At 64.6% G+C, this 56,915-nt stretch carries 51 protein-coding genes (2 of these 51 only partly in view); 22 read left to right on the top strand and 29 right to left on the bottom strand.

Features of this window, described 5'->3' with window-relative positions; translation table 11 throughout:
* The 4 genes in view from KG104_RS08945 to KG104_RS08960 are tightly spaced (at most 51 nt apart) and all read right to left on the bottom strand, a layout consistent with a single transcriptional unit that may run on beyond the window.
* A protein-coding gene (locus tag KG104_RS08945; protein ID WP_207346783.1) for an acyl-CoA dehydrogenase family protein crosses the window boundary here: on the bottom strand, positions 1–402 show its start. 774 nt of this gene lie to the left of the window's left edge; only the first 402 of its 1,176 coding nucleotides appear in the window; it begins with the start codon at positions 400–402; its stop codon lies off the left edge, out of view.
* A 51-nt stretch (positions 403–453) separates the two neighbouring features.
* Positions 454–1,422, bottom strand: a complete 969-nt coding sequence (locus tag KG104_RS08950) for an acyl-CoA dehydrogenase family protein (RefSeq protein WP_207346784.1) — start codon at positions 1,420–1,422, stop codon at positions 454–456.
* Positions 1,419–2,597: an acyl-CoA dehydrogenase family protein gene (locus KG104_RS08955; protein ID WP_207346785.1), complete on the bottom strand. Its 1,179-nt coding sequence runs from the start codon at positions 2,595–2,597 to the stop codon at positions 1,419–1,421. Before KG104_RS08955 ends, KG104_RS08950 begins: the two co-directional genes overlap by 4 nt.
* Positions 2,594–3,451 carry an enoyl-CoA hydratase gene (locus tag KG104_RS08960; protein WP_104103498.1) on the bottom strand — a complete coding sequence of 286 codons (858 nt, stop codon included), beginning with the start codon at positions 3,449–3,451 and terminating at the stop codon, positions 2,594–2,596. Before KG104_RS08960 ends, KG104_RS08955 begins: the two co-directional genes overlap by 4 nt.
* A gap of 120 nt (positions 3,452–3,571) precedes the next feature.
* Here KG104_RS08960 and KG104_RS08965 point away from each other — a divergent pair, with 120 nt between their 5' ends.
* Genes KG104_RS08965 through KG104_RS08975 form a run of 3 tightly spaced genes read left to right on the top strand, consistent with a single transcriptional unit; the run spans position 3,572 to position 6,709 of the window.
* Positions 3,572–4,744 carry an acyl-CoA dehydrogenase family protein gene (locus tag KG104_RS08965; protein ID WP_237688565.1) on the top strand — a complete coding sequence of 391 codons (1,173 nt, stop codon included), beginning with the start codon at positions 3,572–3,574 and terminating at the stop codon, positions 4,742–4,744.
* Positions 4,741–5,544, top strand: a complete 804-nt coding sequence (locus tag KG104_RS08970) for an SDR family oxidoreductase (protein WP_104054339.1) — start codon at positions 4,741–4,743, stop codon at positions 5,542–5,544. The genes KG104_RS08965 and KG104_RS08970 overlap by 4 nt, the downstream gene beginning before the upstream one ends.
* Before the next feature lie 13 nt (positions 5,545–5,557).
* Positions 5,558–6,709, top strand: a complete 1,152-nt coding sequence (locus KG104_RS08975) for an acetyl-CoA C-acetyltransferase (protein ID WP_207346787.1) — start codon at positions 5,558–5,560, stop codon at positions 6,707–6,709.
* A gap of 78 nt (positions 6,710–6,787) precedes the next feature.
* On the opposite strand, the gene KG104_RS08980 is transcribed toward KG104_RS08975, so the two are convergent.
* From KG104_RS08980 to KG104_RS09000, 5 genes are all read right to left on the bottom strand, one after another.
* Positions 6,788–7,426, bottom strand: a complete 639-nt coding sequence (locus KG104_RS08980) for a hypothetical protein (RefSeq protein WP_207346788.1) — start codon at positions 7,424–7,426, stop codon at positions 6,788–6,790.
* A gap of 85 nt (positions 7,427–7,511) precedes the next feature.
* Positions 7,512–8,591, bottom strand: a complete 1,080-nt coding sequence (locus KG104_RS08985) for an NAD(P)H-dependent flavin oxidoreductase (protein ID WP_207346789.1) — start codon at positions 8,589–8,591, stop codon at positions 7,512–7,514.
* Positions 8,588–9,343, bottom strand: coding sequence for a CoA-transferase subunit beta (locus KG104_RS08990; RefSeq protein ID WP_237685151.1), 756 nt, complete (start codon positions 9,341–9,343; stop codon positions 8,588–8,590). Before KG104_RS08990 ends, KG104_RS08985 begins: the two co-directional genes overlap by 4 nt.
* Positions 9,336–10,190, bottom strand: a complete 855-nt coding sequence (locus KG104_RS08995; protein WP_216202306.1) for a CoA transferase subunit A — start codon at positions 10,188–10,190, stop codon at positions 9,336–9,338. The genes KG104_RS08990 and KG104_RS08995 overlap by 8 nt, the downstream gene beginning before the upstream one ends.
* Complete coding sequence (locus KG104_RS09000; RefSeq protein ID WP_104054335.1) at positions 10,187–10,945, bottom strand: enoyl-CoA hydratase family protein; 759 nt, start codon at positions 10,943–10,945, stop codon at positions 10,187–10,189. The genes KG104_RS08995 and KG104_RS09000 overlap by 4 nt, the downstream gene beginning before the upstream one ends.
* A 94-nt stretch (positions 10,946–11,039) precedes the next feature.
* On the opposite strand from KG104_RS09000, the gene KG104_RS09005 reads away from it, so the two are divergent.
* The 5 genes from KG104_RS09005 to KG104_RS18085 all read left to right on the top strand — a co-directional run bounded on the left by KG104_RS09005 (position 11,040) and on the right by KG104_RS18085 (position 16,170).
* Positions 11,040–11,945, top strand: coding sequence for an SDR family oxidoreductase (locus KG104_RS09005; protein WP_104054334.1), 906 nt, complete (start codon positions 11,040–11,042; stop codon positions 11,943–11,945).
* The gene (locus KG104_RS09010; RefSeq protein ID WP_207346790.1) at positions 11,942–12,772 is read left to right on the top strand and encodes a MaoC/PaaZ C-terminal domain-containing protein; all 831 of its coding nucleotides are present in this window, start codon (positions 11,942–11,944) and stop codon (positions 12,770–12,772) included. The genes KG104_RS09005 and KG104_RS09010 overlap by 4 nt, the downstream gene beginning before the upstream one ends.
* A 154-nt stretch (positions 12,773–12,926) precedes the next feature.
* Positions 12,927–13,715 (top strand): electron transfer flavoprotein subunit beta/FixA family protein, encoded by a 789-nt coding sequence (locus KG104_RS09015; RefSeq protein WP_207346791.1) that lies wholly within the window; start codon positions 12,927–12,929, stop codon positions 13,713–13,715.
* Entirely contained in the window at positions 13,712–14,704 is a 993-nt protein-coding gene (locus tag KG104_RS09020) for an electron transfer flavoprotein subunit alpha/FixB family protein (RefSeq protein ID WP_104161031.1), read from the top strand. The genes KG104_RS09015 and KG104_RS09020 overlap by 4 nt, the downstream gene beginning before the upstream one ends.
* Positions 14,705–14,796: 92 nt before the next feature.
* Complete coding sequence (locus KG104_RS18085) at positions 14,797–16,170, top strand: cytochrome b/b6 domain-containing protein (protein ID WP_237688566.1); 1,374 nt, start codon at positions 14,797–14,799, stop codon at positions 16,168–16,170.
* Between the two features lie 105 nt (positions 16,171–16,275).
* Here the strand turns inward: KG104_RS18085 and KG104_RS09030 are convergent, their stop codons facing one another.
* The gene (locus tag KG104_RS09030; RefSeq protein ID WP_207346792.1) at positions 16,276–18,108 is read right to left on the bottom strand and encodes a flavin-containing monooxygenase; all 1,833 of its coding nucleotides are present in this window, start codon (positions 18,106–18,108) and stop codon (positions 16,276–16,278) included.
* 157 nt (positions 18,109–18,265) lie between these two features.
* Between KG104_RS09030 and KG104_RS09035 the strand changes: the two genes are divergently transcribed.
* The 3 genes from KG104_RS09035 (at position 18,266) to KG104_RS09045 (ending at position 22,232) form a co-directional block, all read left to right on the top strand.
* Positions 18,266–18,766, top strand: a complete 501-nt coding sequence (locus KG104_RS09035) for a MarR family winged helix-turn-helix transcriptional regulator (RefSeq protein ID WP_207346793.1) — start codon at positions 18,266–18,268, stop codon at positions 18,764–18,766.
* 299 nt (positions 18,767–19,065) lie between these two features.
* Positions 19,066–20,700 (top strand): ribonuclease J, encoded by a 1,635-nt coding sequence (locus tag KG104_RS09040; protein ID WP_104054329.1) that lies wholly within the window; start codon positions 19,066–19,068, stop codon positions 20,698–20,700.
* 173 nt (positions 20,701–20,873) lie between these two features.
* Positions 20,874–22,232, top strand: a complete 1,359-nt coding sequence (locus tag KG104_RS09045; RefSeq protein ID WP_207346794.1) for an alpha-amylase family protein — start codon at positions 20,874–20,876, stop codon at positions 22,230–22,232.
* Here KG104_RS09045 and KG104_RS09050 read toward each other — a convergent pair.
* Entirely contained in the window at positions 22,229–22,669 is a 441-nt protein-coding gene (locus KG104_RS09050) for a DinB family protein (RefSeq protein WP_237686865.1), read from the bottom strand. The genes KG104_RS09045 and KG104_RS09050 overlap by 4 nt on opposite strands.
* A 107-nt stretch (positions 22,670–22,776) precedes the next feature.
* Positions 22,777–23,760 carry a lantibiotic dehydratase C-terminal domain-containing protein gene (locus KG104_RS09055; protein ID WP_207346796.1) on the bottom strand — a complete coding sequence of 328 codons (984 nt, stop codon included), beginning with the start codon at positions 23,758–23,760 and terminating at the stop codon, positions 22,777–22,779.
* Between the two features lie 422 nt (positions 23,761–24,182).
* On the opposite strand from KG104_RS09055, the gene kdpF reads away from it, so the two are divergent.
* From kdpF to KG104_RS09085, 6 genes are read left to right on the top strand one after another with little or no spacing between them, the layout of a single operon-like run.
* On the top strand, positions 24,183–24,272 hold the full coding sequence (gene kdpF / locus KG104_RS09060) for a K(+)-transporting ATPase subunit F (RefSeq protein ID WP_104054326.1): 90 nt from the start codon (positions 24,183–24,185) through the stop codon (positions 24,270–24,272).
* A complete protein-coding gene (kdpA, locus tag KG104_RS09065) occupies positions 24,272–25,933 on the top strand; it encodes a potassium-transporting ATPase subunit KdpA (RefSeq protein ID WP_207346797.1) in 1,662 nt (553 codons plus the stop codon). Before kdpF ends, kdpA begins: the two co-directional genes overlap by 1 nt.
* 2 nt (positions 25,934–25,935) lie before the next feature.
* Entirely contained in the window at positions 25,936–28,173 is a 2,238-nt protein-coding gene (kdpB, locus tag KG104_RS09070; RefSeq protein WP_207346798.1) for a potassium-transporting ATPase subunit KdpB, read from the top strand.
* Positions 28,174–28,216: 43 nt separating this feature from the next.
* Positions 28,217–28,825, top strand: a complete 609-nt coding sequence (gene kdpC / locus KG104_RS09075; RefSeq protein ID WP_207346799.1) for a potassium-transporting ATPase subunit KdpC — start codon at positions 28,217–28,219, stop codon at positions 28,823–28,825.
* A 3-nt stretch (positions 28,826–28,828) separates the two neighbouring features.
* On the top strand, positions 28,829–31,354 hold the full coding sequence (locus KG104_RS09080; RefSeq protein WP_207346800.1) for a DUF4118 domain-containing protein: 2,526 nt from the start codon (positions 28,829–28,831) through the stop codon (positions 31,352–31,354).
* The gene (locus tag KG104_RS09085) at positions 31,351–32,040 is read left to right on the top strand and encodes a response regulator transcription factor (protein ID WP_207346801.1); all 690 of its coding nucleotides are present in this window, start codon (positions 31,351–31,353) and stop codon (positions 32,038–32,040) included. Before KG104_RS09080 ends, KG104_RS09085 begins: the two co-directional genes overlap by 4 nt.
* On the opposite strand, the gene KG104_RS09090 is transcribed toward KG104_RS09085, so the two are convergent.
* The 8 genes from KG104_RS09090 to KG104_RS09125 all read right to left on the bottom strand — a co-directional run bounded on the left by KG104_RS09090 (position 32,037) and on the right by KG104_RS09125 (position 41,491).
* A complete protein-coding gene (locus KG104_RS09090) occupies positions 32,037–33,683 on the bottom strand; it encodes a bifunctional aspartate transaminase/aspartate 4-decarboxylase (RefSeq protein WP_207346802.1) in 1,647 nt (548 codons plus the stop codon). The genes KG104_RS09085 and KG104_RS09090 overlap by 4 nt on opposite strands.
* Positions 33,684–33,723: 40 nt before the next feature.
* Positions 33,724–36,060, bottom strand: a complete 2,337-nt coding sequence (locus tag KG104_RS18210; RefSeq protein ID WP_273545190.1) for an alkaline phosphatase — start codon at positions 36,058–36,060, stop codon at positions 33,724–33,726.
* Between the two features lie 174 nt (positions 36,061–36,234).
* On the bottom strand, positions 36,235–36,519 hold the full coding sequence (locus KG104_RS09100; RefSeq protein ID WP_207346803.1) for a hypothetical protein: 285 nt from the start codon (positions 36,517–36,519) through the stop codon (positions 36,235–36,237).
* Positions 36,520–36,786: 267 nt separating this feature from the next.
* Entirely contained in the window at positions 36,787–37,521 is a 735-nt protein-coding gene (locus KG104_RS09105) for a DUF72 domain-containing protein (RefSeq protein WP_104161042.1), read from the bottom strand.
* Between the two features lie 44 nt (positions 37,522–37,565).
* A complete protein-coding gene (locus KG104_RS09110) occupies positions 37,566–38,186 on the bottom strand; it encodes an L-threonylcarbamoyladenylate synthase (protein ID WP_104054317.1) in 621 nt (206 codons plus the stop codon).
* Between the two features lie 44 nt (positions 38,187–38,230).
* A complete protein-coding gene (locus KG104_RS09115) occupies positions 38,231–39,808 on the bottom strand; it encodes an HNH endonuclease signature motif containing protein (protein WP_237686814.1) in 1,578 nt (525 codons plus the stop codon).
* A 205-nt stretch (positions 39,809–40,013) separates the two neighbouring features.
* Complete coding sequence (locus KG104_RS09120; RefSeq protein WP_104054315.1) at positions 40,014–40,763, bottom strand: SDR family NAD(P)-dependent oxidoreductase; 750 nt, start codon at positions 40,761–40,763, stop codon at positions 40,014–40,016.
* Positions 40,760–41,491 carry a TetR/AcrR family transcriptional regulator gene (locus tag KG104_RS09125; protein WP_207346805.1) on the bottom strand — a complete coding sequence of 244 codons (732 nt, stop codon included), beginning with the start codon at positions 41,489–41,491 and terminating at the stop codon, positions 40,760–40,762. Before KG104_RS09125 ends, KG104_RS09120 begins: the two co-directional genes overlap by 4 nt.
* A gap of 201 nt (positions 41,492–41,692) precedes the next feature.
* On the opposite strand from KG104_RS09125, the gene KG104_RS09130 reads away from it, so the two are divergent.
* The 3 genes from KG104_RS09130 (at position 41,693) to KG104_RS09140 (ending at position 44,841) form a co-directional block, all read left to right on the top strand.
* Positions 41,693–44,053, top strand: coding sequence for a transglycosylase domain-containing protein (locus tag KG104_RS09130; RefSeq protein WP_237686815.1), 2,361 nt, complete (start codon positions 41,693–41,695; stop codon positions 44,051–44,053).
* Between the two features lie 124 nt (positions 44,054–44,177).
* The gene (locus tag KG104_RS09135; RefSeq protein WP_207346806.1) at positions 44,178–44,438 is read left to right on the top strand and encodes a hypothetical protein; all 261 of its coding nucleotides are present in this window, start codon (positions 44,178–44,180) and stop codon (positions 44,436–44,438) included.
* Positions 44,439–44,574: 136 nt separating this feature from the next.
* Entirely contained in the window at positions 44,575–44,841 is a 267-nt protein-coding gene (locus KG104_RS09140) for a GlsB/YeaQ/YmgE family stress response membrane protein (RefSeq protein ID WP_104054313.1), read from the top strand.
* A gap of 16 nt (positions 44,842–44,857) precedes the next feature.
* Here KG104_RS09140 and KG104_RS09145 read toward each other — a convergent pair whose 3' ends face one another.
* The 8 genes from KG104_RS09145 to KG104_RS09180 form a co-directional block, all read right to left on the bottom strand.
* Positions 44,858–46,114: an FAD-binding protein gene (locus KG104_RS09145; RefSeq protein WP_207346807.1), complete on the bottom strand. Its 1,257-nt coding sequence runs from the start codon at positions 46,112–46,114 to the stop codon at positions 44,858–44,860.
* Positions 46,115–46,185: 71 nt separating this feature from the next.
* Positions 46,186–47,697 (bottom strand): L-arabinose isomerase, encoded by a 1,512-nt coding sequence (gene araA, locus KG104_RS09150; RefSeq protein WP_104054311.1) that lies wholly within the window; start codon positions 47,695–47,697, stop codon positions 46,186–46,188.
* Between the two features lie 35 nt (positions 47,698–47,732).
* Positions 47,733–48,410, bottom strand: a complete 678-nt coding sequence (locus KG104_RS09155) for an L-ribulose-5-phosphate 4-epimerase (RefSeq protein WP_104103545.1) — start codon at positions 48,408–48,410, stop codon at positions 47,733–47,735.
* Positions 48,407–50,119 carry a ribulokinase gene (gene araB / locus KG104_RS09160; RefSeq protein WP_207346808.1) on the bottom strand — a complete coding sequence of 571 codons (1,713 nt, stop codon included), beginning with the start codon at positions 50,117–50,119 and terminating at the stop codon, positions 48,407–48,409. Before araB ends, KG104_RS09155 begins: the two co-directional genes overlap by 4 nt.
* Before the next feature lie 116 nt (positions 50,120–50,235).
* Positions 50,236–51,261 (bottom strand): LacI family DNA-binding transcriptional regulator, encoded by a 1,026-nt coding sequence (locus KG104_RS09165; RefSeq protein ID WP_207346809.1) that lies wholly within the window; start codon positions 51,259–51,261, stop codon positions 50,236–50,238.
* A gap of 83 nt (positions 51,262–51,344) precedes the next feature.
* Positions 51,345–52,256 carry an aldose-1-epimerase gene (locus tag KG104_RS09170; protein WP_207346810.1) on the bottom strand — a complete coding sequence of 304 codons (912 nt, stop codon included), beginning with the start codon at positions 52,254–52,256 and terminating at the stop codon, positions 51,345–51,347.
* Between the two features lie 79 nt (positions 52,257–52,335).
* A complete protein-coding gene (locus KG104_RS09175) occupies positions 52,336–53,046 on the bottom strand; it encodes an ABC transporter ATP-binding protein (protein ID WP_104161052.1) in 711 nt (236 codons plus the stop codon).
* A 41-nt stretch (positions 53,047–53,087) separates the two neighbouring features.
* Entirely contained in the window at positions 53,088–54,176 is a 1,089-nt protein-coding gene (locus tag KG104_RS09180; protein ID WP_207346811.1) for an ABC transporter permease, read from the bottom strand.
* Positions 54,177–54,356: 180 nt separating this feature from the next.
* On the opposite strand from KG104_RS09180, the gene KG104_RS09185 reads away from it, so the two are divergent.
* Together KG104_RS09185 and KG104_RS09190 are read left to right on the top strand one after the other, a co-directional pair.
* On the top strand, positions 54,357–55,649 hold the full coding sequence (locus KG104_RS09185; protein ID WP_207346812.1) for a sensor histidine kinase: 1,293 nt from the start codon (positions 54,357–54,359) through the stop codon (positions 55,647–55,649).
* Complete coding sequence (locus tag KG104_RS09190) at positions 55,646–56,287, top strand: response regulator (protein WP_207346813.1); 642 nt, start codon at positions 55,646–55,648, stop codon at positions 56,285–56,287. The genes KG104_RS09185 and KG104_RS09190 overlap by 4 nt, the downstream gene beginning before the upstream one ends.
* 13 nt (positions 56,288–56,300) lie before the next feature.
* On the opposite strand, the gene KG104_RS09195 is transcribed toward KG104_RS09190, so the two are convergent.
* Positions 56,301–56,915, bottom strand: the 3' portion of a protein-coding gene (locus tag KG104_RS09195) for a glycoside hydrolase family 13 protein (protein ID WP_207346814.1). It continues 1,104 nt past the right edge of the window; the window shows 615 of its 1,719 coding nt (coding positions 1,105–1,719); its start codon lies off the right edge, out of view; the stop codon is at positions 56,301–56,303.

Below are 56,915 nucleotides of genomic sequence, written 5' to 3' on the forward strand. Positions count from 1 at the left end.
GCTCCAGGCGCCGCGTTCATCCGCCCAGGCCAGGGTCGCAATGCTGCTTCCCTCGGCAATCCCGGGCAGCAGGCGTTCACGCGGCTCCTCTTCGGCCGACTCCAGGATGGCGGATGCTCCCAGTACTGCTGAGGCCAGCAGGGGACTGGGGGACAGCTGGTAACCGAGTGCTTCCAGGACCAGGCCGGTTTCAAACCAGGTGAATCCGGCCCCGCCGTATTCTTCGGGAATGGCGAGGGAAGCCACGCCCACCTCTTCAGCCAAGGTGCGCCAAAGATCCGTGTCGTAGCCGACCACAGAGGCCGCTGCACTGCGCACGGCAGCGGAGGCGGCATGGCGGTTGAGCACTGCGCGCAGGGTCTTGACGAGCTCGTTCTGCTCGTCGGTCAGTGAGAAGTCCATGGTGTCCTCAGGTGTGGAAGGTCGAGGTGTGGAAGGTCAACGTGTGGAAGGTCAACGGGCTGCAGGAAGCAGGAGGGAGGCTATGCGGGAGCGGTGGTGCCGCGGCGTTCCCCAAGCGCCCAGCAGCGCACGGACCCGGGTGATCCAGAGCCCCAGATCGTGTTCCTCCGTGTAGCCGATGGCGCCGTGGACCTGCAGGGCAACCCGTGCTGCCAGGTTGGCCGCATCACCGGTGGCAACCTTGGCGGCGGAGACGCTGCGGGCGCCGTCAGGACCGCCGAGGTCCAGGGCTGCGCCGTAGAGCAGCGGACGTGCAAAGGTGAGGGCGATGCGCACGTCGGCGAGCTGGTGCTTGAGGGCCTGGTATTCGCCAATGGCCCGGCCGAACTGCTCGCGGATCTTGGCATAGCTGACGGCTTCCTCCAGCAGGCGCTCTCCGGCGCCGAGCAGCATGGCCGAACAGGCCAGTGTTGCCCTGTCCACGGCAAGGTCCACCGCAGCGGTTTGCAGTGCGGTTTCGGAGCCGACGGCGGTGAGTTCGCTCAGCTTCCGGGTCCGGTCCACGGAGGCGGCGCCGGGTCCGGCAGAGGCGTCGGAGAGGGAATCGGGGCCGACGACGAAGCACCGGCTGCCTGCCGCGGCGTCAAGTGCGTAGGGAACGAGTCCCGGTACGGCAGCCGTGGCAACCAGTGATCCGTCCAGGATGCCGCTGCGCACACTGGGGTCGACCAACTCGGGCAGCAGCGCGGCGGATTCGATGTACGGTCCGGGAACCGCGTGATATCCCAGCCGCTCGAAAGCAACGGCGAGGTCCACTGCGGTGCCGCCCATGCCGCCGTCGTCCTCTGCGAGGCACAGGCCAAACAGGCCCAGTTCCGCCAGCTGGCTCCACAACGCCAGGCCGGGCTCCGTGTTCCCTTCTGCCCAGGTCCGCGCGACCTTGGTGCCGCCGGCGCTCTCAATGATTTCGTCGAGGGCCTCGGCCAGCGACTGCTGTTCTTCACTCAGTGCGAATTTCATGACGCTCTCCTGCCGTCGCCGCCGCGTGGGAGGCCAAGTAGACGTTCTGCAATGATGTTGCGCTGAATTTCATTAGTGCCTGCGTAGATGGGTCCGGAGATGGAGAAAAGGTAGTCATCCATCCACCGTCCGCCGGCCACCCCGGGACCTCCGCGCAGTTCCGCGGCGGGACCGAGCAAATCCAGTGCCGTCTCGTGCAGGGCGATGTCCAGTTCGGACCAGAACACCTTGTTGACGCTGCCTTCGGCTCCAATGTCGCCGCCGTCCTGCAGTGTGCTCACCGTGCCCCAGGTGTAGAGGCGATAGGCCTCGGACTTGATCCAGGCGTCCACGACGGCGTCCTGGGCAAAGGGGTCTTCCTGCTGGTGGGTGCCCCACAGGTCGATGAGCCGGTCCGCGGCAGCACAGAAGCGTCCCGGGGCCCGCAGCGAGAGGCCGCGCTCGTTGCCGGCGGTGCTCATGGCCACGCGCCAGCCGTCTCCCGGAGCTCCGAGGACGTCTGCGTCAGGCACAAAGACATCCTCGAAGAACAGTTCGGCGAAACCCGTTGAGCCGTCGAGCTGGGCGATGGGGCGCACGGTGAGTCCGGGGGCGTCCATGGGAAAAAGGAAGTACGTCAGGCCGCGGTGGCGCTGCGCGGCGGGGTCGCTGCGGAACAGTCCGAATCCGCGGTCGGCCCAGACTGCGCGTGAACTCCAGGTTTTCTGTCCGTTGAGCAGCCAGCCGCCGCGCTCGTCGTCGCGGCGGGCGGTGCTCCGGATGGAGGCCAGGTCACTGCCGGCTCCCGGCTCGGACCAGGCCTGTGCCCAAATCAGGGAGCCGTCTGTCATGGCGTTGAGGTACCGGTTGCGCTGGTCATCCGTTCCGTGTTCAAAGAGAATCGGGGCCAGCAGCGAGATACCGTTCTGGGCTACGCGGGTGGGAGCTCCGGAGCGGTAGTACTCCTCCTCAAAGAGGACCCACTCGACCAGGCCGGCGCTTCGGCCGCCAAACTCCTCCGGCCAGGCGACGGCGGACCAGCGGCCTTCGGCCAGCTTGGCTTCCCACTCGCGGTGGGCGGCGAAACCCGCTTCCGTATCCATTGACGGCAGCGGTGCGGACGGCACGTTTTCGGCCAGCCAGGCCCGCGCCTCGGCGGCGAATGCCTGCTGTTCTTCGGTCAGGTCGAGGTTCATTTGGCCGCCGCCGCGTTCCGCATGCCCTGAACGTTCATTCCGGCCAGCGAGTCGGCGCCCACCTCCGCGTTGTGGGCGTGCGCCGCATGGTGCAGCCCGAAGACGGAATCCATCCCGGCCCGCATGCCCTGCAAATCTTCGGACTGGTTTACTGCCTTCTTGGCCAGCGCCAGGCCCAAACGGGGCATCGCGCTGATGCGTTCGGCCATGGCCATCACCGTGTCCTCCAGGACCTCACGCGGCACCACGTGGTTGACCATGCCCAGGTCATGGGCGCGCTGCGCGGTGAAGCGGTCACCGGTGAAGAGGAACTCCTTGGCAGCGCGGGGATTCATCACCCACGGGTGGGCGAAATACTCCACGCCCGGGATGCCCATGCGGACCACGGGGTCCGAGAAGAACGCATCGTCGCTGGCCACGATGAAATCGCAGGACCAGGCCAGCATCAGGCCGCCGGCAATGCACGCACCCTGAACCATTGCGATCATCGGCTTCGGGATCTCCCGCCAGCGGCGGCACATGCCCAGGTAAACCTCGGATTCCCGGGCAAGGCGGGAGTCCACGCCTGCTGCCCCCACATGGTCCCACCACATGACGGCCTTGCGCTCGAAGCTCTGGTCAATGTCCCGCTCCGGGGAGCCGATGTCATGTCCGGCGCAGAAGTGCTTTCCGTTTCCGGCCAGGACGATGACCTTTACGGCATCGTCCTCGACGGCGGCGGTGAACGCGGCATCCAGTGCATAGGTGACCTTGGAATTCTGCGCGTTGCGGTACTCGGGCCGGTTCAGCCGGACGACTGCCACGGAACCGCGCACCTCGTACGTTACAACCTCGCCGGAATCATCATTCTTCATCGTGGCTCCTCTCTGAGGCACTTCCCGCTGTGATGGAGTTCACCAAACAAGTGCTTGGTTTGCTAGCATAGGCGAAGCTCGACTTTATGACCAATGGCGGTGGGCGATGAAAGGTGTGTCGTGGATCTGAACTATTCAGCGGAGGACGAGGAGTTTCGTCAGGAGATCCGTGGCTGGCTGAAATCCAATCTTGTCGGGAAGTTTGCGCAGCTGCGCGGACTCGGCGGATCCGGCCGTGAGCACGAGGCTTTCGAGGAGCGCCTTGAGTGGAACCGCCACCTTGCCGAACACGGCTGGAGCTGTGTCAGCTGGCCGCGGGAATACGGCGGACGCGGGCTGAGCCTTCTGCAGCAGGTCATCTTCCATGAGGAGTACGCCCGGGCCGACGCCCCTGCCCGCGTCAATCATTTTGGAGAGGAACTGCTGGGACCAACACTGATTGCCTTCGGCACCAAGGAGCAGCAGGACCGATTCCTGCCGCGCATTGTGGCAGTTGAGGATCTCTGGTGCCAGGGATACTCCGAGCCCGGTGCCGGATCGGACCTCGCTAACGTGTCCACCAAAGCCAGGCTCGACGACGGCGGGCGGTGGGTGATCGACGGGCAGAAGGTTTGGACTTCCCTGGCGCACAATGCCAACTGGTGCTTCGTGATCGCCCGCACGGGATCCGGGCCCCGCAGGCACGACGGGCTCTCGTATCTGCTGGTGCCGATGGACCAGCCCGGCGTCGAGATCCGCCCGATCCTGCAGCTGACCGGCACCTCGGAGTTCAACGAGGTGTTCTTTGACGGCGCCGTCACCGACGCGGACCTGGTGGTGGGGGAGCCCGGTGCCGGATGGTCGGTGGCGATGGGCACGCTGGGTTTTGAACGCGGCGTCTCCACTCTGGCGCAGCAGATTGCGTTCCAGCGTGAGCTGGAGTCCGTCGTCGACCTGGCCCGCAATAACGGTGCCATCGATGACCCGATCATCCAGGACCGGATTGTTTCCGCACACATGGGCCTGGACATGCTGCGCCTGCACGGGCTGCGCACGCTCAGCGGTGAACAGGGCATCGAAGCCTCGATCACCAAGCTCCTCTGGGCGCCGTGGCACCGCTCCCTCGGCGAACTCGCCATGGCTGTTGCCGGCCCCGGCGGGCTCACTGTCGCCGAAGCTCCCTACGAACTGGACGCACTCCAGACCCTTTTCCTGTTCAGCCGCGCGGACACCCTGTACGGCGGCTCGGACGAAATCCAACGAAACGTTATTGCCGAGCGTGTGCTCGGCCTGCCGAAGGAGGCACGCGCATGATTGAATCCCGCGTCGCACAGCCCGTACCCGACTACGTCCCCGCCCACGGACTGCTGACGGGACGCCGCGTCGTCGTCACCGCTGCGGCCGGCGCCGGAATCGGCGCAGCGGCAGCGCGCCGCTGCTTGGAAGAAGGAGCCGCCCTGGTGGTGCTCGGGGACACCCATGCCGGACGGCTGGAGTCGTCTGCAGCGGAGCTCGGTGCCGAGTTCGGTGCCGAGCGCGTCCGCTGGGCGGTCTGTGACGTCACCGTGGAGGACCAGATCGAGGCCCTCCTGGATCTGGCCGAGGACGCCGGAGGGGTTGACGTCATGATCAACAATGCCGGCCTGGGAGGCACGGTCTCCATCCTGGAAATGACAGATGACCAGTGGAGCAAGGTTCTGGACGTCACCCTGACGGGAACGTTCCGCAGCGTGCGCGCTGCATCCCGGCGCATGGTCCGCAACGACGTAAAGGGCGTCATCATCAACAACGCCTCGGTCATCGGCTGGCGGGCACAGGAGGGCCAGGCCCACTATGCCGCAGCCAAGGCCGGAGTCATGGCACTCACCCGTTCCGTTGCCCTCGATGTGGCACCCTACGGAATCCGGGTCAACGCCGTCTCACCGAGCCTGGCCATGCACCCGTTCCTCGCAAAGGTCACCTCGGATGAGTTGCTGGAGCAGCTCACCTCGCGCGAGGCGTTTGGCCGTGCGGCCGAACCATGGGAAATCGCCAATGTCATGGTGTTCCTCGCCAGCGGCTATTCGTCCTATATGACGGGCGAAGTCGTGTCCGTCAGCAGCCAGCAAGCCTAAGGGGAGCAACCAAATGAGTACCGCATATATTGTTGACGCTGTCCGTACGCCCGGCGGCCGCAGGGGCGGATCCCTGGCCGGTATCCACTCCGCTGATCTGGGTGCGCATGTCATTGCCTCGCTGGTGGAACGCACCGGAATTGATCCCGGCGCCGTTGACGACGTCATCTTCGGGTGCACGGACACGGTGGGATCGCAGGCCGGCGACATTGCCCGCACCGCCTGGCTGGTCGCCGGGATGCCGGACCACGTTCCCGGCGTGACCATTGACCGGCAGTGCGGCTCCAGCCAGCAGGCCGTGCACTTTGCCGCCCAGGGCGTGATGTCGGGAACCGCGGATCTCATCGTGGCCGGCGGAGTGCAGAACATGTCGGCCATCCCCATCTCGGCCGCCATGACCCTTGGCGAACAGTACGGGTTCACCACTCCCTTTGCGCAGTCACCCGGCTGGGTGGCACGCTACGGAACTCAGGAGGTTTCCCAGTTCCGTTCGGCCGAAATGATCGCCGAGAAGTGGAATATCTCGCGCGAGGCCATGGAAAAGTTTGCCCTGCAAAGCCATCTGCGGGCGATCGCTGCCACCGACGAGGGTCGTTTTGCCCGCGAAATCGTTCCGATCGCCGGACTGTCCCAGGACGAGGGACCCCGCCGCGGCACGTCGCTGGAAAAGATGGCCACTCTTCCGGTCCTCACTGAGGGAGGCCGGATCACCGCGGCAGTTGCCTCACAGATCACCGACGCCGCGAGCGCCCTGCTGATTGCTTCCGAGAGCGCACTGGCCACCCATTCGCTGACGCCCCGGGCACGTATTCACCACATTTCGGTTCGCGCCGATGACCCGGTATGGATGCTCACCGGTCCCATCCGCGCCACCGACTACGCACTCGAGCGCGCCGGCATGAAGGTTTCCGACATTGACCTCTTCGAATGCAACGAGGCCTTTGCCTCCGTGGTGCTGGCCTGGGCGCAGGAACTGAACATCGAGCAGGACAAGATCAACGTCAACGGCGGCGGCATCGCGCTCGGCCACCCCATCGGTGCGACGGGCACCCGCATCATGGCCACGCTGCTGAACGAGCTGGAGCGCAGCGGCGGACGGTTCGGCCTGCAGGTGATGTGCGAGGGCGGCGGCCAGGCCAACGTCACCATCATCGAGCGCCTCTGACGCACGTCACCCGGGCACGGAAAAGGCGGCACGCATCTTCCGGATGCGGGCCGCCTTTTCGTGCTGCAGAGGGGGATGCTACGGCTTGACGGCTTCGCCGTGGAACAGCTTCTCCTCATGGTCCCAACTCGGGCTTGTGGTCACCAGCAGGTCCAGCGGGGCATCGTTCGGAACCGCGTAACCCATTTTCACTGTCTGGGTGCCGCCGGGGAGGATCTTGCCCTGGAACTGGCCCTCAAGGCCGCTGCCCGTGTCGAAGACGCGCTTGCCGGCGGTGCCTTCGGCCCCGTAATTGACGGAGGCGTTGAACATGGCGGGATCAAAGATCTCTCCGCTGTTGTTGGTGATGCTCACCTCGAACAGGCGCAGCTGACCTCCGGTGGCTTCTGCACCCGAGGCATACTGGCTCGCTGTCGCGCCTCCGAGGTAGGAGACTTTCACGGTCAGTCCATCCTCATACGTCCACTCTTCACCGAACGCTGCAAGCTCGTCCTGGAGGTCCTTGGACTTGGTTTCGGACGCACTCGGAGATGCGGAGGAAGATTCTTTGGGCTTGCTCGGGGCGGAGGAGCTTTCCGTGGGCTCGCTCGAGGCGGTGGCCGTCTCGGTTGCCGGGGTGTTTGCAGCCTCACCCTTGGCGGCTTCGGCGGAGCAGGCGGTCATGCCCAGCAACCCGGCGAGGGCCAATGCGGTGAGCGATTTCTTCATGACGTTCATTGAGTGTGTTCCTTTATCTTGAGACTGGCACAAACGGCAGCGTGTATCCGGAGTCACACAATGCCTTAGGGAGCGTAACGTGCGGTTAGCCCTGGACGAGAACGGCTCCGCTGGCCGCCTTCAGCCGCAGGACCGCTTCGTCAATGATGCGGTCCACCAATTCCTGGCAGGAGGGCAGGTCGTTGATCGTCCCGACAACCTGCCCGGCGGCCAGCATTCCGGCGGAGGTGTCGCCGTCCACGAGGCCGGCCTTCAGGAGCATCGGCGTGTTGGCCGCAAGCATCATCTGGTTCCAGCTCCTGCCGGTGCCGCGCTTCATGGAGAGGCCGTCCTTCGCCAGGCCAAGCCAGGACTGACCGGACATCTCCTTGAACTGCACTGACCGGCGCAGGGTCGGCAGCAGCTGGCGCAGCCGGCCGCCGTCCTCGAGTCCCTTGACGAACTCGGTGCGCAGCAGCCGGTGCGGCATGCCGTCAGCCTTGGTGGTGACCACCGTTCCGTCCAGCCCGAAGCCCAGGTAGCGCTGTTTGATGTCCTCGGGCACCGAGCTGTCGCTGGTAAGCAGGAACCGGGTGCCCATGCCGATGCCCACTGCGCCGTAGGCCAGGGCCGCCGCCAGCCCGCGGCCGTCGAAAAAGCCGCCGGCGGCAATCACCGGGATGTCCACGGCATCCACCACCGAGGGCAGCAGCAGTGTGGTGGGAATAGCGCCGGTGTGGCCGCCGCCTTCTCCGCCCTGCACCATCACGGCGTCCGCGCCCCAGGCGGCCACCTTCTCGGCATGCCGTGCCGCCCCCACGGAGGGGATTACCACGGAGCCGTTTTCCTTCAGCTTCTCGATCAGTTCCCGCTTGGGAGCCAGGGCAAAGGAGGCTACTTTCACCCCGTACTTGATCATCAGGTTCACGCGGTCCGGGGCATCGGCACCGTCCGCACGCAGGTTAACGCCGAACGGCTTGTCGGTATGGCTCTTCACTTCCACGATGGCGTGCTCAAGCTGGTCCAGCGTCATGGTAGCGGAGGCAAGGATGCCCAGGGCTCCCGCTTCTGCCGTGGCCGTGACCAGCCGGGGTCCGGCCACCCAGCCCATGCCCGTCTGCACAATCGGATGCTCGACGCCGGTGAGTTCGGTCAGGGGAGTCTTGATGCGGTTCTCGGTGCTCATGCTGGGACCTCGTCTTCTCTGCGCTTACGGGGGTCGAGAACCTCCCGGATGAGCTGAAGTTCGCGCTCATCCGGGAGGCGGGTAGTTGGCACGGTTCCCGCGGTGTGCAGCGGGAACCCGGTGGCAGCCTGAATTTCGTCGAAGCTGACGCCGGGATGCGCGGACACCACGGCCATGCCGCCGTCCGGAGCGCTGAAATCGAAGACACCAAGATTCGTCACCACGCGATGCAGCCGGTGGAACCGGGAAGCAGCCGGACCGGCGGCACACGCCCTGTCGTTCCCGACACCGGTCACAAAATCAACGCTCTCCACGAAGGTCCGGCGGCTGTGGCGGGCAATCCAATAACTGGTCGTGTGGTTGACGGTGTTCGTTGCAGCGGCCCTGGTGCCCAGCAGCTGCCTGGCGGGTTTGGCATGGTCCCCAATCACCGACAGATTCTGGTTGCCCATCCGGTCAAGCTGCGCGCCGCCCATCACCACATGGCGGCGGCCTGCCGCGATCAGTTCGAACAGCTCCCGATACGGCAGGTAGCCGGCGGAGACGGTACTTGGCCGGTCGACGGCGGGGACGTCGCCAAGGATGGTGGATTCGCCGTCGCTGATCATCAGGTCGGGTGCATGAGTCAGCAGCGCCAGCCGCACGCCGACGGTGGGCACGATCCCGGCCGGGCTGGCCAGGATCTCCGCCTGGCCGCGGAACAGGTCGCTGCAGGCCGCAACGGCCACTTCGGCCGTGGTGATCTCACGCATTGCCCACCCCCGCATTCGCCCGGTAGGCGTCGTCGTCTACGTCGAGATACCGGGCACGGAATTGCTGCCACGCTGGTGCTGATGTTGCGGCCTGTGCATATTCTCGCTGGAAAGCTTCGTCCCGCTCATAATCCGGCAGGCATGAGGTGAAGTGCGCGCCGCGGGGGAGCTCGACGACGTGATCCACCATGGTGCGGTTCAGCAGCAGCGTGGACGGATGCGCGTCCCGGGTGAGCTCCGCCGTCGAAACCACGGCCTCCGCGCTCACCACGGTGCGCGACGCCGCCCGCGCGAACAGGTCGTCAAAGTACGGGTCCGGACCCAGGCACGCAGCGTTGCCGAATTCATCGGCGCGGTTCAGGTGCACCAGGGCCAGGTCAAGGTGAATCGCCGGCATGGCCACGAGCTCCTCACCGTCGTCGTAGGGCGAGATGACGGTGCGGATCTGCGGATTGCCCGCCAGGGCATCCGATCCCAGTCCGGAGCGCGTCACCTCGAAAGGAAGCCGGCGCCCGGCGGCACGAAGCCCGGAGACCAGCAGGGATTCGTCCAGTTCGACGACGTCGACGCCGCCCGCCTGCCGGGCCGCCGCGAAATGCGGCTCGACGGCTATGGAGTCCAGGGTGGCAAACCCAAACACCACGCGTTTGGCCTGCCCGGTGGCACAGAGCACCCCAACATCCGGACCGCCGAAGCTGACAACGGTGAGGCCGCGCACGCCGGAACGGACCAGTGCGCGCACCAGGGCCATGGGCTTTCGCCGCGACCCCCAGCCGCCGATGCCGATGGTCATTCCGTCGCTGAACAGCCCGGGGACGTCCTCAGCCCCGAGGACTTTGCTGCTCACTCGGCGGAGGAGGGCGCCGTGGCGACGAAGTCGTCGCGCAGTTCATCGGCAACACCCCGAAGGTTGAGCTCAAAGGTGAAACCCTGTTCCCAGCGGTAGCTCTTCACCACGTCCACCGGGTCGATGCCGTTCAGGGCTTCCTTCGCGGCACGGATCACCCGGGTGTCCTTGGACGCGATTTCATCGGCAATGGCAAAGGCCGCTTCATCGAGTTGGTCGGCGGGAACCACCTGGGCAACACTGCCGAATTCGGCCAGGCGCTGCGCAGTGATCGTGCGGCTGGTGAAGTAGAGCGTGCGCAGCAGGTGTGCCGGAACCAGGCGCGAAAGGTGGGTTGCCGCGCCAAGTGCGCCGCGGTCAACTTCGGGGACGCCAAAGTAGGCGTCCTCGGTGGCCACGATGACGTCGGCGCTTCCGGCCAGGCCCACTCCGCCTCCCAGGCAAAAGCCGTTGACCGCGGCGATGACGGGAACCGGGCACTCATAAATCGCTTTGAAAGCGAGATAGCAGCCCCGGTTTGCCGCGAGGATGGCATCGAATCCCTCCGTTGCCTGCATTTCCTTGATGTCGACGCCCGCATTGAACCCGCGCCCTTCAGCCCGCAGGACCACCACGCGCGTGTCCGGATCCTCACCGGCCGCCTGAATTGCCTCGGCGACAGCGAACCACCCTGCAACGGGCAGCGCATTCACCGGGGGATAGCTCATTGTTACCGCACGCACGCCGTCGTGGTGCATCTTCGATGTAATTGACATCCTGTACCTACCTAACGTTTGCTTGATACCCTAGCATTTGCTTGGTACACGGTACACTCCAGGCACCGCAACAATCTCAAAGGAGAGCAAAGACATGACCGGCATCTGTGAAGGACGAGTCGCCATTGTGACCGGGGCAGGCCGCGGTCTGGGACGTGAACACGCCCTTGAACTCGCACGTCAGGGCGCCAAGGTTGTCGTCAATGACCTCGGCACCACCCTCAACGGCGTCCAGGAGGCCTCCGGCCCGGCCCACGACGTCGTTGCCCTGATCCGGGCCGAAGGCGGAGAAGCTGTGGCCAACGGTGCCGACGTCGCGGATTTCGAGCAGGCTGCCGGACTGGTTCGGCAGGCCATTGAGACTTTCGGCCGCTTGGATGTCCTGGTGAACAACGCCGGATTTGTGCGGGACCGCATGCTGGTGAACACCTCGGAAGAGGAATGGGACGCGGTCATCCGCGTGCACCTCAAGGGTCATTTTGCGCCGCTGCGCCACGCAGCCGAATACTGGCGCGGAGAGGCCAAGGCCGGACGGACGCCGGATGCCCGCGTCATCAACACCTCCTCCGGTGCAGGACTGCAGGGCAGTGTTGGGCAGGCGAGCTACTCGGCTGCAAAGGCCGGCATCGCCGGACTGACGCTCGTAGCCGCACACGAGCTGGGCCGTTACGGCGTCACCGTGAACGCCATTGCCCCCTCAGCGCGGACCCGGATGACCGAAGGTGCGTTTGCCGAGGCGATGGCCGTTCCCGAAAGCGGTTTTGACGCGATGAACCCGGCGAATGTTTCCCCCGTCGTGGCATGGCTTGCCAGCGGCTCTTCCGCGGCGGTCACCGGCCGCGTCATTGAGATTGAAGGCGGCCGGATCTGCATCGAAGAGGGCTGGAACCACGGTCCTGCAATCGATGCGGGCGAGCGCTGGGAGGCCGCGGCTGCCGGTGAAGCCATTGAAAAACTGCTTGTCGACGCCGCCCTGCCCGAAGGGGTGTACGGGGCATGAGCGCGCAGACGCGGGCCGAGGAAACCCCCACTCCGGATCGGCGCGAACCGGCGGCCGCGTGGGCAGGGCGCTTCCTGGGAGAGCGCACCCTTGGCTACTCCGAGACCGATGCGATCCTCTACGCCCTGGCGGTCGGCGCTCCCGCCAGTGAACTCGACCTTGTCTTTGAGGACCGGCTGCGCGTCCTTCCCTCATTCGGCCTGACCCTGGCCCAATGGGCACCCGACGTGCTGGCCGGGCAGGGCGCCTTCGACAACCGCGCTGTCCACGGTTCCCAGGAATTGACGGTCCTCAAGCCGCTCCCGCGCTCCGGCGAGCTCACGCTGACCGCCCGGGTGGGCGAGGTATGGGACAAGGGCTCGGCGGCCGTCTTCAATGTGCTCGTGGAGTGTGACTATTTTGTGGCCGTTTGGAGCATCTTCGCCCCGGGAACCGGCGGTTACGGCGGGGACCGAGGCCCCGGACGCACCCCGGCACCTCTCGGTGAGCCCGCCGGCACCGCAGGTTTTCAGTCCAGCCTCAACCAGGCCGCTCTGTACCGCCTCCTCGGGGACCGGCATCATATCCACATTGATCCGCAGGCTGCGCAGCGCATTGGCCAGGACCGTCCGATCCTGCACGGGCTTGCCTCACTGGCTGCGGCAACACTGCCGCTGGCAGGCATGGCCGGAGCCCACCCGGCGGACCTCGTCCAGCTGGCGGGCCGGTTTTCCGGCGTCGTCTTTCCCGGCGATGAGATGACCGTCCGGGCGTGGGACAACGGACGCTTCGACGCCCTGGTGGGGGACAAGTCCGTCATCAGCGATGGATTGGCGGTGTTCCGGTGACGGTGAAGAGCCACGGAATAATCAAGGGGTATGACCCCGATCACAAAGAATTGGCCGGTCTGCGATACGATCGCGGCGACGTCTGCCGAACGGTGACTGAGGTCTCAAAGGCCTTCAACAAGGAGTCGTTGACGACGATGCGAGAGGGAAACTGATGAAGATTATCGTTCTAATGAAAGAGGTTCCGGATACCTGGGGGGACCGCACCCTGAATCTGGAGACCGGCCTGCTGGACCGGGCCGGAAGCGAATTGGTGCTTGATGAGATCACCGAACGGGCACTCGAGGTTGCACTGACGCACCGCGACAGCCAGAAAGACGCCGAGGTGGTCCTGCTCGCCGTCGGCCCGTTAACAGTGCCTGCCAGCCTGCGCAAGGGACTGGCGATGGGAGCGGACCGCGCCGTCCATGTGCAGGACGACGCGTTGCTGGGCGCAGACATGACCCTCACTGCCGAGGTGCTCGCTGCAGCTGTCCGGCAGATCGGTTTTGATCTGGTCATCGCAGGCAACATTTCGACCGACGGCGGAGGCGGCGTTCTGCCGTCGATGATTGCCGAACTGCTCGGCGTCGCCGGCCTCACTTCCCTCAGCACCGTAGAGATCAGCGATTCCGCTGTTGCCGGGCGCAGGAATATTGAATCGGGAACGTTTGAAGTAAGTGCCGCACTTCCTGCGGTTATCTCGATCACGGAAGCACTTCCGGATGCCCGCTTCTCCAACTTCAAGGGCATCATGGCTGCGAAGAAGAAGCCGTTCGAAACTCGAACCCTCGCGGATCTGGGCGTGGCCCCCGATGAGTCCGCCTCGCGGTCCATCATCCTGGCTGTGGCCGAGCGCCCGGCACGCACGGCCGGCATCAAGATTGAAGACGACGGCGACGCTGGCCAGCAGCTGGCCGATTTCCTCACCCAGAACCAACTCATCAAAGGACGCTCAGAATGACCGGCTACCCCAGTGACTCCGTACTCGTGCTTGTTGACGTTGCGCCGTCGGGCAAGCTCCGCTCCAGCGCAGCCGAAGTAATCGGTGCGGCTTCAGCGGTAGGCACGCCTGTTGTGCTTGCCGTAGCAGCCCCCGGAAGCGCAGACCTCATCGGTGCCGAACTGGCCGCTCTCGGTGCGGCACACGTCCTGGTTGCTGAATCCGACGAGCTGGCCACCGCCATGGTTTCCCCCGTGGTTGATGCGCTCAGTGCAGCGGCAGCCGCTGTCGCTCCCGAAGCCGTGCTGGTTTCCAACTCCATCCAGGCCCGTGATGCCGCAGCACGCTTCGCAGCCCGTTCCGGTTCCGCACTGGCGGCGGATGCGGTTGGGGTTTCGCGTGACGAAGAGGGCATCGTTGCCCACCATTCGGTCTACGGCGGGGCCTACTCCGTGGATTCCGCGGCGACCACCGGAACCCTCGTGATCACGCTCCGGCAGGGTTCCTCCAGCGTGCGGGCCGAGGCGAAGGAAGCGAGCATCGAACTGCTTTCCGTCCAGGCATCCGGTGTGCCCGACGGCGTCATTTCCAGTTATGAGGAAACCGCCGTCGCTTCCGCCCGGCCGGAGCTGCGCGGTGCGGATGTAGTGGTTTCCGGAGGCCGCGGCCTGGGTTCCATTGAGAACTTTGCGCTGGTAGAGGAGCTGGCCGATGCACTGGGTGGGGCCATCGGTGCCTCGCGCGCTGCAGTGGACGCCGGCTACGTGCCGCAGACCTCGCAGGTTGGACAGACCGGGGTGACCGTTGCCCCGCAGCTTTACATTGCGCTCGGCATCTCCGGTGCCATCCAGCACCGCGCCGGGATGCAAACCGCCAAAACCATCGTCGCGATCAATAAGGACGCGGATGCGCCCATCTTTGAGATTGCCGACTTTGGCGTGGTGGGGGATCTGTTCACTGTTGTGCCGCAGCTGGTGAAGGCCATCGAAGCGAAACGGGCGGCAGTTTGACAAGACAGGGCCTGCCCCGGACTCCCGGGGCGGGCCCGGCCACGGAACAGAGTGAAAAGCGGGCTGCACAGGAGCCCGCATCCAACGGGTCTGTGCCGGCCGCAGCCGCCAACGGGACGGTGCCGGATGAAGCGGCAGCCAACGGATCCGTCGCCAACGCCGGAGCTCCGGCGGCTGCAGCACCGCAGGCCAAGCCTGCCGGCCGTCGGCAGGGATTGCCGCGCCCCGGCGCTAATGCCCAGCCGGCTGGACCCGCTGCCCAGCCCGCTGCTGTCCAACCGGCAGCTCCGGAGGCGGCTGCAGCCAGTCCGGCTGTGAATGCTGCGGCTCCGGCCGCAACACCGGCTAAGCCCGGCCGGCGCCAGGGCATGCCGCGTCCGGCCGCCGGTACGTCGCCTGCGGCACCTGCAGCGGGCACAACCGCACCTTCAGCAGCTTCATCTGAGGCAGCCGCACCGGCCCGCGGTACCCGCACCGGTTTGGCAGCTGGTGCCGCACCCGCAAAGGCTGCGGCACCTGCACAGGCCGCGGCGTCGACCACGGCACCCGCGCCCGCCAAGCCGTCGTCGAGCCCTGCCCCCGTGCGCAGCCGACTTGCCAAAGCGGGCATGGCGGCCGTGGGGCTTCTCGTCTTGTTTGGTGCGGCCGTGCTGCTGGCACGATGGCTGGTAACCCTCGAGTCAGTGCAGGGCTTCCTTGACCGTTACCCGGGGGAGAGCCACCTGCCGGACGGGGCACCCGTGGGGTTGCCGGCCTGGCTGGGATGGCAGCACTTCTTCAACGTTTTCCTCATGGTTTTGATCATCCGGTCAGGATGGCAGGTCCGCACCCAGCGCAAGCCGCCGGCATCGTGGACCCCGCGGCGGGGGAAAAACCCAAAGAAGATCAGCATCACCCTCTGGCTGCACCAGTCACTGGACCTTCTGTGGCTGGTCAACGGAGGCATCTTCATAGTGCTGCTCGCGGTGACCGGCCAGTGGATGCGGGTTGTTCCGACCAGCTGGGACGTGTTCCCGAACGCGCTCTCGGCGGGCCTTCAGTATCTTTCGCTGGATTGGCCCACCGAAAACGGCTGGGTCAACTACAACAGCCTGCAGGTTCTGGCCTACTTCGTCACGATCTTCATCGCGGCTCCACTGGCTGCGCTGAGCGGGTACCGCATGTCCAACCTGTGGCCGGCCAAGGCCAAGGGGCTGAGCAAGGTGTATCCCGTTGAGGTGGCACGGGCGATTCACTTCCCCGTGATGCTGTACTTCGTGGGGTTCATCATTGTGCACGTCGCACTGGTGCTGTCCACCGGTGCACTGCGGAATCTGAACCACATGTACGGCGGCCAGGACGCGGTCAACTGGTTCGGGTTCTGGATGTTCTTTGCGTCGCTGCTGGTGATAGCCGGGGGTTGGTTCGCAGCCCGCCCCCTGGTTCTTGCACCCATCGCCTCCCTCTTCGGGAAGGTCGGACGCTAGCTTCACGCAACCCGCAGAACAATCCATTAGGGGAAGACCTCCGGTCAGCGGCTGTACGGCCGCCGACCGGAGGTCTTGTTTTGCCCCGCCGGCGGAGCTGCGGGCTTACACCTTCTGAGGCTCCCCGACGGCCAGCACCTGGGAGATTTCTTCGGTCCGCCAGCGGTCGAGCAGGCGGTGGAAGGCCACCGGACCCGGCCCGAAGGAGAAGCTGACGGGCGGGGGATTCCCCTCGCGGTTGTAATAGCCCGGGGTGCATTCGGCTTGGAACTTCCGGTTATCCAGCGACGTTTCCCGGATGGTCCGGCACCACGTATCTTCCGCTTCCGCCGTTGGCTCGATGAAGGCGGCTCCGGTCTCGCGCCCCTTGGCGATGACGGCTGCAATGTGGTTTGCCTGCTCCGCCAGGATGTGGACAAAGTTCACCGAGTTTGCGTTCTGTGCCGACCCCAGGTGGAACAGGTTCGGGAAGCCGTGGGTGTAGAAGCCGTGCAGGGTTCGGGGTCCCCGGCTCCACGCTTCCAGCAGTGTTTGTCCGTCGCGTCCGGTTACCGGCAGGGCCCCCGAGGTCACCCCGGAGACACCGACGTTGAAGCCAGTGGCGAAGATGACGCAGTCCACCTCGTACTCTTTATCCCCCACCACAATGGACGTCTCGGTCATGCGGGTGATCCCGCCGGTGTCCGCAGTGTCCACCAGTGTGACGTTCGGAAGGTTGAAGGACTGCAGATAGGTATCGCTGAAGGTTGGCCGCTTGCACATGTAGCGGTACCACGGCTTCAGCATCTGCGCTGTGGCGGGATCGTTCACCACCTCATCCACCCGGGCGCGAATCTGATTCATCTTGGCGAAGTCCAGCACTTCATCCTGCCGCTCCCGTTCCGCAGCGGAGACCGTCCGGTCCACGGCGCCGCTGATCATTTTGCGGTGCAGCTGCGGCACAGAGGTCCACCCGTCGCGGACCAGGTCCTGTTCCACCGGTTCTCCGGAGACCACGGCAAGGAAGTTCTCCATGCGCTCCTGCTGCCAGCCCGGGGTCAGTGATGCTGCCCAAGCAGGATCCGTGGGGCGGTTGTCCCTGACATCCACGGAGGACGGTGTGCGCTGGAAGACCAGGAGCTCCCCGGCGTCGCGGGCCACCATGGGCACCACCTGGATGCCGGTTGCTCCGGTGCCAACCACGGCAACCTTCTTGTCCGCCAGTTTGTGCAGGTTGCCGAACTGATCTCCGCCGGTGTATCCGTAGTCCCACCGGCTGGTGTGGAAGGTGTGTCCCTTGAAGGAATCGACCCCGGGGATGCCCGGAAGCTTGGGCTGGGTGAGGGTCCCGGAAGAGGTGATCACGTGCCGGGCACGCATCCGGTCTCCGCGGTCTGTTTCAACGCTCCATTCCAGGGCATCCGCGTCCCACGCCAGACTGGTGACCCGGGTATGAAAGAGGGCGTCGCGGTACAGGTTGAACTTTTCCGCAATTGCCACCGCGTGCCTGCGGATTTCCTCGCCGGGGGCGTACCGCTCACTGGGCATCGTGCCGACTTCCTCCAGCAGCGGCATGTACACATACGATTCAATGTCACAGCGTATTCCGGGGTAGCGGTTCCAGTACCAGGTTCCGCCGAAATCGCCCGCTTCATCCAGCATGCGGAGACTTTCGATTCCGGCCTGCCGCAGGCGCACGCCCGTGAGCAGTCCGCCGAATCCACCGCCGATCACCAGCACTTCAACGGCATCGTTCAACGGCGCCCGCTCGCGGCGCTCGGTGTACGGATCGGTGGCGTAGTAACCGAAAGTGCCGGTGGCCGGCTGGTACTGGGCGGCGCCGTCGGGCCTGATCCTCCGGTCGCGTTCGGCTTTGTAGCGTGCCCGCAGCGCGTCGACGTCCAAGCCTTTGCGCAGCAGTTCTTTTGAGACATCTTGGACAGGGTCATGCGTGCTCATCTGTAGTCCTAACGTTGCATGAGAGCATTCCCGGCAGGGCCCCCAGCCCGTCGCCGGAACGCCGTGTGATAACAACCACGACAAAATGGTTAGGACCACACTAACCATCTGGGCTGAACGTTTCCTGATTCGTCCAGCGGCGAACTACGGTGAGGACATGACCGACGGAAGTGATACCCGGCAGGAACGCCGGCGGCTGGTCCGCAGCCTTGAGAATCTCGGGTCCGCCTTCCAGGCAACCACGCTTCCCGTGCTGCTTGACTCGCTCCTCTCCACGGAACTGACCATTCAGCAACTCAAGGTGCTGGCGGTGCTGGCCACCACCGAGAACGGCGCCACCGGCCGGGGCCTGGCAGATACCTTTGGGGTGTCCCTGGCCTCCATGTCCGGACTGGTTGACCGCCTCGTGGCCCAGGGGGCTGCTGTCCGTTCCCAGGATGAAGCGGACGGGCGTGTGCGCCGGGTCCGGGCCACGCCGCTGGGGCTGGCACTCGTGCGGCGCCTCATGTCGGCCCGGCCTGAGCTGAGCGCGGACATCCTTGACCGCCTGCCGCTGGAGGACCTTCGCGCCCTGGAGCAGGGGATGCGTGCCGTCCACCGCTGCTCCATGCCGGACCCCGCGACGGACCCTGCGCCGGGCCTCGAGCCGCCGCCGTGATTTAGCCAATGCGGTAAAGCCGCAAGATAATGAGATGATAAGAGATGTCCATAGGTTTTGGACCACTTCGCCGTATGGCCCCCGTCCGCTCAGCTTCACACCGGCGGCGGCCTGAGGCCCAGGATGCGCACGGTTGCGCGGGCCCGGCGGAGTCGGCTCTGAAACGGACCCAAGACCTTTTGGCGCAGCAGCACAGTGCTGCAGCGCCCCAGCAAAACCCGTACCCGACGAAAGAAACTCCATCCGTGAATAGAACACCTGCCGCACTGAAAGCCCCCCGGGAACTCGCCAATGGAACCATGCGCATTGTTGCGCTGGGTGGTATCGGTGAAATCGGCAGAAACATGACCGTCTTCGAATTTGACGGCAAGCTGCTGATTGTCGACTGCGGCGTGCTTTTCCCCGAGGAAATCCACCCCGGCGTCAACCTGATCCTGCCTGACTTCTCCTACATCCGTGACCGCCTGGATGACGTTGTGGGCGTTGTCCTGACCCATGGCCACGAAGACCACATTGGTGGTGTCCCGTACCTGCTGCGCGAACGCGCTGACATTCCCCTGATTGGTTCCAAGCTGACGCTGGCGTTTGTGGAAGCCAAGCTCAAGGAACACCGCATTACCCCGAAGCTGATCCAGGTCAAGGAAGGCGACCGCCGCACCATGGGCGGATTCGACCTGGAATTCGTGGCCGTCAACCACTCCATCCCGGACAGCCTGGCCGTTGCCATCCGCACTCCGGCCGGCATGGTCCTGCACACCGGTGACTTCAAGATGGACCAGTTCCCGCTGGACCGCCGCATCACCGATCTGGCCGGCTTCGCACGGCTTGGCGCCGAAGGCGTGGACCTGTTCCTCACCGACTCCACCAATGCCGATGTTCCCGGCTTCATGGCCTCGGAAAAGGAACTTGCTCCGGCCATCGACCAGGTGTTCCGCACCGCGCCGCGCCGGATCATTGTCTCCAGCTTCGCCAGCCACATCCACCGCATCCAGCAGGTCATCGACGCTGCCGACCGCTACAAGCGCAAGGTGGCGTTTGTGGGCCGTTCGATGGTCCGCAACATGACGATCGCCGAAGAGCTGGGCTACCTGAACATCCCCAAGGGCCTCCTGGTGGACTTCAAGCAGCTGCAGCGCTCCGACGACCACAAGGTGGTGCTGATCTGCACCGGTTCGCAGGGCGAGCCGCTGGCAGCGCTGTCCCGCATGGCCAACAAGGACCACGCGATCCGCATCCACGAGGGCGACACCGTCCTGCTGGCCAGCTCGCTGATTCCGGGTAATGAGAACGCCATCTACGGCGTCATCAACTCCCTGACCAAGCTGGGCGCCAATGTGGTGCACAAGGGCAACGCCAAGGTGCACGTCTCCGGCCACGCCAGCGCCGGTGAACTGGCGTACTGCTACAACATCGTCAAGCCGCGCAACGTCATGCCGGTCCACGGCGAATGGCGCCACCTGAAGGCCAACGCAGCCATCGCCGTCGCCACCGGCATGGACCCGCGCGACGTCGTTATCGCCGAAGACGGCGTGACAGTTGACCTGCGCCGCGGCCGTGCCACGGTTTCGGGCAAGATCCCCGTGGGACTGGTGTTCGTGGACGGCGACAGCGTCGGCCACACCACCGAGGATGACCTCAAGGAGCGCATGCAGCTCTCCGAGCAGGGTTCCGTCACGGTCCTGGCGCTCATCGATCCGGACACCAACACGGTGGCCGAGCCGCCGGAGCTCTTCATCAAGGGCTTCGCCTGCAGCCCCGGAGATATCAAGAAGGCTGAAGCCGCCATCGAGAAGGCCATCAACGACGCCGCCGGCCGCGGCCGCGGTGGCCGCAGCGAGGACCCTGAGGCGATCATTGAGCGCGCCACGGCAAACTGGATGCGCCGCTTCTACAACCGCACGCCGGCCATCACGGCCATTGTTGTGGATGCCTAAAGCAGCAGCTTTCCCTCAGCGGTAGCTGAAGGGAAACGAAGGAGGGGACGGTGTCGGACGACGACGCCGTCCCCTCCTTTTGGTGTCCGGGCCAGTTGGCGGATGACACACTGGTACAGGGACATTGGCTAGACATTGGCTCCAGGGACATTAGCGGCTGAAGGGAAATTCTCATGAGGACAACACCGGACTGGGTGCAGCACGCCATCTGGTGGCAGGTCTACCCGCTGGGCTTCACCGGCGCGGAACAGACGGCGTTGCCTGCGGATGCGGAGCCCCGCCACCGGCTGGCCCACCTCACCTCCTGGCTGGACTACATCGTGGAAATGGGTGCCTCCGGCCTGGCTTTGGGGCCGGTGTTCGCCTCGGAGACCCACGGCTATGACACCGCCGACTACTACCGGATCGATCCGCGGCTTGGCGATGACGGCGACTTTGACGAACTCATCCGCGAAGCCCGTTCCCGCGGCATCCGGGTGCTGCTGGACGGCGTCTTCAACCACGCCGGCCGTTCCTTCGGGCCCTTCACCGAAGCTCTGGAGCAGGGACCCGGCGCGGCAACGGCAAAGTGGTTCTCCTTCACCTGGCCCGATGCGTGGACGCCGGAGACCGAACCCGGTTATGCGGACTTTGAAGGCCACCACCAGCTGGTGGCCCTGAACCATGACGAACCGGCAGTGGCGGACTTCGTGGCCGATGTGATGAAGCACTGGCTGCGCCGCGGAGTCGACGGATGGCGGCTGGACGCGGCGTACGCGGTGCCGTCGTCGTTCTGGGCGCGGGTGCTGCGCAATGTCCGTGCCGAATTCCCTGACGCCTATTTTGTGGGGGAGTACATTCACGGCGATTATCCGGCTGAAGTAACGGACGGAACGCTGGACTCGGTGACCCAGTACGAACTCTGGAAGGCGATCTGGAGCTCTCTCGTGGACGCCAACTTCTATGAGCTGGCTGCCGCCCTGGGGCGGCACAACACGTTCCTGGACACCTTTGTGCCGCTCACCTTCGTGGGCAACCACGATGTCACCCGCATTGCCAGCCGGTTGGATCCGGCCCCGGGGCAAAGTGCATTCCGGCTGACTCAGGCCCTGGTGCTGCTCTTCACCCTTCCGGGCACCCCTTCCGTCTACTACGGAGACGAGCAGGGCTACCGCGGCGTCAAGGAGGACCGGGCCGGGGGAGACGACGACGTCCGCCCTTCCTTCCCTGCCACGCCGGACGATCTTTCCGCGGTGGGCCAGCCGCTGTACCGGCTGCACCAGGAACTCATCGGGCTGCGCCGCCGCCATTCCTGGGTGCATGCGGCCCGAACCCGGGTGCATTCGCTCAGCAACGAGCAGCTGGTCTATGAGGTGCACGACGCCGGCAACTCGCTGTTCGTAGCCCTGAACGTTTCAGGCCAGGCGGCTGCCGTACCGGTACCGGCCGCTGCCCGCGAGGTGCTGGCCGGTGAGTCCGGCTTGGACGCCGGGGCCGGGAAGCTGGCCCTGCCGCCCAACAGCTGGGCCGTGCTCGGTCAAGGCCAGGACTAGCCGGGTCGGTCTGCAAGGATCTGTTCGCGGAGGATGTCCGCGTGGCCGCAGTGCTGGGCCAGCTCGCGCAGGACATGCAAATAGATCCACCGCATGGGAAGCGGCCCCCGGCGGTTCCCGCTGACGACGTCATCCAGTCCGAGACCCGCTGTTGCAGTCCGAGACTCGGCACAGATCCGGCGGTAGTCCGCCCGCACTGATTCGATGCTGTCTTCAGATGTGAGGTCGAAGGATTCGTCCGGCCCGGCGGAGCAACCGATGTCCGCCCGGGAACGACCCGTGATCGCCTCGTTGAACCAGACCTGTTCCACAAATGCTGCGTGCTTGACCAATCCCAGCAGAGTGGTCTTGGAGGGGACCAGAGGGCGGCGCGCTTCGCTGTCGCTCATCCCCTCCAAACACTGATAGAGGGCCTGTCGATGTTCATTGATGAACATCTGAAACTGGGCCGCCAACGGTGCCTCGAAAGCCGAGGGATACGGTTCTGCTGTCGTCTTCACGCTAGTGACCCTACAGGCGGTGTTGGACAGCTGGACAGCGCTGGTCAGGAGTGCATGCGGACCAGTTCCTCTTCCCGCTCCTTGCTCCATGCCCGGGCGTAGAGCCCGAGCGCCGCCTCGTCCCGCAGGGGAATGCCCAGCCGGTTTAGCAGGTGGCGGCTCTGAATCATGGCCAGGTGCTGAGCACTGCGGCTGATGCGTGACTTGTCGGCCCGGTACAAATACGAGTCGATGGCCCGGACCCATCGCTTGCGCCAGTTTTCGACCGAGGGCTCGGAAGCAACTGCGATCATTGACCGGTGGGCAGGCACAATGCGCGGCGCCAATGCCCTTGTCAGCGAGGTGCGGGCGTGTGCGGCACGGTCCCCAAAGGCAGCGGTGCTGCTGCGGAGGTGACTGTCCCAGTAGTAGTCCCAGCTCAGGGCTTTGCGATCGGGCCATAAGGCCGAGCGAGGCCCGTACATCATCGAGTGGCAGGCATCGAAGAGCAACAGCGCGGCGAGGGCAGAGCGCGTATTGGTATTGGGGAACCGGCCGATGGCCCAGGCTGCCAGGTCACAGGACACCTCAGATACCTCCAAGGTGAGCGCAATGCCCTGGATCCCGCCATACTTCGCCAGCGCCGCTTCAATGCGGGGCAAGGGCTGCTCATCATGGCGTGGGGGATAGCAGCCGGGCTGCACCTCGGAGGTTTCCAGGTCGCCCAGCAGGTCTGCCGATTGGCGGGTCAGAGCGAGGGCGAACGTCCGCAAACGGTTCACGACATCATCGGAGGCCAGCACGTGCACCTCCACCTGCGGCCTCTTCGGGTCCAGATTCCGGGCAAAAGTCCCACGTTCCGCCCCCCACAACCGGGCCTGGGCCACGAGGGGTGTGACAACGTGCCCCACGACGGCATCGCAGTAATCCTTCTGCATGGGCTTGATGGTCAGCACCCACCACCTGAGAGTCCTGGTTTTTTGCGTACTGGTTGATTCCCTCGGTGCTTGTTGCCGCACTGCGGGTTTGGTGGACGCTAGCTGGCTCATTCCTAACCCCTTTTAACATGTGATGGCAGTCCCCATCGCTGCCATTCATGCCGCCAACCATGTCACAAAACCCCGTGATTCCCATGCCCGGTCAGGGGCCTTACGGATCGAGTCCTAAATACCTTGTCAATGCATTCACATCGTGTTATAAACCGCTTTCGGGAGCAGAGGGGTGGTTCTTCGAAGAGGTGATCGAGGGGTTTTTGTTATGGTCCGCCCTTTGGTCGTGAGGAAACCATGAGGATATCCAAAACCGGCTCTGGCAAGGCATCTAATCGAAAAGACGCCGTTTGCGTCCATGCCGTCTGTTCGGCGGCATGAGATCGATTCCCGGGGGTTCCCTTGTTGGATGTAGTTGTTGTCCTGGGCGTTGCGGCACTTTTTGCCGCATTGTTCCTGAGCATTAGGGCGGTGGAGAAGCTGTGATCTTCTTCGACTTTCTTGCCCTTGCCCTGGCCGTTGCCGCGGCCGGCTATCTGCTGGCGGCACTGATCCGTCCGGAGCGGTTCTGATGGGCGTTTGGCCGGCAGTGGCCTCTTTCCTGATGGTGGCACTGCTGTTGGCAGCGCTTTACCGGCCGCTGGGCGACTACATGGCCCGGTTTTACGCCTCGGACAAAAACCTGGCGGTGGAACAGGGGTTCTACCGCGTGATCGGAGTGGATCCCGGATCGCGTCAGTCCTGGCAATCCTATCTGCGCAGCATCCTGGCCTTCTCCGCCGTCGGGTTGCTGCTGGTCTACGCGCTCCAGCGCACCCAGCACCTGCTGCCCGGGTCGCTGGGTCTGCCGGCCGTACCCGAAGGCCTGGCCTTCAATACTGCGGCGTCCTTCGTGGCGAACACCAACTGGCAGTCCTATTCGCCGGAAGTGACGGTGGGTTACACGGTCCAGATGGCAGGACTGGCTGTACAGAACTTCCTTTCGGCAGCTGTGGGCCTGGCCGTAGCCGTTGCCCTGGTCCGGGCCTTCGCATCCCGGAAGGAAGCGACTATCGGCAACTTCTGGACGGATATGACCCGGTCAGTGGTGCGGCTGCTGCTCCCCATCGCTTTCGTCAGTGCGCTGCTGCTGCTTCTGGGCGGCGTCATCCAGAACTTCAACGGCTTCACGCAGGTAACCGGCCTCGCCGGCGGCACCTCGACGATTCCGGGCGGTCCCGTAGCTTCCCAGGAAGCCATCAAGCTCCTGGGCACCAACGGGGGCGGATTCTTCAACGCAAACTCCTCGCACCCGTTCGAGAACCCGTCCGCCTGGACCAACCTGCTGCAGGTGGTGCTGATGCTGGTCATTCCGTTCAGCCTGCCGCGCACCTTCGGAACCCTGATCGGAGACCGGAAGCAGGGATACGCGATCCTGGCGGCCATGGCCACTATCTTCACCGTGTCCCTCGCGGCCATGACAGCCCTTGAATACTCTGCTTCATCGGCCCTGGCCGGTTCCATGGAAGGCAAGGAGCAGCGGTTCGGCATAGCCGGATCCACCCTGTTCGGCACCACCAGCACAGCCACCTCCACCGGCGCCGTGAACTCGATGCATGACAGCTTCAGTCCGCTGGGCGGCATGATGGCCATGCTGAACATGATGCTCGGCGAAGTGGCTCCGGGCGGCGTGGGATCGGGCCTCTACGGCATTCTGGTCCTGGCCCTGGTGGCCTCCTTCATCGCCGGTCTCCTGGTGGGGCGCACGCCCGAGTACCTCGGCAAGAAGATCGGCCCCCGCGAGATCAAGCTGGCCAGCCTTTACCTGCTGACCATGCCCACCCTCGTCCTGGCCGGTACGGCACTGAGCTTCGCTGTCCCCGGCATCCGCGAGGATGTCACCGGGACCTCCATCTACAATCCCGGACTGCACGGCTTCAGCGAAGTGCTGTACGCCTTCACCTCGGCGGCCAACAACAACGGATCGGCGTTTGCGGGCTTGACGGCGAACACGCCGTGGCTGAACACCGCGCTGGGCCTGGCCATGCTGCTGGGCAGGTTCCTGCCGATGATCTTTGTGCTGGCCCTGGCCGGTTCGCTGGCTGCTCAGGACCGCGTCCCGGTCACTGCGGGAACGCTTCCCACCCACCGGCCCCAGGCCGTGGTCATGCTGTGCGGCGTCACCGTCATCGTGACCGCCCTGACCTTCTTTCCCGTACTCGCGCTGGGTCCCCTGGCGGAAGGGTTGCTCTGACCATGTCCACAGTGACAAGCAAAACCGACAAGTCCCCGCTTCGGCCGGACTCACAACAATCCGGGGAAGCACCGGACGGCCAGGACGCGGCGTCAGCAAACCGGGCACCGGCCCGCAGCGGCTTCTCCGCGGCCCAGCTGGGGAAGGCTTTCCCCGGCGCCCTGCGCAAGCTCGATCCGCGCATCATGTGGCACACCCCCGTCATGTTCATTGTGGAGGTGGGCGCCGCGCTGATTACCGTCATTGCAGTGGCGGAGTCCGTCACCGGCGACGCCGGCACCTCGGGCGGCAGCACCGTGCCCGGCGCTTTCACCTGGCTGATTGCGGCGTGGCTTTGGCTGACCGTCATCTTCGCCAACCTGGCGGAATCCGTGGCCGAAGGCCGCGGCAAGGCCCAGGCAGCTTCACTGCGGGCCACCCGGACCACCACTCCGGCGCAGCGGGTGACCGGCTACGACGCAGCCGGCGATCCTTCCGCGTCCCGCGCCACGGTGGAAGAAGTTGCGTCCGCTGATCTGGTGCTCGACGACGTCGTGGTGGTCACCGCCGGCGGGATCATCCCCGGCGACGGCGACATCATCGACGGCATTGCCTCCGTGGATGAATCCGCGATTACCGGCGAATCCGCTCCCGTGGTCCGCGAATCCGGCGGCGACCGGTCTGCGGTCACCGGCGGAACCCGGGTGCTCTCGGACCGCATTGTGGTGCGGATAACCAGCAAGCCCGGTGAGACGTTCGTGGACCGGATGATCCGCTTGGTGGAAGGGGCAGCCCGGCAGAAAACGCCGAACGAGATCGCCCTGGACATCCTGCTGGCCACCCTGTCCCTGATCTTCCTGGTGGTGGTGGTGACGTTGAATCCGCTGGCCGGATACGCCGGCGCAGCGGTCAGCATTCCAGTGCTGGTGGCCCTGCTGGTCTGCCTCATCCCCACGACGATCGGTGCACTGCTCTCAGCCATCGGCATTGCCGGCATGGACCGGCTGGTCCAGCACAACGTGCTGGCGATGTCCGGCCGCGCCGTTGAAGCCGCCGGCGACGTCACCACCCTGCTGCTGGATAAGACCGGCACCATCACCTACGGCAACCGGCAGGCTGCCGCGTTCATCCCGGTGGCGGGAGCGGACCGCAACAAGCTGATCCTCGCTGCAGTGCTGTCCTCGGCGGAGGACCCCACTCCCGAGGGCAAATCGATTGTGGACCTTGCCGCCGGCATGGGAATCACACCGGTGAAGGACGTCGACGCCGTCAGCGTTCCGTTTACCGCCCAGACGCGCATGAGCGGGCTGGACTATGCAGATGGAACAAACGGCGCCACCGGAACACAGATCCGGAAGGGTGCCGGCTCGGCCGTCATGGACTGGGTGGCCGAGTCCGGCGGAATCGACGTCGACGTACTGTCCGACCTGACCTACCATGTGGACAAGATCTCCGCCGGCGGCGGCACGCCTCTGGTGGTGGCCATCCGGGAGGCCGACGGCGGGCCGTCCGGGAGCAGCGCACGGATTCTCGGCGTCGTGCACCTGAAGGACGTGGTCAAGGACGGGCTGAAGGACCGCTTCGCCGAGCTGCGGCGGATGGGTATCCGCACCGTCATGATCACGGGAGACAATCCGCGCACCGCCAAGGCGATTGCCGCGGAAGCCGGGGTGGATGACTTCTTAGCCGAAGCCACTCCGGAGGACAAGATGGCTCTGATCCGCAGGGAACAGGCCAGCGGCCAGCTGGTGGCAATGACCGGGGACGGCACCAACGATGCCCCCGCCCTGGCCCAGGCCGATGTGGGCGTGGCCATGAACACCGGAACGTCGGCAGCGAAGGAAGCCGGCAACATGGTGGACCTGGACTCGGACCCCACCAAGCTGATCGATATTGTCCGGATCGGCAAGCAGCTGCTGATCACCCGCGGCGCACTGACCACGTTCTCGATCGCCAATGACGTGGCCAAGTACTTCGCGATCATTCCCGCCATGTTCATGGGCGTGTTCCCGGGACTGGCCGTCCTGAACGTCATGGGCCTGCATTCTCCGGCGTCGGCAATCCTCTCCGCGGTCATCTTCAACGCCCTGGTGATCATTGCCCTGATTCCGCTGGCGCTGCGGGGCGTGAAGTACCGGGCAGCCGGTGCCTCCGGGGTACTGACCCGGAACCTGCTGGTCTTCGGCGTGGGCGGGGTGGTGGCGCCGTTCATCGGGATCAAGCTCATCGACCTCGCCGTATCCCTGATTCCGGGGTTCTGATGACCGGCCCTAACATCTCCAAACACAACGAACAGGAAGCATCATGAGTACTGCACGAACGTCGGCGCGCCAGATGGGAGTGGCGGTCCGCAGCGTCCTGGTCCTGACCGCGGCACTGGGAATCGTTTATCCGCTGGCGGTTACGGGTGTGGGGCAGGTGGCGGCCATTCACCAGGCCAACGGCTCGGTGGTCACCGTGAACGGGGAGGATGCGGGGTCCGCCCTGGTCGGCCAGTCCTTCACCGATGCGGACGGCGCCGCCCTGCCTGAGTGGTTCCAGTCCCGGCCCTCTGCCGCCGGCGACGGGTACGACGGCGGTGCCTCCAGCGGTTCCAACCTGGGCCCCACCAACCCGGATCTGGCGGCAGCAATCGATGAGCGCCGCGCCGCGGTTAGCGAACTGGAGGGCGTAGATCCCGGCGACGTGCCCGCGGACGCCCTGACGGCGTCGTCGTCGGGGCTGGATCCCCACATCAGCCCGGAATATGCCCTGCTTCAGGTGGACCGGGTGGCCGCCGAGCGCGAACTGGACCCGGTCGATGTCCGGGCGCTGGTGGAGTCCGCTGTGGAAGGGCGGCGCGGGGGAGTGCTCGGAGAACAGACCGTCAACGTGTTGCAGCTCAATATTGCCCTCCTGGAGTTGGACACTTAGGAGATGACACGAGGACAACTCCGGGTATTCCTGGGCGCTGCGCCCGGAGTCGGCAAGACCTACACCATGCTCGAAGAAGGGCGGCGCCTGCGGGACGAAGGCAGGGACGTGGCGGTGGCGGTGGTGGAGACCCACGGCCGCGCCGCCACGGCCGCCATGGCCGAAGGCCTGGAAACAGTTCCTCCGGTCCAGGTAAACCACCGCGGACTGGTTCTGTCAGAACTGGATCTGAACGCCGTCCTCGCCCGGCGGCCGGACTATGCGCTGGTGGACGAACTCGCCCACACGAACGCTCCCGGATTGGCCCATGCCAAGCGCTGGCAGGATGTCCAAACACTGCTGGACGCCGGCATCAACGTCCTGTCCACCGTCAACATCCAGCACATCGAGTCCCTGAACGACGTCATTGAACAAATCACCGGCACCGTGCAGCGCGAAACGGTGCCGGATTCGGTGCTTCGGACAGCGGACCAGGTGGAGCTGGTGGACATCGCGCCTCAGCTGCTGCGCGGCCGACTTTCACAGGGCATCATTTATCCCGCCGGGCGGGTGGATGCCGCGCTGTCCAACTACTTCCGGCTGGGCAACCTCACGGCGCTGCGCGAGCTGGCGTTGCTGTGGCTGGCGGATGAGGTGGACAGTGCACTGAACAAGTACCGTGCCGAAAACGGAATCCGCAATAAGTGGGAAGCCCGCGAACGGGTGGTGGTGGCCCTGACCGGCGGACCGGAGGGGCAAACCCTGCTGCGCCGCGGAGCCCGGATTGCCGCCCGATCCGCCGGCGGGCAGCTCCTGGCGGTTCATGTGACCAGCCCGGACGGCCTGCGCGGCGGAGATCCGGGCGAGCTGGCCTCCCAGCGGGCACTGGTGGAGAAACTGGGCGGCACCTTCCACCAAGTGGTGGGCTCGGATATTCCGCACGCACTGGTGGATTTTGCCCGCGGCGTCAACGCCACCCAGCTGGTCATTGGTGTCAGCCGCCGGCCGCGGATCCAGGCACTGCTGACCGGTCCGGGAATCGGCGCCACAGCGGTGCGTGAATCCGGCGACATTGACGTGCACATCGTCAACCATGCCTCTGCTGGCGGACGGCCGGTCCTGCCGCGGCTCGGCGGCGCCCTGACGGTGCGCCGCAGGCTCTGGGGGCTGGCTCTGGCGCTAGCCGGCGGTCCGCTCCTGACCTGGGCGCTGGTGCTCATGAGCACGCCGGAATCCATTACCGGAGATGTGCTCAGCTACCAGCTGCTGGTGATCCTCGTTGCGCTCGTTGGCGGGATCTGGCCGGCGCTGTTCGCCGCGCTGCTCTCCGGCATTACCCTGGACTATTTCTTCATCCAGCCCCTGTACACCGTCTCCGTTGCCACGCCCGCGCACATCCTGGCCCTGGTGCTGTACCTCGTCAATGCCATGCTGGTCAGCTTTGTAGTGGACCGCGCGGCCCGGCGTTCCCGGGCGGCACGCCGTTCCGCCGCGGAGTCCGAACTGCTGGCATCGGTAGCCGGAAACGTCCTGCGCGGTGAGGACGCCACCGCCGCCCTGGTGAGCCGCACCCGGGAAGCTTTCAGCCTGGACTCGGTCCACCTGATGGCCGACGGCGTTCAACTCGCCGCAGCGGGAGCCCGCACGCCGCCGGGCGCCGCATCTCTGGTCCTGCCGGTGGGGGAACACGCGGTGCTGGAACTGTACGGCAGAGATCTGGAAGCGGCAGACCGCCGCCTCCTGGCGGTGATTACCGCCCAGCTCGAGGCGGCACTGGACTTTGGAGACCTTGCCGAAACAGCCAAAGGGTTGGGATCACTGGCCGCTGCGGACAAGGTCCGCACCGCGCTGCTGGCCGCCGTCGGGCACGATCTTCGCCGCCCGCTGACGGCAGCCACCGCAGCGGTAACCGGCCTGCGGGCACCGGACGTCCAGTGGAGCGAACAGGACCGCGCCGAACTGCTGGCCACTGCCGAGGAATCACTGGCAACACTCTCGGAGCTGGTGACGTCCCTGCTGGACGTGAGCCGCCTGCAGGCCGGAGTGCTGGGCGTCAGCCTGGCTCCGCTCGATACCGCCGACGCCGTATTGCCGGCGTTGGAGGAGCTGGGGCTGGGTCCTGCGGAAGTCGAGCTGGAGATACCTCCCGCACTGCCCCCGGTGCTGGCTGATCCGGTGCTGCTGCAGCGGGTGCTGGTCAACCTGCTGGCCAACGCGGTGCGATTCTCACCGCCGGAGGCCAAAGTGGTGCTGGCTGCAAGCGCGTTTGCCGGCAGGGTGGAAATTCGCGTCATAGACTGTGGGCCCGGGATTTCGGCGGAACGGCTGGAAGATGTGTTCCTGCCCTTTCAACGGCTCGGGGATACCGACAATCTGACTGGTCTGGGCTTGGGCCTGGCACTTGCCAAGGGTTTCATGGAAGGAATGATGGGGACGCTGGAAACCGAGGACACCCCGGGAGGCGGACTGACCATGGTGCTTTCGCTTCCTGCCGCTGCCGTAGAGGAAACAACGGAGCAGAGTGCCGGAAGTTCGGACGGCACGCTGTGAAGATTCTGGTGGCCGACGACGACGTTCAAATCCTCCGTGCGCTGCGCATTACCCTCTCCGCTTACGGATACGAGGTGGTGACGGCGGCCGACGGCGCAGCTGCTGTCCGCAAAGCAGTCGAGGAACATCCAGAACTGATTGTGCTGGATTTGGGCATGCCCCGGCTCAGCGGCATGGAGGTTATCGAAGCCGTTCGGGGTTGGAGCCGCGCGCCGATCCTCGTGATCTCCGGCCGCACGGATTCCGCAGACAAGGTCCGTGCCCTGGATCTGGGTGCCGACGACTACGTCACCAAACCATTCGCCACCGAGGAGCTGATGGCCCGGATCCGTGCTCTGACCCGCCGCGGCCCGGCGGCTCCTGAGCAGTCCGAAGTGGTCTTCGGCGGGGTACGGGTGGACCTGGCCGCCAAGGCTGTAATCCGCATCTCCGACGGGTCCGCGATCCGCCTGACCCCCACCGAGTGGCGGTTACTGGAGGCACTGGTGCAATACCCGGGGCGGCTGATCAGCCAATCCTCCCTGCTGTCCGCGGTGTGGGGTCCCGGTACCACCGACACCGGTTACCTGCGCCTGTACATGGGGCAGCTGCGGCGGAAACTGGAAGCAGATCCTGCGGCTCCGGTCCATCTGATCACCGAGCATGGATTGGGCTGCCGGTTCGTACCGGACTCGGCGGCAGGCTAGCCGCCCTCCGTAAACGACCGGTGGTAATCCTCGAGGATGCGCCGCGTTGCCGCGCCAATGGCGCGGTACTCAAAATCAGTCAAATTCGCCAATGACACCCGGACCGAGGGAACGACGACGTCAAACCCCTTGCCCGGGAGCAGCACCACGCCGGTCTCCGAGGCAAGCCGCAGCAGGAACCGGAGCCCGAGGTCCTCCCGGGAGACCAGCCAGGCGGCAAACTCGTCACCATAGAGACGCGACCCCAGTTTCCGCAGGTCTATCAGGCTGTAGTACCCCACGTCGTCGGGCGCCGGAGTGGGCGCCACACCCATGTTCCGGTACAGGGTGTTGTACCGCCCCCGAATCAGGGCTTTTGCTGCGTCCTGATAGCGGTCCAGCCGATCCATGAGGCCGTGCAGGGCAAAGAGCACCATCTGCAGCTGCTGCGGACCCGAAATCCCGGCGGTGTGGTTCAGGGCCACGGAACGGCTGTCGGCCACCAGCCTGTCAATGAACTTCAAGCCGGGCACGTCAGTGGTCAGGGAGGAGTACCGCGCGTTCAGCCGTTGCTTCTCGCCGGCAGGCAAGGCGTCCAGCAGATCATCGATCACGTTTTCCTGGTGCAGCGCGATGGTACCCAACCGCCAGCCCGTGGCTCCGAAGTACTTGGAAAAGGAATAAACGCACAGCGTGTTCCGCGGACAGACGGCAAAGACGGAGACAAAGTCATCGGCGAAGGTGGCATACACGTCATCGGTGATGATGATCAGGTCCGGTCGCTGATCCGCCACCAGCCGTGCAAGCCGCTCAAGGACCGCCTGCGGCTGCTTGGCAGAGGGCGGATTGCTCGGATTAACCAGGCAGAACACCTTAATGGCCGGATCCAGCAGCTTCTCCAGTTCGGTGTTCGGCAGTTGCCAGTCCGCTGACTCGTCCATGACAACCTGCACCACGTCCAGGCCGTAATCCGGCAGCAGCGGGATTTCCAGGTACGGCGAGAAGATTGGAGTGGCCAGGGCAATCCGGTCACCGGGGGTGATGAGTCCGTTAACGGCAAGCGAAGAAAAAATGTAGGTCATCGCCGCCGTTCCGCCTTCGGTGGGGAACACATCGACGGCGCCTGCAGGGATCTGCCCGCCGAACAGTTCCTGCCCCAGATACGCGCGCAGAACCTCCTGGGTCTGGGGCAGCACCCGTGGCGGTGTTGGATAGATGCAGCCCAGGAAGGCTGTCACCATCTCTTCAAGAAACGCCTCCCGGTCCAAGCCCAGCTGATCGTGCACGTAGCTCACTGCGGACCGCAGGAAGTGCAAACCCTCCCGCTGCGGATCATGCACCACAAACGCGTTGAACCGCCCCAGCATCCCGTTCTGCTCCGGCAGCCCGCCGAAACCGCTGTCCAGGTATGAATATGAACGTTCGGACTCCGACACGGAGAAGTCTCCGAGCGCCAGGAACGCCCGTCGCGGAAGAGTGGCGAGGAAGTTGGGATTGCCGCGCCCGGCGTTCAGCATCAGCCGCTCGGTTCCTGAGGCGGCAGCGATCAGCCGGTCCTTGAGCTCAAAAGGACTCAGCGAAGCCAGGGCGGCCAAGTCCTGCTCCTGCTCCCGGTCCTGCTCCTGGTGACGACTCTGCTCCTGGTGGGAAGGTTTCTTGTCCATCGTGCTCCTGGAGTTCGCTGGTTCGCTCAAGCGGTACCGGTCAAGAGATGCTGTAAGCCTTCGGCAGTTTCATGCCTCGTTCCTCCATGACTGCGCGAAGCAGAGTGGGGTAGTCGGTGATGATGCCGTCCACGCCCGCGTCAATCAGGTCATTCATGTCCTCGGCAGTGTTTACGGTCCAGGGGATAACAGGAAGGCCGGCCCGGTGGGCGTCCCGGATCATTTCGGCGGTAACGGTGGTGGTGATGGGGGAGAGGACGTCATATCCGGCAGCAGCGGCTGCCCGGGCAACCGATCCGTCATAGTCGTCAATGTCGATGCCGCCCAGCTGGGGTGCGGCTCCCGGCTGGCCCACCCCGAGTTCGGCGGCATCTCCGGCCAGGGCAACCAGCGTCAGCCGAGGTGCAATTTGTTTCACCAGGTTCAGGGAAGCCCAGTCAAAGGACTGGATGGTGGTGTACCGCTCCCGCCCGGATGCCTGGACCTCAGTCACCACCGCCCGTGTCAGGGCTTCCATGCCCGGGCCGCCCGCCTGGCCGTCCTCAACCTTGGTCTCCACATTGAACCGGATTTTCCGGGCACCGTAGGCGTCGGCCAATTCATAGACATCGCGCAGTTCGGCAATGCGGTTGCCTTGCACCACTTCCTGTTCGGGGAACCCGGGAAGCTGCTGATAGCCGCAGTCCAGGGTCTTCAACTGCGCCAGGGTCAGATCTGCCACACGGGCGCCGACGTAAGGGAACTGAGGATCTCCCGGTTGCACAGGTGCAGTGTCCCGGCACTTTTCGGCATCAATGGTGTCGTCGTGCCAGACCACCACCTTGCCGTCTTTGCTGAGGTGGAGATCCAGTTCCAGGGTGCTGACCCCCAGCTCCAATGCATGAGCAAAGCCGGTCAGGGATTCTTCCGTATATTCACCGCGTCCGCCGCGGTGCGCCTGCAGGTCAAAGCGGGTCTTTCCATGATGCCAAGCCGGCGGATTGTTGCCGTCGCCGTCGTCATCGCCCGTTTCATTTCCTGCACGCATCATTTGGACCATGATGTCAAAGATGCGGGTGTTCTCATAGACACCGGTCAGCAGATCAGACCCCGGCCCCATGGCTGTGAGCGGAACATCCAGTGCGGTGTGACCTCCGGTGCTCCAATCCACCATGAATTCCTGCTCCGCTCCGGCAACGGGCAGTGGCCCGTCTTCAGCGGAAGGACCGTCTCCCGACTCATCGGGTTCCTCTCCGGGCTCCGGGACGTCCACGGATTCAATGGTCATTCCACCGGTCTGGTGGTCGCCCACCACAATCAGCAGGGTTTCTCCGTCCTGCTCCGCGAAGTCCTTGGCCAACGCCACCGAACGGTCAAACTCGATGCCCGATTCGATGGTGAGCTCGGCGTTGTTGACGTGGCTGAAGGCATCAATTCCTTCCTCCTCCACCATCAGGAAAAAGCCCTCGTCGCCCGAAGTGAGTAGCTCCAGGGCTTTGGCGGTCATGTCCGTAAGCGGCACCGTGGGCTGGTACCGGGCTTCGATGTCGTCCCCGTACTGAAACATTTCTTCATTGGCAAAGAGGCCCAGCACCATCGAGGAATCCGCTGCCTGCAGGCCCGCCAGATCCCAGACATATTCGTAACCCATCGACTGAGCCTGCTCCACCAGGTTTCCTTCGGTGCCGGCGCTTTCCTCGGACGGGTCTTCGGCCGGGTTGTCCGGGTAACGGCCCGGATGACCTTCCGGATACCAGTAGTCCTCGCCTCCGCCAAGGATCACTTCGGGGCGGCTACTTTCCAGGAATTGCCGGGCAATGGCACTTTGTTCATCCCGGTCCAGCACGTGCGAACCAAATGCAGCCGGGGTTGCATCGGTGACGTTGCTGGTGGTGACGAGGCCGGTCGACTTGCCCAGTTCCTCAGCCACCTCAAGTGCGGTGGTAACGGGGCGCTGATCGATGTCGACCCCGATGGCACCGTTGTATGTCTTCACTCCGGTGGCCATTGCGGTGGCGGCGGCGGCTGAATCGGTGACGAATGTGCCCGGGTCGGCGGAGTTGGTGTGCACTCGGCCGGCCGCCGGCATGGAATCCATCTCGAGTTCTCCGGTCAGGCCCACGAGCGCCAGCCGGATGGCCTCCCGCTGCCCTGGTCCCATCCCGTCACCGACCATCAGGATGACATTTTGGGCCGAGGGGGATTCGTCTCTGCCTCCGTGTCCGCCTCCGTGCCCGTTGCCCTTGCCCGGGCCCTTACCGTCAACCGTTGTTGCTGCCGGTTGTTGGCCGGGCAGCTGGAGCCCGGTTAGCGGAGCCGTTCCGGACAAAACGACGGCGGCGACGGCCGCCGTCGTCACCGCCCGGACCATACTCTTTCCTGCGTTTGAATACTTCACAGCGACGACCTCCCAGAATGCGACGGCGGCCGGCAGTGTCCCGGCCGTTGGGCGCCCCCGATGCCCTGTGGCGTCAACAGTCTGTATGCAGTGAAGAAGTGTCAAGGGAAATGACACAAATTGGCAGGCGGCCGAGCGGCACTAGCTGCTCAGTTTGGTTGTGCCGGAAGAACGCTACGCGTTTGCCATGCGGGCGGACTCCGGGCTTGCCGGCGCCTGAGTTCCATGAGAGCCGGCATCCTGTGCGGACTCAGTTCCCGAAGAATCGCGCTTGTCGAGTTCTTCCGCGAGGAACTCCAGCCGGAACCGGGTTTCCAGTTCCGGCTCCCCCTCTTGCTGGTATTCGAGTTCGGCCTGGCGGTGGAGCTTGCTGTTGAGGATTTCCAGGGCGTCTGTAGTCAGGGCCTCAAGCTGCTCTGGAAACTGGTCCTGGGGAGTGAGTCTGCTGGAGAAAGTCATGGCACCAATCAGGGTTGGACGCGCCGCGGTGCGGCAGACGTCGACGAAGAGGAACGGAGATGCTTCCGGGGCTGCCGCGGCAGCTGCAGACGGTTAGGCCTGAATATCGAAAGTTGTGGTCCGCAGTGTTCTCAACGGTCACTCTTCGCATTTGAGGATACTCGGAGAAGGTGTCGCCGCCAACGACCGGCAGCAACTTTTCTGCGTGTCCTTTGGTGCGCCGTTTGTGCTCCGCGAACCCGCGGTCCGGCAACCGCCTGTCTGCCGTCAGTCCCCGACGCCAAGCATGGACCGCAGTGTCCTGGCGTTGCGGACGGCGTGGCCCTCGCCGTCGTTATTGAAATAGACGTACACATCCTTGTCCATGGACTCCCACTCCCGGATCCGGTCCGCCCACCACTGCAGGTCATCGTCGCTGTAGGAGCCTGCGTAGAGGTGCTCATGATCAGGCCCGTGCATACGCAAATAAACGAACGACGCCGTGGCACGCAGGTTGCAGGGAAGGTTGGCTCCGCTCATAACGGTATATGCGGCATCATGGAGTTCAAGAAGGCTGTAGACGTCTTCGGTTTCCCAACTCGGATGCCGAAATTCGACCGCGGTCCTTATCCCGTCGGGCAGGGAGCTGAGGAAGTAGTCCAAACGGGCGTCGTCGCGCTCCATGTTGGGAGGCAACTGGACAATCAGGACGCCGGCTTTCTTCCCCAGCTCATTCCAGCATCGGCTGATTCTGCCGATCCATTCTTCAGGTTCACGCAGCTTTCGCGCATGGGTCAGGCCTCTTGGTGCCTTGACAGAAAAACGGTAGTCTTCGGGCAATCTGTCCCGATAGGCAGCAAAGGCGGGCTCGCGCGGCCACCGGTAGAAGCTCCCGTTGAACTCGACGGTGTCGAACTCCGCGGCGTAGGTCTCCAGCCAAAGACGGTTTGGCAGTCCAGGCGGGTACAGGACGTTCCGCCAATCGGTGTAACTCCACCCGGAAGTGCCGATGTACAGAACCATGCCCCTAGCCTGCCTCGCCGTTTACCGTTTGCCCGCGCTGTGTCCTACTCGAAGCGTGTGGGGTCGCCGGTACCGTAGCGCACGATTTCCGGTTCGCCGCTCGAAAAGTCGATGACGGTGGTGAGTTCCGGCGGGCAGAACCCCGCATCCAGGACAGCGTCTACCTGGTGGTCCAGCCGTTCCTTGATTTCCCAGCCCTCGGTCAGCGGATCCTCCTCGCCGGGCAGCAGCAGGGTGCTGGAGATCAATGGCTCACCGAGTTCTTCCAGCAACGCCAAAACAACTTTGTTGTCCGGAATGCGCACGCCCACTGTCTTTTTCTTGGGCTGTGACAGCCAGCGCGGAACTTCTTTTACCGCCGGCAGAATAAAGGTGTAGCTGCCCGGTGTGACGGCCTTGATGCTGCGGAAAATGTCGTTGTCCATCTTTACGAACTGGCCGAGTTGCGCGAAGTCATGGCACATCAGGGTGAAGTGGTGCTTGTCGTTCAGATTGCGGATGGAGCGGATGCGATCCAGTGCGTCCTTATTGCTCAGCTGGGCGCCAAACGCGTAACAGGAATCTGTAGGGTAGGCGATCAGCCCACCGGAGCGCAGGATGGCGACCACCTGGCCGATGGTGCGCTGCTGCGGATTTTCAGGGTGAATGTCGAAATATCGTGCCATGTCTTGAGCTTACCGCCGGCCGGTTACGGAGATGAGGAGAATGATCAGAAGGGCGGGGGAGTATCCCCGTAATCGTCTGGACCTGAACCTGCCCCGCCCGCATCCACTCGTTTCAATGCCGGGAGCCCTTTCGGGGGAGGCATGGCAGGCTGCAGTCCCCCCGTTGCCAGGGTGAGGTGTGGATCGGTGCGGTAGGTCCGCCCGCCGGGTGAGGTCCACTCGATGATCCCGGGTGCGTGTTGTCGGGCTTTCCAGAAGCCGCGGGTTTTGAACATGTGGTGTCGTCGGCAGAGATGTTCCAAGTTGTCGTGGTCGGTGGTTCCGCCGTGGGACCAGGGTTTGGTGTGGTCAATCTCGGCGATCACGGCGTTGGTCCGGCAGCCGGGAAACCGGCAGGTCCCGTCGCGGGCACGGAGCCAGCGTTGCAGTCCGGCCGGGACTTTCCGGCGGCGTCCGACCCGCAGGATTTCCTCGGTGTCCGGATGCCGTTCCACCGGCGTCCAGTGCGCTGCCTGCCGGGCAAGCCGGCGGGCAGTTTCGGGACTGATGTGCCCGTAGCTGTGGAGTTCGGCCGGTTGTTCGTCGGCACCGAAGAGGGTTTCGGCGGTGATGAGGACCAGGATTTCGGTTCGGGCCCGGGCTTTGGTGTCCATGGTGGGGTTTTCGTGGGTGTCATCACCAGCAACCACAGCAGCCGGGTCGTCAGCAGCCGCATGGCCGCCTTCTCTGCTTCCGCAGTCTCCACCGTCGAGCAGGTCAGCCAGGATGTCCGCCCGCAGCTCATCCACCCGCCGCGGATCTCCGGCAGCCTGTTCACCCCGGGCAGCGGTCGTCAGCTGCGTATAAATCAGCTGGGCACGTGCCGCCGGCAACAACGCCGACAACCATGACATGCCATCCTCATCCGGCGCCAGACAAACCCTTCGCCGCTCAAACGCTGTCTTATGCCGGACGCTAATTGTTTCCGGATACGCCTGTTCCCGCATCCGGCGGGCCTTCACCCGGAACTGGCTCGGCGTCTGACCCGCGGCCGCAACCGCCAGCAGATCCTTTTCAAAGCCAGCCAGCTCAGCCTCGGGGACATTCTGGGACTGGTCCAGCACCGTCTGCACATGCGCGTAACTGAGGGTGCCCGCTTCCAGGCCGGCCAGCGTTGCAGTGTGGGTGGAACACAACTGTCCGGCGTCGCTCATCAGCATCTTCGCGGTGTTGGCGGGCAAGCACAGGATCGCGGCAGCTTCCTCCGCAGCAAGACTGAACGTCAGTCCCGGATCCTCCCTGCCGATGTCTTCGAGCAGGTCATCGCGGAAGACTGTTTCCATCCGGTGCAGGATTTTCGCTTGCTGGGCTTGAGCCCACCTCACCAAAGCATCCAACCGGGACAACACAGCCCCGGCTTCGTCCTGGGTCAGGGACTCCGTACCCTGCAGGACTATAGCTCCGGTCAAACCGTCCCGATCGGACGGACCATGGGCAGGGGCCGGAGGGAAACCGTCTCGGTTAGAACCTGCATCATCGACCCTGCGCGAAGCTGCGAACACCGACCGGCTGGACACACCATGCTGCCCGGTACCGGATGCATCACCGGTGCCGCCGCGTCGAAAAGATCCGTCCTGACCCATGCCTTCAAGCTTTCACCTGCCACCGACATTTCCGTCCCGAAAACGGCCCCAAAATGGCCTCAACAGGGGCTTTTCGGGGTCTTGAAATACCCGTCTTTTCTCGGCAACTACCTAGTTCCCGGAGGGACAGGACGCGGGACAAGACGGACGGGCCTCTTCCCTTCCGATCCGATAGAAAACCCGGACCGGAAGGGAAGAGAACTTCTCAGTAGAGCTTGATGCTGCCGCCGTCAGCCATCAGCGTCTGTCCCGTCAGGTAGCGCGACTCGTCGCTGGCCAGGAAAGCCACGATCGGAGCAATGTCAGTCTCCGGGTCACCCAGGCGTCCCAGCGGAACACCGTTCACAACTTCCTGGTACGCCTCGGGGTAGGCCTTGCTCCACTGGACGATGCCGGGAGTCAGGGCCACCGGGCTGACAACATTGACGCGGATACCGTCCGCCGCCCACTCGTTCGCTGCCGTACGGGTGATCGCACGGATGGCTTCCTTGGCCGCGGCATAGGCAACCTGGTTTGGCAGACCCTTGATGCCCGCACCGGACCCGAAGTTGATGATGCTGCCGTGAGTCTTCTTCAGCTCGGGGTGCGCGGCCTGCATCAGGTACAGGGTGGCCATGGTTCCGGTGCCGAAGGAAAGGTTCCAGATTTCCGGGGTCGTTTCCAGAATGGGAGCCTGCTTTGAGGCATGCGCGTTGTTGACCAGAATGTCCAGCTTGCCGAAGCGCCCCACGGTTTCAGCGACGATTTCCGCAGCGCTTTCGGGCAGTGAGATGTCCTTGCAGATGAAGATGGCTTCACCCAGATCGGCCAGCTCCGCCACCAGCTTGTCGCCCTGCTCCTGGTTGATGTCCACAATGGCCACCTTGGCACCTTCGGAAAGGAAGTGGCGGACAATTCCCTGGCCAATCCCGCCTGCACCGCCGGTGACGATGGCCGTTTTGTTGCTGAGTTTCATTGTTGCTCCTTCTCCGGGTCGGACGGCGTATTCTGCGCTGTCCGGAGGTTTTCATGGGTACGAGCCTGTATGCCGCGCAGAAAACTGTCCACGGCATAGTCCAGGCTCCTTCGGGAAGCGTCATAGGTGATGCCGCGCCTCCGGAAAGCGCTGGCCATGCTTTCAGGTTCCGCACCGCCGTCGTCGTCATCATTAAAGCGGACGACGGCGTTGGGCCGGGACGGGCGGTGCACGCCGGGTCCCGGGTTGGCAGCAAGGGCCAGGGTTGACGTTCCTATCACGACAGCGGAGATCCCCACCACGCAGTCGAAGCACTCCTCATCGGACAATCCGGCGTCCTGCAGCGCACGAAGCAGATGCTCCAGCTCACCGGTCGGGGCCATATCCAGAAGACGGCTTGGACCAAGGACAATCTGCAGCAGCCAGGGATGCTGTACGAATCCCTCCCAAAGCGACTCCGCCATGGTCCGAAGCATTACCTGCCAGGACGCCGGGGGAGGCGGGATGAGCTCAGTGCGGCGGGCAGCCAGGCCGGCCATTGCCAGCAGCAGGGACTCCCTGTTTCCTACGTGCCGGTACAAGGCCATGGGAGACACGCCGAGTGTCTCGGCGATGCGCCGCATGGAGACGGACTCCAGCCCCTCCTGGTCGGCCAGGGAGACGCCGCACGCCGCGATGGCACGGGCGGACAGCTCGGGGCGGTGCTGTGCTCCAGGGGGCGTCAACATGTATACAGCGTATACCCGAGGCGGCCCCTTTCGTGTCCGGCACGCCTCCGGTGATGTGATCTTATTCTCACGGAACTTTGCGCTCATGTTCGGTCCAGCAGATGGAAATGCGCGCCGGTCAGCCAAATGCGGGCCGGCTTCTACATCTGTAACAGTGCCGCCGTCAAGACAGATCACAGAAACCCGTTGTATCTTGGGCGGATGCGACAAAACAACTCCTCCATGCTGGGCAGACTCGGCACCTCCGGCCGGCTGGTGTTGTTCCTGCTGGTAAGTGCTTTCTGCGGCGCACTGGTGGCCGGGATCTTCATCCCCACGGCTGCCGTCGGTGCCACGGGTGCAAACATCGTCCTCGATGCCATGGAAGACCTTCCCGACGAGTTCCAAACCGGACCGCTGGATGAGGGCTCCAAGATCTACTCGGCAGACGGCGTGCTGCTTGCCTCGTTCTACGCCCAGAACCGGATCCCGGTGACGCTGGACCAGATCTCGCCGTCCATGCAGGACGCGATCATCTCCATCGAGGACAACCGGTTCTACGAACACGGGGGAGTTGATGCCAAGGGCGTTGCACGCGCACTGGCCTCCAACCTGACCAAGGACAGCACACAGGGTGCCTCCACACTGACCATGCAGTACGTGAACAACGTACTCATCGATCAGGGTGTTGCTGAAGGCAAGAGCGGCGAAGACCTCACCATCAGCGGAACCAAGAACTTCACCGACAAGATCCGTGAAGCAAAGCTCTCCCTCGCCGTAGAGAAGGAGTACTCCAAGGACGAGATCCTGGAGGGCTACCTGAACATCGTGCTCTTCAGTGGCCGCACCTACGGCATTGAAGCCGCGGCCCAGAACTTCTTTGGTATTCCCGCCGCCAACTTGAACGTTGCCCAATCGGCCATGCTCGCAGGCATGGTGCAGTCACCGAATAACTTCAACCCGTTCACCAACCCGGAGGGCACCCGGGACCGCCGCGACGCGGTGCTCGCTGCGATGCTGCGGTACGACAAGATCACGCAGCAGGAGTACGACGCCGCGGTTGCCTCCGATCTGCAGCTGAACCCCCAGCCCGCAGCCCACTCCGGCTGCGTGGGGGCCGACATGGCCGAGTACTTCTGCAGCTACGTGGAGCAGGTCATCCTGGCGTCCGAAGAGTTTGGCGTGGATGAAACAGCCCGTGCCAAACTACTGGCCCGCGGCGGCCTAACGATTACCACCACGCTTGATTCGCGGCTCCAGGAACAGGCCCAGACCCAAATCGAGGCCCAGGTGCCCATTGGTGATGAATCCGGAGCAGGCTCGGCCATGGTTTCTGTGGAACCGGGAACGGGAAAAATCCTGGCCATGGCCCAGAACACCAATTACACGCCTGAAGAAGGCGCCGGAAACACGCAGCTGAACTTCAACGTTGACTCGGAAATGGGCGGCACCGCTAATGGTTTCCAGCCCGGATCCACGATGAAGCCGTTCACCACTGTTGCTTACCTTGAGGCCGGTGGAAGCATCGACGACGTTGTTGATGCTTCCCGCACCACATACCCGGCCGGTTATGACTGGACTGCCAGCTGCCTGCCGGAAGATGCATACTTCGACGAATGGAAGTTCAAGAACGCGCAGGAGGGCTACGAACGCTCCATGACCGTGGGTGACGGGCTGACCTGGTCCGCTAACACGGCCACCGTAGCCCAGGCCTCGCAGCTGGACCTGTGCGACATCCGTGACGCCGCCACCCGCATGGGCGTGCACCGCGCCGTCGACGGCGAACCCCTGGAAGTGAATAATCCCTCCTTCGTCCTGGGCAGTCAGGAAGTAACGCCGCTGACCATGGCGGCTGCTTACGCGACCTTCGCCAGCGGCGGCGAGTACTGCGAACCCATCGCGCTCACCCAGGTCAGCGATTCCCGGGGCAATGCCTACAAGGTCCCCGAGGAACAGTGCGAGCGTGCCATTTCCGAGGAGATTGCCAAGGAAGTGTCAGAACCACTGCAGAACCTGGTGAACAGCGGTCCCGGCGCCTTGGAGCCCCTGGGTGTTCCCGCGGCCGCTAAGACCGGCACCACCGACGTCTCCGAGCAGACCTGGACCGTGGGCTACACCCAGGGCATCTCGACCGCCTCATGGGTGGGCAACTGGACGTCCTATTCATCGCTGAACAATCTGCCCATCAACGGCGTCGCACGCAGCTACGTGGACGGCTCCACCATCGCAGGCGCGCAGTGGACTGAATACATGCGGGCCGTGGCTCCTCTTTATTCCACCGGTGAGCTGACAGATCCCAACCGGGTTCCGGTTCCGTCCCCGCAGCCGGAACAGCAGCAGGCACCGCAGGAAGAACAACAGGATAATCCGGCGCCTGCCCCGGAAGCCTCGCCGGAAACCGAACCTGCCCCGGTTCCGACCAGCGAACCTGCGCCGGCAGCCCCGCAGACGCCGGAACCGTCTGCGCCCGCCGCATCTGCGCCCGCTGCGCCTGCTCCGGCCGCGCCTGCGCCCGTCGCTCCTGCGCCGGTGCAGCCTCCCGTCGACCCCGCACCGGCAGCCGCGCCTGCGGATGGTCCTTAACAGCGCCGGTCATGGCAAAAAAATGCTCCGCAGCCTTCAGGCTGCGGAGCATTTTGCTGTTCCGGACACCACCGGTGGAAAGCGGTGCCTTGTGCCGCAGTGGAACTCCCCGCACTCTGGATGCATGAAACTCATGCAGCACCACGGCAACTTCCCTGTCCCGTCCCAGCGCCGGGAGCTCGTCCTGCCCGCAGTCAGTGCCAAGACACTGGCCATCGGTGCGTTTTCGCTGGGAGCTGTTGCCATGGGCGCGGTGGCGGTAGGGGCCCTGGCCATCGGCAAAGCCTCCGTCGGCCGGGCCGACATCAAGGAGCTGTACGTTGGGCGGCTCCAGGTGGACGAGCTCGTGGTGGTGGAGTCCACCGGACCCGAGCTGGGACTGTAACAACTTCCCCTGGCCGGTCAGAGACGCCGCCCCCCCGTTCGTGGCCAAAGCCCGCCTGCACCTAAGATGGCAGGGGCACTAAGCACCCTCCGGAGCTTACCGGCGGGGTTCAGACCCTTCAGTAAAGGAATTCAAGATGATCGGTTTCATTGTTGCAGGACTCATCATCGGCGCACTCGCCCGGCTGTTCAAGCCCGGAAAGCAGAACCTGAGCCTGCTGGCAACGCTGCTGCTCGGTCTCGCCGGCTCCGTCATTGGCGGTGTGATCGCGAATCTGGTGGGCACCGGAGACATCTTCGAGCTCAACGTTTTCGGCTTCATTGTTGCCGTGATTGCTTCAGTCCTGCTGGTCGGCGTCGCCGAAACTATGTCCGGACGCGGCAAGGGACAGGTTCGACCCTAGTACTTAGCGCTGGTACTTAGCCGAGAACAGTCCGCGTCAGGAACGAATTAACGAACTTGCCCCGGGGGTCCATGCGGCGGGCAAGATCGGAGAAGTCCCCGAACCGCGGATAGAGTTCCTGCAGCTGCGGCCGCTGGAGGGTGAACAGTTTCCCCCAGTGCGGCCGCGGCCGAAGGGGAGCAAGAGCAGCCTCCATGCGCCGCAGCAGGGCCTCGACATCCGCCTGCATCGGCTTCCATGTGAAGTGGAACGCCACTGAGTCCGGTCCGTAATTGGTGCTCAGCCACAGGTCGTCACCGGACATGGTCCGGATTTCGCAGACCTGCAGCAGGGGAGCGATCTGAGCGGCCATTCCGCGCAGGATTTCAATCCCTTCCACGGCAAAGCGGCGGTCCATGAGGTACTCGCTCTGCAGCTCGTCGCCGTTGCTTGGCGTAAAGGCGAGCCGGAAGTGTGACAGGCGGTCCGACCAGGGACCGGGCATGCCCATCTGCTGCGAGCAGTTCACGGCACTGATGCCCGGCAGCGGGTGCATGGGTTCAGCTGCGGCAGTCCCGCCGAAGAAATCCACTTTCCCGGCGTACGGCAGTTCGGCATCCGTGCGGCTCTTGAGCCACACCTGTGAAGCGTTTGGCCCGGCCAGCGAGCTGAAGATGCTCACGCTGTAGGCCGCAGACGTGATCTCATCGAAATTCTCCGCCACCGAGCTCCAGGGCACGTCGGTGAAGACGTCCTGGCGGACCTCGTACGCCGGTTGAATATCGAGCGTTATCCGGGTGACGATGCCCAGCGCCCCAAGGGAGACCACCATGCCGTTGAAATCGGGACTTGACCTATCCACCTGCAGGAGCTCGCCGTCGGCGGTCACCAGTTCCAGCGCGGCCACGGCGGTGGCCAGGTTTCCGTTCCGGTTGCCGGATCCGTGGGTCGCCGTCGCGACGGCCCCTGCTACGGAAATGTGCGGCAGCGACGCCAGGTTGTGCAGGGCATAACCGCGTTCCACGAGAAAGCCGGCCAGATCTCCGTAGCGGATGCCCGCGGGCACCGTCACGGTCAGTGCAGCCTCATCCAGCACCGGTGCACCGGTCAGCTTCTCCAGATTCACCATCAGCCCGGCCGAATCCGCTATGTCGTTGAACGAGTGCCGGGTGCCGACAGCCCGAACGGACGGCGCCGACGCCACAAGGGCCTGCAGTTCCTCCACGGTGGCGGGCTGTGCAATTTCAGCCGCGGAGTAGCGCAGGTTGCCGGCCCAGTTGTATTCCTCAAGCATTTTTGATGCCTTCCCTATGTGCAGGCCGGCAACCCGGACTGAATGTGCCGCGATAAACAGTGCCGCAGGCCCTAGAACCCCTGTGCCAGGCGATAGTACGCCTGGTTCATTTTCAATTCGTTGACGAACGCGGACGTGGTGGTGGAGTCATCGATCATAGCCAGTTCCACATCCGCGATCTGCGCGAAATCCTCCCACACTTCCCGTCCCAGGGCCGTGGACATGACGGTGTGGTGCGCGCCGCCAGCGGAGAGCCAGCACTCGGCAGAAGTCTCGAGGTCCGGAGCGGGCTTCCAGACGGCGCGGGCCACCGGAAGGTTGGGCAGGTCCTGCTCGGGCACCACATTCTCCACGAGGTTGGCGGTGAGCCGGAACCGCTCGCGCATATCCGCCAGGGAAACGACGACGGCGGGGCCCGGGTCAGCGGTGAACACCAGACGCACCGGGTCATCCTTGCCGCCGATGCCCAGCGGGTGGATTTCCAGCGCGGGCTTGGAGGTGGTCAGGGACGGGCAGATTTCCAGCATGTGGGCGCCGAGGATGACCTCGCTTCCGGGAACCAGGTTGTAGGTGTAGTCCTCCATCAGGGACGCGCCGCCGGGCAGGCCTTCACCCATGACCTTGGCAATACGGACCAGGACAGCGGTCTTCCAGTCGCCCTCGGCGCCGAATCCGTAACCGTCGGCCATCAGTCGCTGCACGGCCAGGCCGGGGAGCTGCTGCAGGGCGCCCAGATCCTCGAAGTTGGTGGTGAAGGCACCGAAGTTGCCGCTCTCCAGGAAGGAGCGCAGCCCCAGCTCCTGCCGGGCGCCGTAGCGCAGGGACTTGTGGCGTCCGCCGTCGCGCCGCAGTTCGGGAACGACGTCGTACTGCTCTTCGTATTCGGCAACCAGGGCGTCGATGGCCTCTTCGGTCACCGCGTCCATGGCCTCGGCGAGCTCGTTCACGGACCAGGTGTTGACGGAGACCCCGAACTTCACCTCGGCTTCGGTCTTGTCACCCTCGGTGACGGCGACGTTGCGCATGTTGTCGCCGAAGCGGGCCAGTTTGAGGTTGCGGATTTCATGCCAGCCGGCTGCGGCGCGTGCCCAGGAATCGATCTTGGCCTGAACGCGGGGGCTGGAGACGTGTCCCACCACGGTCTTGCGGCTGATGCCCAGGCGGGAGGCCATGTAGGCGAACTCGCGGTCACCGTGGGCGGCCTGGTTCAGGTTCATGAAGTCCATGTCAATGTCCGCCCACGGCAGCTCCACGTTGTGCTGGGTGTGCAGGTGCAGCAGCGGACGCTGCAGCTTGGTCAGTCCGCGGATCCACATCTTGGCGGGGGAGAAGGTGTGCATCCACGCGATGAGCCCAATGCAGGCCTCCGAGGAGTTCGCCTCAAGGATGGTGTCCTGAATGGCATCGGAGTCCTTGAGGACAGGCTTGAACACAATGCGGTAGGGGATGGCTTCGGCGTCGTCCAGCTGGCGGGCAATGTCGGAGGCCTGTTCGCGGACCTGGGCCAGGGTGTCTTCGCCGTAGAGTCCCTGGCTTCCGGTGAGGAACCAGATTTCGCGGGCAGGAATGGTGTCAATGGTCATGATGATGTCTTTCGTGAGCGGGGTGGGGAGGAGCGCTATTTTTGGCCGTATACGTTCTGGTAGCGCTGGTACAGATGGTCAATGTCCGTTTGCGGGATGGGCAGCAGCTCGCCGAGCTGGCGGCTGATGTGAACGGTTCGGGCCACCTCTTCGCACAGGACTGCGGATTTCACGGCGGACCGGGCGTCCTTGCCGATCGTGAATACCCCGTGGTTCTTCATGAGGATGGCGGTGGAACGGTGCCCGTCCAGGATGTCCACGATGCCGCGGCCAATGGAGTCGTCACCGATCAGGGCAAACGGGCCCACGGGGATTTCCCCGCCGAATTCGTCGGCCATCATGGTCAGGACGCAGGGGATGGCTTCGCCTCGGGCGGCCCAGGCGGTGGCGTAGGTGGAGTGCGTGTGCACAACGCCGTGGACAGCCGGCATGTGCCGGTAGACGTAGGCATGGGCGTCAGTGTCCGACGACGGCGAGCCCCCGCCGTCGACCGCTGTGCCGAACAGATCGGTGAGGACCATGTTCTCGGGAGTGAGCTCGTCGTAGGAGACCCCGGAGGGCTTGATGACCATCAGATCCCGGCCCGGTACGCGGGCGGAGATGTTGCCTGCGGTCCACACCACCAGTTCGTTGCGGGTCAGTTCGCCGTGCAGATCACTGACCTGCCTGCGGAGCCGGTCAACAGTGCCCAATACATCCTGAGTGGCCGTCACAGCGCGGGTTCCATTTCTTCTGAGGCGGTTGTTGGGGCATGGCCGGCAGCTGTGCGTTGGATGGCCTTGAGCCGGTGCATCACTTCATTGGCGCCGCGGCCAAAGTAGTCGTGGAGGGTGGTGTATTCGGCGAAGAGCTCGTCGTAGGCGCGAACATTTTCCGGAATGGGCCGGTACACGCCGCGGCGAACCCGTCCCATGGCGGCAGCGGCTGTGCGGACGTCCGGGTACGCGCCGGCGGCAACTGCGGCATGGATGGCGGAACCCAGCGCGGGGCCCTGCTGCGAATCGATCACGGACAGCGGCAGGTTGATGACGTCAGCGTAGATCTGCATCAGCAGCGGGTTCTTTAACAGTCCGCCGGCCACCACAAATTCCGTGACCGGAACACCGCTGGCATTGAACGCCTCAATAATGGTGCGGGTGCCGAAGGCCGTGGCTTCCAACAGCGCCCGGTACATGTCCTCAGGCCGGGTAGCCAGGGTTTGTCCCACAAAGACGCCGGACAGTTCGTGGTCCACAAGGACCGAGCGGTTCCCGCTGTGCCAGTCCAGGGCCACCAAACCGTGCTGGCCTATGACCTGCTCGGAGGCAAGTTCAGTCAGGTACTCGTGGACTCCGAGGCCTGCTGCGGCGGCCGCGTCCACGTACCGCGGCGGAACGCAGTTGTTCACGAACCAGCCGAAGATGTCACCCACTCCGCTCTGTCCTGCTTCGTAGCCCCAAAGACCTTCCACGATGCCGCCCTGCACAGCTCCGCACATGCCAGGGACTTCAGCGAGTTCCTCGGCGTTCATCACATGGCAGGTGGAGGTGCCCATGATGGCCACCATCTGACCGGGCTGCACGGCGTTGGCTGCGGGAGCTGTGACGTGGGCGTCCACGTTTCCGACGGCGACGGCGATGCCCTCGGGGAGCCCCGTCCAGGCCGCTGCACGGGCTGAGAGCGTGCCGGCGGGGGAGCCGAGCTGGCCGATGGTGTGCTCCAGCTTGTCCCGGACGAATCCGGCAAATCCCGGATTAAGGGCGGCGAGGTAATCCTCCGACGGATACTGGCCGTCCTGGTAAATGCCCTTGTAACCGGCGGTGCACGCGTTGCGGACGTAGGTGTCGGTGAGCTGCCAGACAATCCAGTCCGCAGCCTCAACCCAGTGGTCCATGGCGGCGTACACTTCGGGGTCCTCTTCAAGAACCTGCAGGCCCTTCGCGAACTCCCACTCCGAGGAAATCAGGCCGCCGTAGCGTCCCAGCCAGGACTCACCGCGCCCGGCTGCGAGGGTGCTGATCCTCACGGCCTGGCTCTGGGCAGCGTGGTGGCGCCAGAGCTTTACGAATGCGTGCGGCCGTGTGGCAAATTGGGGGAGCTCATTCAGGGGTGTTCCGTCTTCGATGACGGGAACCATGGTGCAGGCAGTGAAATCGGTGGCGATGCCAATGACGTCCGCGGCATCGACACCGGCACTGCGCAGTGCTGCCGGAACAGCGCTCTGCAGCACTTCCACGTAATCCTGCGGCACCTGTAGGGCCCAGTCCGGAGGCAGCCGGACGTCCGAGCCGGGAAGGGTCTGCGTGATGACGGCGTGCGGATACTCATGAACAGCGGAGCCCAGTTCCGCTCCGTCCGAGACCCGCACCACCACGGCACGTCCTGACAAGGTGCCGTAATCGACCCCCAGCACGTACTTCTCGTCCGGTTGGGGGTTACTCATGGTGCCTCCTGGCGCGGGGTCCGCAGAAATCGTCATTGATCAGTCGTGTTAGCGCTAACAATTAGACGTGGGCTGCGTCACGATGTCAAGGGCAGTGACGGTGCGCCTATTCCTCCCTAGGGGCGCGGGGGAGCAGTACTGGCCCGGATGACAAGCTCCGGAAGCGGTATGCCGGGACCCTCCTGGTTCTGCACCCCAGGATCACCGGACCCGGCGATTTCCTCAAGCAGCAGATCGATGCAGTAGCTGCCCATACGGCGGTAGTCCTGGCGGATGGTGGTCAGCGGCGGCAGAAAGTACGCTGCCTCGGGCTGGTCGTCGAAACCCACCACGCTGATGTCGCCGGGTACGCTGATGCCGCGCTCGTGCAGGGCACGCATGAAGCCCAGTGCCATCTGGTCATTGGCCACGAACACAGCCGTGTAGGTTGCCGCATCAAACTCGAGGCCGATCCGGTAGCCGGATTCCGCCCCCCAGTCGCCGGCTATGGGCGTGGCAGCAGCCAGCCCCCGTTCCTCCAGTTCGTCCCGCCAGCCCGCGGCCCGCCGCTGGGCGTCCATCCACTGTGCAGGTCCGGATAAATGGGCAATCGAGCGATGTCCCAGATCGGCCAGGTGGGCCACGGCCATCCGCGCGGCGTGCTCCTGGCTGCCCTCGGGCGCCAAACCGCTGGCTACAATCTCAAGCGGGATTTTCAGTTCCAGGGTGCGGAAGAGATCCACCCCGGCCTGGACGGGAGCCACCACCACAATGCCGTCCGGGGCCTGATTCAGCAGGTGGTTGACTGATTCCACCATGGCGGTGCGGGTCATCTCACGAAGCCCTGCCACGCTGACGAAGTATCCGTTCCGGAAAGCCGCCTCCTGCAGGCCGAGCAGAGTACTCGCCGGTCCGTACTGCTCCAGTTCCGTGATGATCACGCCAATGACCTTGGAGGAGCGGGTGACAAGTGACCTGGCCGCAGCATTCCGCCGGTAACCCAATTCATCTATGGCAGCCGATACCCGCTCCTTGGTGTCCGGTCTGACATTGGGGTGATCGTTCAGCACCCGGGAAACCGTCTGGTGGGAGACACCGGCAACCCGGGCAACGTCTTCCATGGTCGGGACGGGTCGGGACGGGGCGCGGCGTGACGGAGGCATTGATTTCTTCCAGTAGGCACAGCCGGAATCAGCCGGGGGCTGTCATCAGCTGCTGCGAATTGCGGTGGCTGGCTGCCGTGAAACTATCCGGCGCTGATCGAATAGGAGAACCTATGTTCGTCGCCTGGCTCCAGCACGATCAGATCCGTACCGGTGTTGAACGCGTCCGGCGGGCACGTCATCGGCTCAACAGCCATACCGCGCCGGCCAAGTTCTTCACCGGAATAAATCTGCAGCCAAACGGATCCCTCGCGGCCGGCCGGAGTTGAGAGAACCGTCGCCGCGCCTGTGGCGGGATCGCGCAGGGTGACCTGCCAGCCGTCGTCGGGCAATCCCGTGAACGCGTGGTCCAGGCTCATCCCGCCCAGGAGCCGGGGCAGCGAAAAATCAAACTCCGACCCCGCGGTTTCCTTCAGCTCCAGCGGCAGGAGCCGGTCATCGGTCATCAGGACCTGTGCTGCCGTGAAGCTGACCTCGCACTCGTCCACGGCTTTGTCTCCCGCGGCAAGGTACGGATGTGAGGAGACTCCGTAGGGGGCGGCGGTGCGGCCCGCGTTGGTGGCCTGGATCGTCACGGTGAGGCCGCTGTCCGCAGCAAGCGAGAACTCCGCCCACAGGTGCAGCTGGTGCGGATAACCGGGCTGCCCGTGCAGCACATTTGTCAGGATCACTGAACCGGCGGACTCCCCGGCGACCTGCCACTCGTCCCACACCACCAGGCCGTGGAGCGCGGTGCCTGTGGATGCCTCGTTGACGGGGACCTCGTAGGTCCGGCCCCGGAAAACATACTTGCCGCCGCCAATCCGGTTGGGCCACGGAGCCAGCGTCTTTCCGGCATAGGCATGCGGCACTTTGTCGGGATCAAAGGGGAGCACCAGGGAATGCCCGCCGTAGGACAGGCTCTGGATCCCGGCACCCACCGTGGCTATTCCAGCCGTGTAGGCACCGGCCTCCAGCGAAATGATCCGGCCATTGGGGCTGATTGCACGATTCAAGGCGATTCCTGTCGGGGCGGGGTTTGAAGGTGCGAAGGAGCGCATTCTCCGCGCACCTTGGAGTTTACCTGTGGAGACCCTACTCCTGCGCCGCGGCGGACGACATCACAGCGGAGCTGAGGCGGCCGTCGCGCATGCCGGCCACAGCATCGGTCAGCGGCACAAAGTCCATGTCATGGGTGACCATGACCGTTCCGAAGCCAAACTCCCGGGTCAGGTGAACCAGCAGCTTCACGATGCTCTCGGAGCGTTCATGGTCCAGTGCCGCTGTAGGCTCATCCACCAGCATCAGCGCCGGGCTTCCCATGAGGGCACGGGCGATGTTGACCCGCTGCCGCTGGCCGCCGGAAAGCTGGTGCGGGCGCTTGTCCGCCGCGGAGGTAAGGCCCACCAGATCCAACAGGTCCAGTGCCCGCGGTCCGGATGCTGAAGTGCGTTGTCCGCGCAACCGATCAGTGATGATCAGCTGCTCCACCGCCGTCAGCGAGGGCAGCAGATTGGGTTGCTGGAAAATCAGTCCCACCCGGCCGCGGCGCAGGGTGGTGCGGCCGGCGTCGTCCAGCGTTGAAGTATCCACGCCGGCCACTTCGACCCGGCCGGCTGTGGGACGGATCAGGGTAGCGGCCACGGCCAGGAGGGAGGACTTGCCGGAGCCTGAGGGTCCCACCAGGGAGAGTATCCCGCCGGCCGGAACGTTCAGGCTGACATTGTCCAGGGCCTTGAGCGTTCCCCCGCCGTCAGGGTATTCCAGGGTGACGCCGGTCAGTGACAGGGCAGGGAAAACAGACATTGTTGAGTCCTTTCGAGAGGGGTTTGCTGAGGCGGCCATCGTTAGTTCCCGCCCAGGGCGGTGAGCGGGTCCACCTTGGTCACGCTTCGGACGGCGAGCGCAGCTCCGGCCAGGCCAAGCAGGACAATTCCCAGAACGGGCAGGACCGTGGTGGCTGCGGTGACGCTGAACGGGGCCAGCTGTGCCGCAACAGCGCCGATGCCGACGCCGGCCAGGCCGCCCAGGAGCGCACCGCTGACCAGTACGATCGCGGCTTGGGCGAGTGCATCCCGGAGCAGATAGGACGATGAACCGCCCAGGGCCTTCAGCACTGCGATGTCCCGGGTTCGCTGCACGGTCCAGACGGTCAGGAACGCGACAATCACCAGCGCGGAGATGCCGTAGAGGAACGCCTGCATCAGGAGCAGTGATCCGTTTTCTGAGCGGTAGGATCCGAGTGCATTGAAGGAACCGCGAACGTCGGTGGACACGGTCCGGGCCAATGCATTGGCGGCCTCTGCGGCGTCGGACGCGGCGGTGGAGACGATGACCGTGGCAACGGGGGCTTCCGGCAGGGACGCATCATCGGTGTGGGCCACCTGCTGCCAGGTCTCCAGGGACGCCCAGGCCACGGGGGTGTGACTGTACCAGGAGTCTTCGGCGACGGCACTTACGGTCAGGCTGCGGCCGCCCAGGGCTACGGTTCCGCCCACCTCCACACCCAGGTCCTGCGCGGTGGAGGCACCGAGGATGACTCCGCCGTCGTCCACGCTTTGGGGAGCCAGCGCGGAACCGGGCTCGACGCCGAAGACGGCCACGTTCGCGGTGGATTGTGCCACCGCCCGGGTCTGGGTTATGCCGAGGGGCTCAGCTCCCTGAACCCCTTCGGTGTTCCGCCAGTCCCGCAGTTGCCCGGCAGTGACCACGGATTCGGTGTAGGAGGCCTTGGCCTCGGTGTTGCCGGGAGCGCCAAAGGCAACGGAGTTGATTCCGTGGTCCTGCAGCCCGGCCACCGCACCGGTGTTTTGGTTGCCCAGCCCGGCGGTCAGCCCGGAAAGCAAAACCAACAGCAGCGAAATCAACGCCACCACGCTTCCCATCAGGGCGAAACGCCCCTTGGCGAAGCGGATGTCACGAAGTGCGAGATACACGGCAGTTCCTTCCAGATCGTCGGCCGGTATGTCCGGCCTGTTGTCCTTGTCTTCCACCGTCCCGCTAAACCGGCACCGTTCCATCGGACGAGCGGTCGATCCGCACCGATTGTTGGGCTGAGCCTGCGCTCCACCAAACGGTTGATGTGCCCGGGATCGGGGGAGCCTAGGCTGGACCATATGAGTGCTGCCTACCCACGGACCGACGGCGCTTCCCCCGGCGACGTGGTGCTGCGGGCACTGCGCATCGCCCTGCACACCGCGTTTGCCGGTCTGCTCCTGCTGGCGGTGATTCAGATGAGCATGACTGCGCAGGCCTGGCCGGTTCGCGCGTGCGCCTATGCGGGAAGTGCGCTGCTGGCCGCTGTGTACGTCGCAGGCACCGTAATTGAGAGCCGGCACGCCTCCACCGGCAGGGGACCGGATCCCCGCCGCTACGGCGCAGCCTGGCTCGCTGTGGTGACAGTGCTGTGGCTGTGCCTGCTGGTCATCAGCCCGGAGTTCTCTTGGCTGGCCTTCCCGCTGTTCTTCCTGGACCTTCAGCTGCTGCGGACCATCCCGGCGCTCGCCGCCGTTCTGGTCACCACTGCCGCCGTGATTCTGGCGCAGTGGGCGCGCACCGGTCAGCCGAGTGCAGCCGCCTTCCTCGGTCCGGTGATCGGTGCACTGTTCGCGGTCGTCATGGGCAGCGCGTATTCATCCCTCCACCGTGAAAGCGTCAACCAGCGCCTTGCGCTCGCGGAGCTGAACCGCACGCGCGGCGAGCTGGCCGCGTCCCAGCACTATGCCGGAGTACTGACGGAGCGCGAACGATTGGCCCGGGAAATCCACGACACCCTGGCCCAGGGTCTTTCCAGCATCGTCCTGCTCTCCCGTGCGGCCGGAAGCGCCCTTGATGCAGGCGACCCGGCACTGGCCAAAGAACGAATCGGGCTGGTCCAGAGCACCGCCGCGGAGAACCTCGCCGAGGCCCGGAGGTTCGTCCGCGGCCTCGCTGAGGCCCCGCTGGAGCGGGGTTCCCTCGACGCGCGTCTCGCTGCATTGTGTGCGGATACTGCGCGGCGGGCCGCTGCCGGCGTCGGGTCGCTGCGGTGCATCTTCCGGGTGGACGGGACCCCGGTTCCCCTGCATCCCGCTTATGAGGCCACTCTGCTGCGGGCAGCTCAGTCGCTGCTGGCCAATATTGAGGCCCACGCCGGCGCGTCCAACGCGGTGGTTACCCTGGAATACTCACCGGACTCCGTGGCGCTGGATGTGTTCGACGACGGCGGGGGCTTTGATCCGGAGGCGCTCCCCACCGGCCCCCGGGCCGACGGCTCGGGCTTTGGCCTGCTCTCCCTGCGCGAGCGGATAGCCGACCTGCACGGCTCCCTGAGCGTGGAGTCGGCGCCGGGCGAGGGAACTGTGGTGGCGTTGCGGCTTCCGCTGGATGCAGCCACGGACTCCGCCGTGATTCCCGGGGCTAACGCATGACCGGCCTCCGCGTCCTGCTGGTGGATGACCACCCGGTGGTCCGGGCCGGGCTGAGGGCCATGCTCGGTGATTTCGACGGACTGGAGGTAGCGGCAGAAGCGGCTGACGGAGCTGCCGCCATCGCAGAGGTGGCCCGCCAGGAAGCTCTGGGTACGCCGTTTGATGTGGTGCTGATGGATCTGCAGATGGGATCCGGCCTGGACGGCGCGGAGGCGACGCGGCGGATCAGGGCAGCGGGCGGTCCGCCGGTCCTTATTCTCACCACGTATGACAGCGACGCAGACATTCTTGCCGCCGTCGACGCCGGCGCCGCCGGTTACATGCTGAAGGACGCGGCTCCGGAAGAAATCCGTGCTGCTGTCGCAGCAGCTGCGCAGGGGCGGACGGCGCTTGCTCCCCAGGTGGCCGGACGCCTGCTCGGTCAGCTGCGCAGTCCGGAAACTACGCTGAGTCCGCGTGAACTGGAACTGCTTCAGCTGCTGGCCGATGGAATGGCCAACCGCGCGATGGCCCGGCAGCTCTTCATTTCCGAGGCCACGGTCAAAACGCATTTGGTGCACATCTACGAAAAGCTCGGCGTGGACAACCGTACGGCTGCCGTCAACGAGGCGCGGAAGCGGCGGGTCATCCGGCGTTAAGAGCCCAGCGGATTCAGACCCGGGCAGTGGGGGAAACCCGCGTCAGGCGGTGCACTCGGGCTTCCCACGGCCGCAGCACCTTGGGGTCGCCGGGTTCCCTGTAGTTACCCAGCACCAGTTCCGGACCGCCCAGATAGGCGGGCACGGGAAGCAAACCGGCGGAGACGTTGCACATGATGGTCAGTTCCTCGTTGCCCAGGCGGCGCCGGAAGGCAAAAAGCTGCGGGTCGTTGGGTTCCAGCATTTCAAAGTCCCCCAGGGATACCACCAAGGATTCGTGACGCAGCTGGATCAGCCGCTGATAGTAACGAAAAATTGACTTTTCGGAGGTCCTGTCCGCCGCGGCGTTAACGGACCGGTAATTGGGATTGACGTCGATCCAGGGTTTGCCTGCACTAAAACCCGCATTGGGGGAGTCATCCCACTGCATGGGAGTTCGGGCGTTGTCACGGCTGACCTTTCCCAGTGTGTCCAGCACATGTTCCTCGTTTATGCCCCTGGCGACCGCGTAGTCATAGTAGGCGAGCGATTCCACATCCCGGTATTGGTCCAGTGACGTGAAGCCGGCATTGGTCATTCCGATTTCGTCGCCCTGGTAAATGAACGGCGTGCCGCGCTGCAGATGGAT

The sequence above is a fragment of the Arthrobacter sunyaminii genome, assembly GCF_018866305.1.
Lineage (GTDB): Bacteria > Actinomycetota > Actinomycetes > Actinomycetales > Micrococcaceae > Arthrobacter_B > Arthrobacter_B sunyaminii.

Excerpts from the sequence above, each read along its gene's own strand:
- KG104_RS08950 (WP_207346784.1), bottom strand. The coding sequence starts at position 1,422 with ATGAAATTCGCACTGAGTGAAGAACAGCAGTCGCTGGCCGAGGCCCTC.
- KG104_RS08955 (WP_207346785.1), bottom strand. The coding sequence starts at position 2,597 with ATGAACCTCGACCTGACCGAAGAACAGCAGGCATTCGCCGCCGAGGCG.
- KG104_RS08960 (WP_104103498.1), bottom strand. The coding sequence starts at position 3,451 with ATGAAGAATGATGATTCCGGCGAGGTTGTAACGTACGAGGTGCGCGGT.
- KG104_RS08970 (WP_104054339.1), top strand. The coding sequence starts at position 4,741 with ATGATTGAATCCCGCGTCGCACAGCCCGTACCCGACTACGTCCCCGCC.
- KG104_RS08975 (WP_207346787.1), top strand. The coding sequence starts at position 5,558 with ATGAGTACCGCATATATTGTTGACGCTGTCCGTACGCCCGGCGGCCGC.
- KG104_RS08980 (WP_207346788.1), bottom strand. The coding sequence starts at position 7,426 with ATGAACGTCATGAAGAAATCGCTCACCGCATTGGCCCTCGCCGGGTTG.
- KG104_RS08985 (WP_207346789.1), bottom strand. The coding sequence starts at position 8,591 with ATGAGCACCGAGAACCGCATCAAGACTCCCCTGACCGAACTCACCGGC.
- KG104_RS08990 (WP_237685151.1), bottom strand. The coding sequence starts at position 9,343 with ATGCGTGAGATCACCACGGCCGAAGTGGCCGTTGCGGCCTGCAGCGAC.
- KG104_RS09000 (WP_104054335.1), bottom strand. The coding sequence starts at position 10,945 with ATGTCAATTACATCGAAGATGCACCACGACGGCGTGCGTGCGGTAACA.
- KG104_RS09005 (WP_104054334.1), top strand. The coding sequence starts at position 11,040 with ATGACCGGCATCTGTGAAGGACGAGTCGCCATTGTGACCGGGGCAGGC.
- KG104_RS09010 (WP_207346790.1), top strand. The coding sequence starts at position 11,942 with ATGAGCGCGCAGACGCGGGCCGAGGAAACCCCCACTCCGGATCGGCGC.
- KG104_RS09015 (WP_207346791.1), top strand. The coding sequence starts at position 12,927 with ATGAAGATTATCGTTCTAATGAAAGAGGTTCCGGATACCTGGGGGGAC.
- KG104_RS09020 (WP_104161031.1), top strand. The coding sequence starts at position 13,712 with ATGACCGGCTACCCCAGTGACTCCGTACTCGTGCTTGTTGACGTTGCG.
- KG104_RS09030 (WP_207346792.1), bottom strand. The coding sequence starts at position 18,108 with ATGAGCACGCATGACCCTGTCCAAGATGTCTCAAAAGAACTGCTGCGC.
- KG104_RS09035 (WP_207346793.1), top strand. The coding sequence starts at position 18,266 with ATGACCGACGGAAGTGATACCCGGCAGGAACGCCGGCGGCTGGTCCGC.
- KG104_RS09040 (WP_104054329.1), top strand. The coding sequence starts at position 19,066 with ATGCGCATTGTTGCGCTGGGTGGTATCGGTGAAATCGGCAGAAACATG.
- KG104_RS09045 (WP_207346794.1), top strand. The coding sequence starts at position 20,874 with ATGAGGACAACACCGGACTGGGTGCAGCACGCCATCTGGTGGCAGGTC.
- KG104_RS09050 (WP_237686865.1), bottom strand. The coding sequence starts at position 22,669 with ATGTTCATCAATGAACATCGACAGGCCCTCTATCAGTGTTTGGAGGGG.
- KG104_RS09055 (WP_207346796.1), bottom strand. The coding sequence starts at position 23,760 with ATGAGCCAGCTAGCGTCCACCAAACCCGCAGTGCGGCAACAAGCACCG.
- kdpA (WP_207346797.1), top strand. The coding sequence starts at position 24,272 with ATGGGCGTTTGGCCGGCAGTGGCCTCTTTCCTGATGGTGGCACTGCTG.
- kdpB (WP_207346798.1), top strand. The coding sequence starts at position 25,936 with ATGTCCACAGTGACAAGCAAAACCGACAAGTCCCCGCTTCGGCCGGAC.
- kdpC (WP_207346799.1), top strand. The coding sequence starts at position 28,217 with ATGAGTACTGCACGAACGTCGGCGCGCCAGATGGGAGTGGCGGTCCGC.
- KG104_RS09080 (WP_207346800.1), top strand. The coding sequence starts at position 28,829 with ATGACACGAGGACAACTCCGGGTATTCCTGGGCGCTGCGCCCGGAGTC.
- KG104_RS09090 (WP_207346802.1), bottom strand. The coding sequence starts at position 33,683 with ATGGACAAGAAACCTTCCCACCAGGAGCAGAGTCGTCACCAGGAGCAG.
- KG104_RS09100 (WP_207346803.1), bottom strand. The coding sequence starts at position 36,519 with ATGACTTTCTCCAGCAGACTCACTCCCCAGGACCAGTTTCCAGAGCAG.
- KG104_RS09105 (WP_104161042.1), bottom strand. The coding sequence starts at position 37,521 with ATGGTTCTGTACATCGGCACTTCCGGGTGGAGTTACACCGATTGGCGG.
- KG104_RS09110 (WP_104054317.1), bottom strand. The coding sequence starts at position 38,186 with ATGGCACGATATTTCGACATTCACCCTGAAAATCCGCAGCAGCGCACC.
- KG104_RS09115 (WP_237686814.1), bottom strand. The coding sequence starts at position 39,808 with ATGGGTCAGGACGGATCTTTTCGACGCGGCGGCACCGGTGATGCATCC.
- KG104_RS09120 (WP_104054315.1), bottom strand. The coding sequence starts at position 40,763 with ATGAAACTCAGCAACAAAACGGCCATCGTCACCGGCGGTGCAGGCGGG.
- KG104_RS09125 (WP_207346805.1), bottom strand. The coding sequence starts at position 41,491 with ATGTTGACGCCCCCTGGAGCACAGCACCGCCCCGAGCTGTCCGCCCGT.
- KG104_RS09130 (WP_237686815.1), top strand. The coding sequence starts at position 41,693 with ATGCGACAAAACAACTCCTCCATGCTGGGCAGACTCGGCACCTCCGGC.
- KG104_RS09135 (WP_207346806.1), top strand. The coding sequence starts at position 44,178 with ATGAAACTCATGCAGCACCACGGCAACTTCCCTGTCCCGTCCCAGCGC.
- KG104_RS09140 (WP_104054313.1), top strand. The coding sequence starts at position 44,575 with ATGATCGGTTTCATTGTTGCAGGACTCATCATCGGCGCACTCGCCCGG.
- KG104_RS09145 (WP_207346807.1), bottom strand. The coding sequence starts at position 46,114 with ATGCTTGAGGAATACAACTGGGCCGGCAACCTGCGCTACTCCGCGGCT.
- araA (WP_104054311.1), bottom strand. The coding sequence starts at position 47,697 with ATGACCATTGACACCATTCCTGCCCGCGAAATCTGGTTCCTCACCGGA.
- araB (WP_207346808.1), bottom strand. The coding sequence starts at position 50,119 with ATGAGTAACCCCCAACCGGACGAGAAGTACGTGCTGGGGGTCGATTAC.
- KG104_RS09165 (WP_207346809.1), bottom strand. The coding sequence starts at position 51,261 with ATGCCTCCGTCACGCCGCGCCCCGTCCCGACCCGTCCCGACCATGGAA.
- KG104_RS09175 (WP_104161052.1), bottom strand. The coding sequence starts at position 53,046 with ATGTCTGTTTTCCCTGCCCTGTCACTGACCGGCGTCACCCTGGAATAC.
- KG104_RS09185 (WP_207346812.1), top strand. The coding sequence starts at position 54,357 with ATGAGTGCTGCCTACCCACGGACCGACGGCGCTTCCCCCGGCGACGTG.
- KG104_RS09190 (WP_207346813.1), top strand. The coding sequence starts at position 55,646 with ATGACCGGCCTCCGCGTCCTGCTGGTGGATGACCACCCGGTGGTCCGG.